This is a genomic window from Streptomyces sp. NPDC057010 (assembly GCF_042673805.1).
In the GTDB taxonomy this organism is placed as follows: Bacteria; Actinomycetota; Actinomycetes; order Streptomycetales; family Streptomycetaceae; genus Streptomyces.
Map to the genome: position 1 here is coordinate 1 of NZ_JBHUSC010000043.1, position 57,671 is coordinate 57,671.

36 protein-coding genes (1 of these 36 running past the window's edge) are annotated in these 57,671 nt (G+C 74.3%); 10 read left to right on the forward strand and 26 right to left on the reverse strand.

What is annotated here, in order from left to right:
* From ACFTXQ_RS27860 to ACFTXQ_RS27870, 3 genes are all read right to left on the reverse strand, one after another.
* A partial coding sequence (locus tag ACFTXQ_RS27860; protein ID WP_382645501.1) for an amino acid adenylation domain-containing protein occupies positions 1–4,076 on the reverse strand: 4,076 nt, incomplete at its 3' end.
* 14 nt (positions 4,077–4,090) lie between these two features.
* On the reverse strand, positions 4,091–25,930 hold the full coding sequence (locus ACFTXQ_RS27865) for a non-ribosomal peptide synthase/polyketide synthase (protein WP_382645503.1): 21,840 nt from the start codon (positions 25,928–25,930) through the stop codon (positions 4,091–4,093).
* Positions 25,931–26,082: 152 nt separating this feature from the next.
* Entirely contained in the window at positions 26,083–26,778 is a 696-nt protein-coding gene (locus ACFTXQ_RS27870) for a DedA family protein (RefSeq protein ID WP_382645506.1), read from the reverse strand.
* 264 nt (positions 26,779–27,042) lie between these two features.
* On the opposite strand from ACFTXQ_RS27870, the gene ACFTXQ_RS27875 reads away from it, so the two are divergent.
* Genes ACFTXQ_RS27875 through purU form a run of 3 tightly spaced genes read left to right on the forward strand, consistent with a single transcriptional unit; the run spans position 27,043 to position 30,101 of the window.
* Complete coding sequence (locus tag ACFTXQ_RS27875; protein WP_382645509.1) at positions 27,043–28,620, forward strand: sensor histidine kinase; 1,578 nt, start codon at positions 27,043–27,045, stop codon at positions 28,618–28,620.
* A 40-nt stretch (positions 28,621–28,660) separates the two neighbouring features.
* Complete coding sequence (locus tag ACFTXQ_RS27880) at positions 28,661–29,176, forward strand: flavin reductase family protein (protein ID WP_382645511.1); 516 nt, start codon at positions 28,661–28,663, stop codon at positions 29,174–29,176.
* Between the two features lie 55 nt (positions 29,177–29,231).
* Positions 29,232–30,101, forward strand: a complete 870-nt coding sequence (gene purU, locus ACFTXQ_RS27885) for a formyltetrahydrofolate deformylase (protein WP_382645514.1) — start codon at positions 29,232–29,234, stop codon at positions 30,099–30,101.
* Between the two features lie 59 nt (positions 30,102–30,160).
* Here the strand turns inward: purU and ACFTXQ_RS27890 are convergent, their stop codons facing one another.
* From ACFTXQ_RS27890 to ACFTXQ_RS27990, 21 genes are all read right to left on the reverse strand, one after another.
* Entirely contained in the window at positions 30,161–30,424 is a 264-nt protein-coding gene (locus ACFTXQ_RS27890; protein WP_382645517.1) for an acyl carrier protein, read from the reverse strand.
* Positions 30,425–30,432: 8 nt separating this feature from the next.
* Positions 30,433–32,157 (reverse strand): acyl-CoA dehydrogenase family protein, encoded by a 1,725-nt coding sequence (locus ACFTXQ_RS27895; protein WP_382645520.1) that lies wholly within the window; start codon positions 32,155–32,157, stop codon positions 30,433–30,435.
* Complete coding sequence (locus tag ACFTXQ_RS27900; RefSeq protein ID WP_382645523.1) at positions 32,154–33,983, reverse strand: acyl-CoA dehydrogenase family protein; 1,830 nt, start codon at positions 33,981–33,983, stop codon at positions 32,154–32,156. Before ACFTXQ_RS27900 ends, ACFTXQ_RS27895 begins: the two co-directional genes overlap by 4 nt.
* Positions 33,980–36,112, reverse strand: coding sequence for an AMP-binding protein (locus ACFTXQ_RS27905; protein ID WP_382645526.1), 2,133 nt, complete (start codon positions 36,110–36,112; stop codon positions 33,980–33,982). The genes ACFTXQ_RS27900 and ACFTXQ_RS27905 overlap by 4 nt, the downstream gene beginning before the upstream one ends.
* A gap of 179 nt (positions 36,113–36,291) precedes the next feature.
* On the reverse strand, positions 36,292–37,023 hold the full coding sequence (locus ACFTXQ_RS27910; protein ID WP_382645528.1) for a 2-hydroxychromene-2-carboxylate isomerase: 732 nt from the start codon (positions 37,021–37,023) through the stop codon (positions 36,292–36,294).
* The gene (fabG, locus tag ACFTXQ_RS27915; RefSeq protein ID WP_382645531.1) at positions 37,020–37,778 is read right to left on the reverse strand and encodes a 3-oxoacyl-[acyl-carrier-protein] reductase; all 759 of its coding nucleotides are present in this window, start codon (positions 37,776–37,778) and stop codon (positions 37,020–37,022) included. The genes ACFTXQ_RS27910 and fabG overlap by 4 nt, the downstream gene beginning before the upstream one ends.
* On the reverse strand, positions 37,775–38,278 hold the full coding sequence (locus ACFTXQ_RS27920; protein ID WP_382645534.1) for a 3-hydroxyacyl-ACP dehydratase FabZ family protein: 504 nt from the start codon (positions 38,276–38,278) through the stop codon (positions 37,775–37,777). Before ACFTXQ_RS27920 ends, fabG begins: the two co-directional genes overlap by 4 nt.
* The gene (locus ACFTXQ_RS27925; RefSeq protein WP_382645537.1) at positions 38,275–38,676 is read right to left on the reverse strand and encodes a 3-hydroxyacyl-ACP dehydratase FabZ family protein; all 402 of its coding nucleotides are present in this window, start codon (positions 38,674–38,676) and stop codon (positions 38,275–38,277) included. The genes ACFTXQ_RS27920 and ACFTXQ_RS27925 overlap by 4 nt, the downstream gene beginning before the upstream one ends.
* Complete coding sequence (locus ACFTXQ_RS27930; protein WP_382645539.1) at positions 38,673–39,167, reverse strand: acyl carrier protein; 495 nt, start codon at positions 39,165–39,167, stop codon at positions 38,673–38,675. Before ACFTXQ_RS27930 ends, ACFTXQ_RS27925 begins: the two co-directional genes overlap by 4 nt.
* Positions 39,164–40,261, reverse strand: a complete 1,098-nt coding sequence (locus tag ACFTXQ_RS27935) for a beta-ketoacyl synthase N-terminal-like domain-containing protein (protein ID WP_382645541.1) — start codon at positions 40,259–40,261, stop codon at positions 39,164–39,166. The genes ACFTXQ_RS27930 and ACFTXQ_RS27935 overlap by 4 nt, the downstream gene beginning before the upstream one ends.
* A complete protein-coding gene (locus ACFTXQ_RS27940; protein ID WP_382645544.1) occupies positions 40,258–41,100 on the reverse strand; it encodes an SDR family oxidoreductase in 843 nt (280 codons plus the stop codon). Before ACFTXQ_RS27940 ends, ACFTXQ_RS27935 begins: the two co-directional genes overlap by 4 nt.
* Positions 41,100–42,113 (reverse strand): beta-ketoacyl synthase N-terminal-like domain-containing protein, encoded by a 1,014-nt coding sequence (locus tag ACFTXQ_RS27945; protein ID WP_382645547.1) that lies wholly within the window; start codon positions 42,111–42,113, stop codon positions 41,100–41,102. Before ACFTXQ_RS27945 ends, ACFTXQ_RS27940 begins: the two co-directional genes overlap by 1 nt.
* Positions 42,110–43,297 carry a beta-ketoacyl synthase N-terminal-like domain-containing protein gene (locus ACFTXQ_RS27950; protein WP_382645549.1) on the reverse strand — a complete coding sequence of 396 codons (1,188 nt, stop codon included), beginning with the start codon at positions 43,295–43,297 and terminating at the stop codon, positions 42,110–42,112. Before ACFTXQ_RS27950 ends, ACFTXQ_RS27945 begins: the two co-directional genes overlap by 4 nt.
* Complete coding sequence (locus ACFTXQ_RS27955; RefSeq protein ID WP_382645552.1) at positions 43,294–44,244, reverse strand: acyl-CoA thioesterase; 951 nt, start codon at positions 44,242–44,244, stop codon at positions 43,294–43,296. The genes ACFTXQ_RS27950 and ACFTXQ_RS27955 overlap by 4 nt, the downstream gene beginning before the upstream one ends.
* Position 44,245: 1 nt before the next feature.
* Positions 44,246–45,097, reverse strand: coding sequence for an alpha/beta fold hydrolase (locus tag ACFTXQ_RS27960; protein WP_382645555.1), 852 nt, complete (start codon positions 45,095–45,097; stop codon positions 44,246–44,248).
* Complete coding sequence (locus ACFTXQ_RS27965; protein ID WP_382645560.1) at positions 45,094–46,188, reverse strand: beta-ketoacyl synthase N-terminal-like domain-containing protein; 1,095 nt, start codon at positions 46,186–46,188, stop codon at positions 45,094–45,096. The genes ACFTXQ_RS27960 and ACFTXQ_RS27965 overlap by 4 nt, the downstream gene beginning before the upstream one ends.
* The gene (locus tag ACFTXQ_RS27970) at positions 46,185–47,351 is read right to left on the reverse strand and encodes a beta-ketoacyl synthase N-terminal-like domain-containing protein (RefSeq protein ID WP_382645562.1); all 1,167 of its coding nucleotides are present in this window, start codon (positions 47,349–47,351) and stop codon (positions 46,185–46,187) included. Before ACFTXQ_RS27970 ends, ACFTXQ_RS27965 begins: the two co-directional genes overlap by 4 nt.
* Positions 47,348–48,637, reverse strand: coding sequence for a beta-ketoacyl-[acyl-carrier-protein] synthase family protein (locus ACFTXQ_RS27975; protein ID WP_382645564.1), 1,290 nt, complete (start codon positions 48,635–48,637; stop codon positions 47,348–47,350). Before ACFTXQ_RS27975 ends, ACFTXQ_RS27970 begins: the two co-directional genes overlap by 4 nt.
* Positions 48,638–48,715: 78 nt before the next feature.
* On the reverse strand, positions 48,716–48,979 hold the full coding sequence (locus ACFTXQ_RS27980) for an acyl carrier protein (RefSeq protein WP_382645567.1): 264 nt from the start codon (positions 48,977–48,979) through the stop codon (positions 48,716–48,718).
* A gap of 90 nt (positions 48,980–49,069) precedes the next feature.
* Positions 49,070–50,113: a LuxR C-terminal-related transcriptional regulator gene (locus ACFTXQ_RS27985; protein WP_382645570.1), complete on the reverse strand. Its 1,044-nt coding sequence runs from the start codon at positions 50,111–50,113 to the stop codon at positions 49,070–49,072.
* A gap of 174 nt (positions 50,114–50,287) precedes the next feature.
* A complete protein-coding gene (locus tag ACFTXQ_RS27990) occupies positions 50,288–50,488 on the reverse strand; it encodes a hypothetical protein (protein WP_382645573.1) in 201 nt (66 codons plus the stop codon).
* A gap of 286 nt (positions 50,489–50,774) precedes the next feature.
* On the opposite strand from ACFTXQ_RS27990, the gene ACFTXQ_RS27995 reads away from it, so the two are divergent.
* The 4 genes from ACFTXQ_RS27995 to ACFTXQ_RS28010 all read left to right on the forward strand — a co-directional run bounded on the left by ACFTXQ_RS27995 (position 50,775) and on the right by ACFTXQ_RS28010 (position 53,766).
* Entirely contained in the window at positions 50,775–52,382 is a 1,608-nt protein-coding gene (locus ACFTXQ_RS27995; RefSeq protein WP_382645576.1) for an acyl-CoA carboxylase subunit beta, read from the forward strand.
* Between the two features lie 9 nt (positions 52,383–52,391).
* A complete protein-coding gene (locus ACFTXQ_RS28000) occupies positions 52,392–52,667 on the forward strand; it encodes an acyl-CoA carboxylase subunit epsilon (RefSeq protein WP_382645579.1) in 276 nt (91 codons plus the stop codon).
* Positions 52,668–52,778: 111 nt separating this feature from the next.
* Positions 52,779–53,255: a phospholipase gene (locus ACFTXQ_RS28005; RefSeq protein WP_382645582.1), complete on the forward strand. Its 477-nt coding sequence runs from the start codon at positions 52,779–52,781 to the stop codon at positions 53,253–53,255.
* Between the two features lie 127 nt (positions 53,256–53,382).
* Entirely contained in the window at positions 53,383–53,766 is a 384-nt protein-coding gene (locus ACFTXQ_RS28010) for a hypothetical protein (RefSeq protein WP_382645585.1), read from the forward strand.
* A gap of 17 nt (positions 53,767–53,783) precedes the next feature.
* Here ACFTXQ_RS28010 and ACFTXQ_RS28015 read toward each other — a convergent pair whose 3' ends face one another.
* Complete coding sequence (locus ACFTXQ_RS28015; protein ID WP_382645588.1) at positions 53,784–54,611, reverse strand: alpha/beta fold hydrolase; 828 nt, start codon at positions 54,609–54,611, stop codon at positions 53,784–53,786.
* A gap of 177 nt (positions 54,612–54,788) precedes the next feature.
* Here ACFTXQ_RS28015 and ACFTXQ_RS28020 point away from each other — a divergent pair, with 177 nt between their 5' ends.
* A complete protein-coding gene (locus ACFTXQ_RS28020) occupies positions 54,789–55,202 on the forward strand; it encodes a MarR family transcriptional regulator (protein ID WP_382645610.1) in 414 nt (137 codons plus the stop codon).
* Positions 55,203–55,220: 18 nt separating this feature from the next.
* On the opposite strand, the gene ACFTXQ_RS28025 is transcribed toward ACFTXQ_RS28020, so the two are convergent.
* A complete protein-coding gene (locus ACFTXQ_RS28025; protein ID WP_382645590.1) occupies positions 55,221–55,976 on the reverse strand; it encodes a helix-turn-helix domain-containing protein in 756 nt (251 codons plus the stop codon).
* A 235-nt stretch (positions 55,977–56,211) separates the two neighbouring features.
* On the opposite strand from ACFTXQ_RS28025, the gene ACFTXQ_RS28030 reads away from it, so the two are divergent.
* Both ACFTXQ_RS28030 and ACFTXQ_RS28035 read left to right on the forward strand, forming a co-directional pair.
* The gene (locus ACFTXQ_RS28030) at positions 56,212–56,880 is read left to right on the forward strand and encodes a DUF4097 family beta strand repeat-containing protein (protein ID WP_382645593.1); all 669 of its coding nucleotides are present in this window, start codon (positions 56,212–56,214) and stop codon (positions 56,878–56,880) included.
* A gap of 35 nt (positions 56,881–56,915) precedes the next feature.
* On the forward strand, positions 56,916–57,671 hold the 5' portion of the coding sequence (locus tag ACFTXQ_RS28035; RefSeq protein ID WP_382645595.1) for an ATP-binding cassette domain-containing protein. The gene runs 219 nt beyond the window's last position; the window shows 756 of its 975 coding nt (coding positions 1–756); the start codon lies at positions 56,916–56,918; its stop codon lies beyond the right edge, outside the window.

Sequence of the window (57,671 nt, forward strand, 5' to 3'; positions counted from 1 at the left end):
GGCACGTCCTGGTGGGCGTACGCCGCCAGGTCCGTCTCGCGGACCCGGGCGACGAGCTCGGCGAAGGTCGGGTCGCCGGAGACGTCGGTGCGCAGGACGAGGGTGTTGACGAAGAAGCCGACCAGGTCCTCGACGGCGTCGTCGGTGCGGCCCGCGATGGGCGTGCCGATGGGGATGTCGTCCCCGGCGCCGAGGCGCCGCAGCAGCAGTGCGAGGGCGGCCTGGACGACCATGAAGACGCTGGCCTGCTGCTCGCGGGCGAACGCGGCGAGGGCCGCGTGGAGGCGGGCCGGGACATGGACGGGGACCTGTGCGCCCCGGTAGGTGGCGGTCGCCGGGCGGGGCCGGTCGACGGGCAGGGCCAGCTCTTCGGGGAGGCCCGCGAGGGTTTCGGTCCAGTGGGCGAGCTGGGTCGCGGCGAGGCTGTCGGGGTCGTCCTCGGAGCCGAGGAGCCCGGCCTGCCACAGGGTGTAGTCGGCGTACTGGACGGGCAGCGGGCTCCAGGCCGGGGTCTCGCCGGCGGTGCGGGCGGCGTAGGCGACGGTGAGGTCGCGGGCGAGGAGCGGGGTGGACCAGCCGTCGCCCGCGATGTGGTGCAGCAGGATCAGCAGGGCGTGGTCCTGCTCGCCGGTCTTGAACAGCCACAGCCTGAGCGGGACTTCGCGCCGCAGGTCGAAGCCGTGGCGGGCGGCCTCGGCGAGCCGGCCGGGGAGCTCCGCCTCGGTGGTGGCGGCGACGACGAGCTCGGGGCGGGCGGCCTCCGGGTCGAGGACCACCTGGTGGGCGCCGACCGCGTCCTCGGCGAAGACGGTGCGCAGGGCCTCGTGGCGGGCGACAACGTCGTGCAGGGCGGCGCGCAGCGCCTCGGGGTCGACGGGGCCGGTCAGGCGCAGGGCGGCGGCCAGGTTGTAGGTGGCGCTGGGGCCCTCCAGCTGGTGCAGGAACCACAGGCGCCGCTGGGCGAAGGACAGCGGGATCCGCTCGGGGCGGTCGGCGGCGGCGACGGGCAGTACGGGGGCGCGGGTGACGCCGCGGGAGCCGAGGGCGCGGGCGAGGGCCGAGACGGTGGGCGACTCGAACAGGGTCCGGATGGGGAGTTCCAGGCCGAGGGAGGAGCGGACCCGGCTGACCAGGCGGATGGCGAGCAGGGAGTGGCCGCCGAGTTCGAAGAAGCTGTCGTCGATGGAGACGGACGGCACGCGCAGGATCTCGGCGAACAGGTCGCAGAGGATCTCCTCGCGCGGGTCGCGGGGGCCGCGCCGGGTGCGGGCGAGGGTTCCGGGGGCGGCGGCGGGGGCGGGCAGGGCCTTGCGGTCCAGCTTGCCGTTGGGGGTCAGGGGCAGGGCGTCGAGGACGACGACGGCCGAGGGGACCATGTACTCGGGGAGCCGGCCGGCGGCCTCCTCCAGGAGCGTCTTCGGGTCGAGGGCCGGGGCGCCGGCGCGCTGGACGGCGTACGCGACGAGCCTCTGGTCGCCGGGCTCGTCCTCGCGGACGATCACGGCGGACTGGCCGACGGAGGCGGAGGCGGCGATCACGGACTGGATCTCGCCGAGCTCGATGCGGAAGCCGCGCAATTTGACCTGGTCGTCGGCGCGGCCGACGAACTCGATGAGGCCGTCCTCGGTCCAGCGGACCACGTCGCCGGTGCGGTACATGCGGGAGCCGGCCGGGCCGTACGGGTCGGCGAGGAACCGTTCGGCGGTCAGGCCGGGGCGGCGCAGGTAGCCGCGGGCGAGGACCACGCCGGCGATGTACAGCTCGCCGGCGACGCCGGGGGCGACGGGGCGCAGGGCGGCGTCGAGGACGAGGGCCCGGGTGTTCCAGAAGGGCCGGCCGACGGGGACGGGGCCGGCGGGGACGGGCGTGCCGGGGGCGATGACGTGGTCGAGGCAGTTGACGGTGGCCTCGGTGGGGCCGTACGCGTTGATGACGGTGGCCCCGGGGTGGGCGGCGCGCCAGCCGCGCAGGGTTTCGCCGAGGAGGGCCTCGCCGCCCAGGATGAGGGTGCCGGAGGGGGAGACCTCATCGGGGAGGTTCTCCAGCAGGGCGAGGTGGCTGGGGGTGCCCTTGAGGAAGGTGGGGCGGGGGCCGCTGCCGGCGGCCTGCTCGTCGAGGTCGGCGAGGCGGACGCAGCCGCCGACGGTGAGCGGGGTGTAGAGGGCGGTGACGGTGAGGTCGAAGGCGACGGAGGAGTGCACGAGGGACACTCCGGAGGCGTCCGGGTAGACCTCGCCCGCGCGCACCAGGTAGGCGCCGACGGAGCCGTGCTCGACGACGACGCCCTTGGGGCGGCCGGTGGAGCCGGAGGTGTAGATGACGTACGCGCTCTGGTGCGGGTGGAGTGCCAGGTCCAGCGGCTCCGCCGAGTGGGCGGTGAGGTCGGGCAGGGCTTCGAGGACGACGGCGGGGGCGGCGTCCTCCAGCATGTAGGCGATGCGGTCGGCCGGGTACTCCGGGTCGACGGGCACGTAGGCGGCGCCGGACTTCAGGGTGCCGAGGAGGGCGACGGCGAGGTCGGCGGAGCGCTCCATGCGGATGGCGACGAGCGCGTCGGGGCCGGCCCCGTGCTCGCGCAGGTACCGGGCGAGCCGGTTGGCGCGGGCGTCGAGTTCGCCGTAGGTGAGGCGGTCGGCGCCCGCGATCAGGGCGGGTGCGTCGGGGGTGCGGGCGGCCTGGGCGGCGAACAGCTCGGGCAGGCTGCGGTACGGGACCTCGCGGGCGGTGTCGTTCCAGGCGTGCAGCACCTGGTGGCGTTCGGCCGGGGCGAGCAGGTCGATGCGGCCGAGCGGGAGTTCGGGGTGGTCGGCGACGGCCTCCAGGACGCGCAGGAACAGGCCGGTGATGGCCTCGACGGCGGGGCCGTCGAAGAGGTCGGGCTGGTGGAACAGCTTGAAGTGCAGGGCGTCCTGCGGCATGCCGACGAGGCTGAGCGCGAAGTGGTTCGCGGAGTGGCTCTGGGCGCCGACGATCCGCAGTTCGTCCGCGTCGCCGCCGGCGGTGGGCTCGGGGGCCGCCTCGAAGGGGAAGTTCTCGAAGACGACGGAGGTGTCGAAGAGTTCGCCGAGGCCGGCGATCTGCTGCACCTCGGCGAGGCCCAGGTACTGGTGGGGCAGGAGCGCGGACTGCTGCTCCTGGATGCGGGTGACGAGCGCCCCGAGGGACTCCTCGGGGCGCAGCCGGGCGCGCAGCGGGAGGGTGTTGATGAAGAGGCCGACCATCTGCTCGACGCCGGGGAGTTCGGCGGGCCGGCCGTTGACGGTGACGCCGAAGACGACGTCGTCGCGTCCGGTGACGCGGCCGAGCACGACGGCCCAGGCGGCCTGGACGAGGGTGTTGAGGGTGACGCCGTGGGCGCGGGCCTGCGCGGTCAGGGCCGCGGTCCGCTCCTCGCTGATCGCGAACTCGTGCCGGCCCGGTTCGACGGGGACCCGGCCGGTGCCGGCGGGCGGGGCGAGACGGGTGGCCTCCTCCAGGCCGGCGAGGGAGTCGGCCCAGGCGGCGCGCGCGGCGTCGCGGTCCTGGGTGCCGAGCCAGGTGAGGTAGTCGCGGTAGGGGCGGACGGGCGGCAGGGCGCGGGCGTCGCCGCCCAGGGCGTAGAGGGCCTGGAACTCCTTGAGGAGCATGGGCAGCGACCAGCCGTCGAGCAGGGTGTGGTGGATGGTCATCACCAGGCGGTGGCGGTGGTCGGCCAGGCGTATGAGGGTGAAGCGGATCAGCGGCGGCTTGGCGGTGTCGAAGCGGCGGGCGCGGTCGTCGGCGACGATCCGCGCGGCGGCGCCGTCGCGCTCGTCCTCGGGGAGGGTGCGCAGGTCCTCGTCGTGCCAGGGGAGGGGGACCTCCTTGAGGACGAGCTGGGCCCAGTCGCCGCTCTTGCGCTGGCGGAAGGCGACCCGCAGGTTGGGGTGGCGGCGGAGCAGGGCCCCCGCGGCGGCGCGGGCCGCCGCGTGGTCCAGGTTCCCGTCCAGGTGGAAGACCAGCTGGACGGTGTAGATGTCGGGTGCCGACTGGTCGTACACGCTGTGGAAGAGGAGCCCCTCCTGCAGCGGCGACAACGGCAGAATGTCCTCGATCACGCGCGACGGTCGGCTCACAACGTCTCCCACTCGAATTCCATGGCGTCCTCGAACTCTTCGATCTCGCTCTGGGTGATCTCGGCCAGCGCCACGTCGGAGGGGGTGAGCCCGCCGGCGTCGGGTCGTTCGGCGTGGGCGGCGAGGGCACGCAGCGCACTGAAGAAGGCTTCGGCAAGCTCCTCTACGACTTCTACGTCGAGCAGTTCGCCGGCCCAGGTCCAGACGGCCGTGAGCCGGGGGCCGTCGCCGTTCCCGGCGTCCGCGGTGAACGAGTTGAGTTCGAGGGTGTGGGCGAGGGGGGTGTGCTCGGACTCGCCCGCGGGGGCGCGCAGCACGGGGTGGACGGTCCAGGCGTCGGGGCTGTCGGGGGCGGCTTCCTCGACGAACCTGCCGAGGTAGTTGAAGCCGATCTGGGGGCGGGAGAGGGAGTCGAAGGCGCGGGCGGTCTCCGGGTTGAGGTGGCGCAGCAGGCCGTGTCCGAGGCCGTGGTCGGGGATCTCCCGCAGCTGTTCCTTGACGCGCTTGAGGACGGTTCCGGCGGCGGCTCCGCCGCGCCGGGCGTCGGCGCGGTCGAACCGGCCGGGGTCGAGGCGGACGGGGTACATGCTGGTGAACCAGCCGACGGTGCGGGTGAGGTCGGTGCCGGGGACGGCGGCCTCCTCGCGGCCGTGGCTCTCCAGGTCGACGAGGGTGGCGGTGTCCGCGCCGGGCCGCCATTCGGCGAGCGCCCAGGCGAACGCGGTGAGCAGGACGTCCTCGACGCCGGCGTGGAAGGCGGCGGGGGCGGTGGTGAGCAGGGTTTCGGTGGTGTCGGCGGGGAGGGTGACCTCCAGGCGTCCGGCGGTGGCGTGGGTGTCGCGGACCGGGTCGAGGGGGGCGCTGCCGATGAGGGCTTCGGAGGGCTGGAGCATGCCGGTCCACAGGGCGGTCTCGGCGACCCGTTCGGGGGTGGCGGCCTGGGCCTGGAGGCGCTGGGCCCAGCGGCGCAGGGAGGTGCCGACGGGCGCCGGGTCGGGGGCCTGGCCGGCGGCGGCGGCCTGCCAGGCCTCGTGGAGGTCGGGCAGCAGGATCCGCCAGGAGACCCCGTCGACGACGAGGTGGTTGACGGTGAGCAGCAGTACGCCGTCGGTGTCGGGGCCTCGGTCGAGCCACAGGGCCTGGAGCATGCGGGCGTCGGCGGGTGCGAGGCGGCCCACGGTCTCGTCGGCAAGGGCGGTGTAGGCGGCTTCCAGGGCGGTGTCGTCGAGGCCGGCGGCGTCCACGCGGCGGACGCAGTCGGCGGCGTCGACGGCGCCGGGTTCCAGGATCTCGCAGGCCCATTCGGTGGCGCCGGCCCCGGAGCGGGTGACCTTCATGCGCAGGGCGTCGTGCCGGTCGAGGACGGCCTGGACGGCGGTGCGCAGGGCGTCCTCGCCGAGCCGGCCGGGGACGCGCAGCACGGTGGACTGGCTGAACCGGTCGGTGTCGCCGCCGCGTTCGGCGAGCCAGTGGGTGATGGGCAGGGCGGGCAGCGGGCCCGTGCCCTGGTCGTCGGCGGCCCCGTCCTCGGCGGCGGGGTCTTCGCCGACGGCGGCGGCGAGTTCGGCGACGGTGCGGTGGACGAAGACGTCCCGGGCGGTGAGGACCAGGCCGGCCTTGCGGGCGCGGCTGACGAGCTGGATGGACATGATGCTGTCGCCGCCGAGGTCGAAGAACCCGTCGTCGATGCCGACCTGTTCGAGGCCGAGGATCTGGGTGAACAGGCCGCAGAGGATCTCCTCGCGGCGGTTGCGGGGGGCGCGGCCGGTGCCGGCGCCCTGGCCGTAGTCGGGGACGGGCAGGGCCCTGCGGTCGAGTTTTCCGACGCTGGTCAGGGGCAGTTCGGGGAGCTCGACGACGGCCGCGGGCACCATGTAGTCGGGCAGGGCGGTCGCGAGGTGCGCGGCGAGGTCCTGGGCGTCGTAGGGGGCGGGGGCGCCGTCGGTGACGATGTAGGCGACGAGCTTCTTGTCGCCGGGGCGGTCCTGGCGGACGACGACGGCGGCCCGGCGGACGGCGGGGTGGGCGGTGAGCGCGGCCTCGATCTCGCCGAGCTCGATGCGGAAGCCGCGGACCTTGACCTGGTCGTCGGCGCGGCCGACGAACTCGACGAGGCCGTCCTCGGTCCAGCGGACGACGTCGCCGGTGCGGTAGAGCCGGCTGCCGGCGGGGCCGTACGGGTCGGCGACGAACCGTTCGGCGGTGAGGTCGGCGCGCCCCCAGTAGCCGCGGGCCACGCCGGTGCCGCCGATGTACAGCTCGCCGGGGACGCCGGGCGGGGCGGGGCGCAGGGCGCCGTCGAGGACGTAGTGGCGCATGTTGTCGAGGGGGCGGCCGATGGGGACGGTGGTGGGGCTGCCGTCGAGGGATGCGGCGGGGACGGGGTGGCAGGTGGAGAAGACGGTGGTCTCGGTGGGTCCGTAGACGTGCACGACCCGGGTGTCGGGGCAGTGTTCGGTGACCCGGCGCATGGCGGCCGGTGAGGCCATGTCGCCGCCGGTCCACACCTGGCGGACGGTGGTGAACGCCTCGGGGTGTTCCTGGGCCATGACGCCGAACAGGCCGGTGGTCATGAACAGGGAGGTGATCCCGTTGGCGGTGATCAGGGTGCGCAGGGACTCGATGTCGAGTTCGCCGGGGGGTGCGACGACGACGCGGCCGCCGTGCAGCAGGGGCGCCCACAGTTCGAAGGTGGAGCCGTCCCAGGCGTGCGGGGAGTGCAGCGGCACCCGGTCGACGGTGCCGCCGGACCAGCGGTGGTCGCGGGCGAGCGCGGCGACGTCCCGGTGGGTGACGGCGACGCCCTTGGGGGTGCCGGTGGAGCCGGAGGTGAACATGACGTAGGCGAGGCGCTGCGGGCCGCCGGCGGCCGGGGCCGGGTCGGTGCCGGGGTGTGCGGCGGTCTCGGGGCTGTCGTCGACGAGGAGGATCCGGCCGCCCTGGCCGAGGGCGGCGGAGCGGGGGGCCTGGGCCCGGTCGGTGAGCAGGATGTCGGCGCCGGTGCCGGTGAGGATCCAGCGCATCCGGTCGTCGGGGTAGGAGGCGCTGAGCGGTACGTAGGTGCCGCCCGCCTTGACGACGGCCAGGAGGGCGACGACGAGGTCGGCGGAGCGGTCCATGAGGACGCCGACGCGGGATTCGGGCAGGGTGCCCAGGGCGCGCAGGTGGTGGGCGAGCCGGTTGGCGCGGGTGTTGAGTTCGGCGTACGACAGTTCCGTGTCGCCGAAGACGACGGCGGTGGCGCCGGGGGTGCGGGCGGCCTGCTCCTCGAAGAGCGCGGCGAGGGTGTCGTCGGTGAGGGGGCGGGCGGTGTCGTTCCAGTCGTGGAGCATCGTGGTGCGCAGGTCGTCGCCGAGCAGGTCGGCCTCGCCGACGGGCGCGTCGGGCGCTTCGACGACGGCTTCCAGCATCCGTACGAGCCGCTCGGCGAGGCGTTCGGCGGTGGCCGCGTCGAACAGGTCGGCGCTGTACTCGATGGTGCCGTCGAGGCCGGGGACGGGGGTGCCGTCGGGGGCGTAGCGGTCGGCGAAGGTGAAGGACAGGTCGAACTTGGCGATGGCCAGGTCGGGGACCTCGGGGGTGACGGTGAGGCCGGGCAGGGCGCGGGCGGCCTCGAAGGATCCGGTCTGGTCGGTGTCGAAGCCGAGGGCGACCTGGAAGAGCGGGTGGCGGGCGGCCGAGCGGGCCGGGTTGAGGAGCTCGACGAGGCGTTCGAAGGGGACGTCCTGGTGGGCGTAGGCGGCGAGGTCGGTCTCCCGGACGCGGGCGAGGAGTTCGCCGAAGGACGGGTCGCCGGAGAGGTCGGTGCGCAGGACGAGGGTGTTGACGAAGAAGCCGATGATCTCCCCGACGGCGTCGTCGGTGCGGCCCGCGATGGGCGTGCCGATGGGGATGTCGGTGCCGGCGCCGAGCCGGTGCAGGAGGGCCGCGAGGGCCGCGTGCACGACCATGAAGGGGCTGGCCTGCCGCTCCCGCGCCAGCGTGGTGATCTTCTGGTGGAGTTCGGCGGGTACGGGGAATCCGATGCGGCCGCCGGCGTGTCCGGTGGTGGCGGGGCGGGGCCGGTCGGTGGGCAGCTCCAGCTGCTCGGGCAGGCCCTGGAGGGTCTCCTTCCAGTAGGCCTGCTGGCGGGCGAGGGGGCTGTCCGCGTCGTCCTCGGCGCCGAGCTGTTCGTGCTGCCACAGCGCGTAGTCGGCGTACTGGACGGGCAGCGGGGCCCAGTCGGGGGCGCCCCCGTTTTCGGTGCGGGCGGCGTACGCGGTGGTCAGGTCGCGGGCGAGCAGCGGCAGGGACCAGCCGTCGCCGGCGATGTGGTGGATGAGCAGCAGGGCCACGTGCTCCTCGGGCGCCGTACGGAACAGCCAGGCGCGCAGCGGGAGTTCGGCGGTGAGGTCGAAGGCGTGCCGGGCGGCCGCGGCGAGGGCGGCGGGCAGCGCCTCCTCGGTGGTGTCCTCGAGGGTGAGGGCCGGGTGGGCGGTGGCGGGGTCCTGGATGAGCTGGCGGCCGCCGTCGGCGTCCGCCGCGTAGAGGGTGCGCAGGGATTCGTGGCGGGCGGTGACGTCGCGCAGCGCGGAGGCGAAGGCGTCCCGGTCGAGGTCGCCGGTCAGGCGCAGCCCCACAGGCATGTTGTAGGTGGCGCTGGGGCCCTGCATCTCGTGCATGAGCCACAGGCGCCGCTGGGCGGCGGAGAGCGGGATCCGGTCGGGCCGGCCGGCGGGGTCGGCGGTGAGGGCGGGCCGGGTGACGGCGGCGGTGAGGGTGCCGGCGAGGCCGGCGACGGTCGGGGCCTCGAAGAGCTGCCGGATGGTGAGTTCGGCGCCGAGGGCGGAGCGGATCCGCCCGGCGAGCTTGGTGGCGAGGATGGAGTGGCCGCCGAGCTCGAAGAAGCTGTCGTCGATGGAGACGGACGGCACGGCGAGGACCTCGGCGAAGATCCGGCAGAGGATCTGTTCCTGCGGGGAGCGCGGGGCCCGGCCGGCCGCGGTGGTGCTGCGCTGCGGCGCGGGCAGGGCCCGGCGGTCCAGTTTGCCGTTGCCGGTCAGCGGCAGCGCGTCGAGGGTGACGAACGCGGCGGGCAGCATGTAGTCGGGCAGGCTGGCGGCGAGGTGCTTGCGCAGGGCGGTCGCCTCGGGCTGGTCGGCGCCGCGTGCGGGGACGACGTAGCCGACGAGCTGCTTGTCGCCGGGCCGGTCCTCGCGGACGACGACGGCGGCCTGGGCGATGCCCGGGTGTTCGGCGAGGGCGGTCTGGATCTCGCCGAGTTCGATGCGGAAGCCGCGGATCTTGACCTGGTCGTCGGCGCGGCCGAGGTACTCCAGTTCACCGGTGCGGTCCCAGCGGGCGAGGTCGCCGGTGCGGTACATGCGGGTTCCGGCGGGGCCGAAGGGGTCGGCGACGAACCGTCCGGCGGACAGGCCGGGGCGGCCGAGGTAGCCGCGGGCGAGGCCCGCGCCGGCGACGTACATCTCGCCGGTGACGCCGGGTGCGACGGGGCGCAGCCGCCGGTCGAGGACGTAGATGCGCAGGTCGGGGATGCCGGTGCCGATGAGGCTGCGGTGGGCGCCGGCGGCGGTGGCGGCGTCCAGGGCCCGGTGGGTGACGTGCACGGTCGTCTCGGTGATGCCGTACATGTTGACGAGGACGGGGGCGTCGTCGGCGTGCCGGGCGTACCAGTCCTCGAGGCGGGCGGGTTCGAGGGCCTCGCCGCCGAAGACGACGTGGCGCAGGGCGAGCCGGCGGCCGGTGTCGGGGTCCTCGGCGTCGGCCTGCATCAGCTGGTAGAAGGCGGACGGGGTCTGGTTGAGGACGGTGACCCGCTCGTCGGCGAGCAGTTTCAGGAAGCCGGCCGGGGTGCGGCTGGTCTCGTGCGGGACGACGACGAGGGTGCCGCCGTGCAGCAGCGGGCCCCACAGTTCCCAGACGGAGAAGTCGAAGGCGTAGGAGTGGAAGAGGGTCCACACCTGGTCGGGGCCGAAGCCGAACCAGGGGTCGGTGGCGGTGAACAGCCGGGTGACGTTGCGGTGGGTGACGACGACGCCCTTGGGGGTGCCGGTGGAGCCGGAGGTGTAGATGACGTAGGCGGGGTGGAGGGGGGCGAGGGGGGCGCGCCGGTCGGTGTCGGCGAGGTCGGTGTCCGGGCGGGCGGCCAGGTCGGCGGCGGTGTCCGGGTCGTCGAGGTGGAGCCAGCGCAGGTCGGCGCTGCCGCCGGCGGCGAGGCGGCCGGCGGTCTCGGTGGTGGAGACGACGAGGGCCGGGGCCGAGTCGGTCAGCAGGAAGGCGATCCGGTCGGCGGGGTAGGCGGGGTCGACGGGGACGTAGGCGGCGCCGGTCTTGAGGACGGCGAGGACGGCGACGACGAGGTCGGTGGAGCGGGGCAGGGCGAGGGCGACGAACTGCTCGGGTCCGGCGCCGCGGGCGGCGAGCAGCCGGGCCAGCCGGTTGGCGCGGGCGTTGAGTTCGCCGTAGGTGAGGCGGTCGTCCTGGTGGACGAGGGCGGTCGCGTCGGGGGTGGCGGCGGCGCGGGCCTCGAAGAGGGAGGGCAGGGTGGTGTCGTCGCCCGTTTCGGCGAGGGTGCCGTTCCAGGCGGTGAGGATGGTGGTGCGTTCGGCGTCGCCGAGGACCTCGGCGGCGGCGACGGGCAGGTCGGGTCGGGCGAGCAGGGCGTCGAGGACGCGGACGAAGCGTTCGGTGAGGGTGGCGGCGCTCTCGGGGTCGAACAGGTCGGCGGCGTATTCGAGGGTGCCGTCGACTCCGGCGGGGGCGCCGTCGGCGGCGGGCCGGGCGGTGAGGTGCAGCACGAGGTCGAACTTGGCGACGCCGGTGGCGGCGGGCTCGGGGGCGGCGCTGAGGCCGGGCAGTGCGTCGAGGGCGGTCAGGGCGGCGCGCTGGTCGTCGCCGCCGTTCCAGGTGAGCACGGTCTGGAAGAGGGGGTGGCGGGCCATGGACCGGGCCGGGTTGAGGACCTCCACGAGCCGTTCGAAGGGCACGTCCTGGTTCCCGTACGCCGCCAGGTCCGCCTCCCGTACGCGGGCCAGCAGCTCGGCGAAGGACGGATCCCCGGACAGATCGGTCCGCAGGACCAGGGTGTTCACGAAGAACCCGACCAGGTCCTCCAGCGCGTCGTCCGTACGACCCGCGACGGGCGTCCCGATCGCGATGTCCTCACCCGCACCCAACTGGTGCAGCAGCGTCGCGAGGGCAGCCTGGGCGACCATGAAGGGGCTCGCGCCATGCGCACGGGCCACCTCCTCCAGCCGGGCGTGCACCGCGGCCGGCACCTCGAAGGACACCGAACCACCCCGGTACGAGGCCACCGCCGGACGCGGCCGGTCCACCGGCAGCACCAACTCCTCCGGAAGCCCGGAAAGCCGCTCCTTCCAGAACGCCAGCTGCGCCGCGACCACGCTCCCCTCGTCGTCCTCCGAACCCAGCAGCTCCCGCTGCCACAGCGTGTAGTCCGCGTACTGCACCGGCAGCGGAGCCCAACCGGGCTCGCCACCGGACACCCGGGCCGCGTAGGCGGTGGCCAGGTCGCGGGCGAGGGGGCCCATCGAGCCGCCGTCGCCGGCGATGTGGTGCAGCAGGAGCAGCAGGACGTGCTCGCGTACGCCGTCCCGCTCGCCCAGGTCGAACAGAGTGACGGCCAGGGGCGGTTCGGCGGAGAGGTCGAAGCCGTGCATGGCCGCGGCCGCGAGGGCCTCGGGCAGGCCGGCCTCGGTGGTGGTGACGATCCGCGGCACGACGGCCGCGGCCGCCGGGTCGAGGACGACCTGGTGGGCGCCGTCGGCGTCCTCGGCGAAGACGGTGCGCAGGGACTCGTGGCGGGTGACGAGGTCGGCCAGGGCGGCGGCGAGGGCCGCCCGGTCGACGGTGCCGGTCAGGCGGAGCGCGGCCGGCACGTTGTAGGTGGGGCTGGGGCCCTCGAACTGGTTGAGGAACCACAGCCGCTGTTGCGCGAAGGACAGCGGGATCCGCTCGGGCCGCACCGCGGGTGCGAGGGCCGCCCGGGCGGCGCCGCCGGGCACGGCGTACGGGGCGAGGGAGGCCACGGTGGGCGTCTCGAACAGCTGGCGCACGGCGAGTTCGGCGCCGAAGACGGACCGGATCCGGTTGACCAGGCGGGTGGCGAGCAGGGAGTGCCCGCCCAGGTCGAAGAAGCCGTCGTCGACGGAGACGCTGTCGAGGCCGAGGACCTCGGCGAACAGGTCGGCGAGGATCGCCTCCTGCGGGGAACGCGGGGCCCGGCCGGCGCCCGCGCCGCCGAAGTCGGGGGCGGGCAGCGCCTTGCGGTCCAGCTTGCCGTTGGGGGTCAGCGGCAGCTCGTCGAGGAGGACGACGGCCGCGGGCACCATGTGCTCCGGCAGGCGCGCGCCGACGTGGGCGCGCAACGCGGCCGGGGCGGGGGCGCCGGCCCCGGCCAGCGGGACGGCGTACCCGACGAGCCTCTTGTCGCCGGGCCGGTCCTCGCGGACGATCACGGCGGCGCGGGCGACGGCGGGATGGGCGGCGAGGACGGCCTCGATCTCGCCGGGCTCCACGCGGAAGCCGCGCACCTTGACCTGGGTGTCGCTGCGGCCGGTGAACTCCAGCTCGCCGTCCTCGGTCCAGCGGCCGACGTCGCCGGTGCGGTACATGCGGGAGCCGGCGGGGCCGTACGGGTCGGCGACGAACCGGTCGGCGGACAGGCCGGGCCGGTTCAGGTAGCCGCGGGCCAGGCCCGCGCCGGCGATGTACAGGTCGCCGGTGACCCCGGCGGGGGCCGGGCGCAGCGCCGGGTCCAGGACGTACATGCGGGTGTTGGCGATGGGCCGGCCGATCGGCGGGACGACCGCGCCGGACAGCGGATCGCTCATGGTGGCGCAGACGGTGGACTCGGTCGGACCGTACGCGTTGATCATGCGGCGGCCGGTGGACCAGCGGCCGACCTGGTCGGGGGCGCACAGCTCGCCCGCGACGACGAGGCTGCGTACGCCGTCGAGGTCGCCGTCGGCGAGGACGGGCAGCGCGGAGGGCGGCAGCGTGACGTGGGTGATGTGCTGTTCGGCGACGAGCGCGGCCAGCGCGGGGCCGGGCAGCAGCCGCTCCTGCGGGGCCAGCACCAGGCAGGATCCGGAGAGCAGGGTCATGCACAGTTCGGAGAAGGCCGCGTCGAAGCTGGGCGAGGCGAACTGGAGGACCCGGCTGCCCGGGGTGACGTCGAAGACGTCGATCTGGCCGTGGGCGAGGCTGGGGATGCCGGCGTGGGTGACGACGACGCCCTTGGGGCGGCCCGTCGAGCCCGACGTGTAGATGACGTACGCGGGGTGTCCGGCGCAGATCGCCGCGCCGAGGTCGGCGCCGGACAGGCCGGCGGCCTCGGCTTCGAAGGCGGGCAGGGTGGCGGTGTCGAGGGTGAGGACGGGCCGGGCGTCGTGGAGCATGTAGGCGATGCGGTCGGCCGGGTAGGCGGGGTCGACGGGCAGGTAGGCGCCGCCCGCCTTGAGGACGGCGGTGATCGCGACGACGAGGCCGGCGGAGCGGGGCAGGGAGACGGCGACGAAGCTCTCGGCGCCGACCCCCCGGTCCACGAGGAGCCGGGCGAGCCGGTTGGCGCGGGCGTTCAGCTCGGCGTACGTGAGCACCTCGCCCTCGGAGGCGACGGCCTCGGCGTGCGGCGTACGGGCCACCTGGGCCTCGAACAGCTCGGGCCAGGTGCCGGCGGGCAGTTCGCGCGCCGAGTCGTTCCACTCGGTGAGGATGCGGTGGCGCTCGGGCGCGGCCAGCAGGTCGAGGCGGGCCAGCGGCAGCGACGGGTCGGTGGCGAAGGCCTCCAGGGCGCGCACGAGCCGGTCGCCGATCCGGCCGGCGGCGGCCGCGTCGAGCAGGTCGGGGCGGTGGCCGATGCGCAGGGCCAGGGCTCCGCCGGGCTCGGGCACCGCCATCAGGGACAGCGCGAAGTGCGTCGCGTCCCAGCTGCTCGCACCGGTGACGGGCAGCCCGGAGCGGTCGGCGAGGGTGCGCAGCGCCTCGGGGTCCAGCGGGTAGTTCTCGAACACCATGGAGGTGTCGAAGAGTTCCCCGACACCGACGAGGGACTGGATCTCGGCGAGGCCGAGGTGCTGGTGGTCCAGGAGGGCGACCTGCCCGTCCTGGATACGGCGGGCGAGGTCGCCGAGGGACGCGGCGGCGTCGAGGCGGGCGCGCAGCGGCAGGGTGTTGATGAACAGGCCCACCATCTCGTCGGCGCCGGGCAGGTCGGCGGGGCGGCCGGAGACGGTGATGCCGAAGGCGACGTCGTCGCGACCGGTGGCCTGGCCGAGGACGACGGCCCAGGCGGCCTGGACGAGGGTGTTGAGGGTGACGCCGAGGGTGCGGGCCGCCGCGGCCAGGGCGGTGCCGGCGGCCTCGGGCAGGGTCAGGTCGATGAGTTCGGGCAGGGCGGCGGGGCCGTCGGCGGCTTCCGCGGAGGCGGTGGCCGCGCGGGTGGGCTCCTCGAAGCCGGCGAGGGCCTCCCGCCAGGCGGCGCGGGCCGCGTCCCGGTCGCGGGCGGCCACCAGGCGCAGGTGGTCGCGGTAGGGGCGGGCGGCGGGCAGGGCCGGCCGGCCGCCGTACAGCTCCAGCAGTTCGCGCACCAGCAGGGACACCGACCAGCCGTCGGTGACCAGGTGGTGGGCGGTCTGCACGAGCCGGCGGCGGCCGTCGCCGAGGTCGGCGAGGAGGTAGCGCAGCAGCGGGGGGCGGGCCGGGTCGAAGCGCTCGCCGCGCTCCTCCCGGGCCGCCCTGTCGGCGGCCGCGTCCCGGTCGGCGGCGGGCAGGCCGGTGAGGTCCAGCTCGCGCCACGGCAGTTCGACCCGGTCGGCGACGACCTGGAGGGGCTGTCCGGAGGCGCCGCGGACGAAGGCGGCGCGCAGCGCGGTGTGCCGTTCGGTGAGGAGGCCCGCGGCGGCGCGCAGCCGGGCGGTGTCGAGGTCCCCGTCGAGGTCGAGGACGAGCTGGGTGACGTACGGGTCGGCGCCCGTGGTGTCGTACAGGCTGTGGAAGAACAGCCCGTCCTGGAGGGGCGTCAGCGGCAGTACGTCGGCCAGGTCCCCGGCGGCTTCGAGGGTGTCGACGTCGGCCTGGGAGAGGTCGGGGACCAGCGGGAAGTCGGACGGGGTGTGGCCGCCCGCGGCGGGGCCCCGGGCGTGCTCGGCCAGCGCCCGCAGGGCGGCGAACCAGGCCTCGGCGAGGGCGCGGACCCGGTCGGCGCCGAGCAGTCCGTCCGCCCAGGTCCAGTGGGCGACGAGCCGGGGGCCGGCGTCGGTGTCGTGGGTGACGGCGTTGACCTCGACGGCGTGCGCGAGCGGCAGCCGCGGGTCCTGGCCGGCGCCGGGGTGCGGCAGCAGGGACCAGTCGCCGGTGGCGCCGACGGCCATCCGGCCCAGGTAGTTGAAGCCGATCTGCGGGGTGGCGAGGCCGGTGAAGGCTCCGGCGCCGTCCGGGTCGAGGTGGCGGAGCAGGCCGTAGCCGAGGCCGCTGCCGGGGACGGCGCGCAGCTGCTCCTTGACCTGCTTGAGGACGGCCCCGGCGGCGGGGCCGGCGGACAGGATCTCCGCCCACGTGTACGGGCCGGGGTCGAGGCGGACCGGGTGGATCTCGGTGAACCAGCCGACGGTGCGGGACAGGTCGGCGCCGGGGACGAGTTCCTCCCGGCGGCCGTGGCCCTCGACGTGCAGCAGCGGGGCCGTGGCGGCGCCGGCCGCGGGGTCGCCGCCGAGCCAGTGGCGGGCGGCCGGCGCGAAGGCGGCCAGCAGGACGTCCTCGACGCCGGCGTGGAAGGCCGCCGGGGCGGTGGTGAGCAGCGCCTCGGTGAGGTCGGCGGGGAGGGTCAGCTCCAGGTGCCCGGCGGTGGCGTGGGTGTCACGGGCCGGGTCGAGCGGCCGGCCGCCGAGCGGGGCCTCGGGGGCCCCCAGGGTGCCGGTCCAGTACGGCAGTTCGGCGCGGACGGCGGGCGTGCGGGCGGCTTCGGCCAGCCCGGCCGCCCAGCGGCGCGGGGAGGTGGTGACGGGTACGGCGGGCTGCCGGCCGGTGCGGACGGCTTCGGCGAGGTCCTCACCGAGGATGCGCCAGGACACCCCGTCGACGGACAGGTGGTGGACGACCAGGAGCAGCCGGCCGGGGGCGCCCTCGCCCCGGTCGAACCAGACGGCCTGGAGCATGCGCCCCTCGGCGGGGGCGAGCCGGTCGCGGGCCGCGTCTCCCTCGGCGGTGGTGCGGGCGTCGAGGTCGGCGTCGGACAGGGCGGCGGCGTCGACGCGGCGCAGCACGGAGGCGGCGTCGGCGCCGCCGGGCGCGGGGACGGTGAGCCGCGGGCCGGCGGACAGGGTGAGGCGCAGGGCGTCGTGCCGGTCGAGGACGGTCCGCAGCGCGCCGGTGAGGGCCTGCGCGGTGAGTCCGGCGGGGGTGCGCAGCACGGCGGACTGGTTGAACCCCTCGTAGGAGCCGCCGCGTTCGGCGAGCCAGTGCACGATCGGCGTGGCGGTGACCTCGCCGATCCCGGCTCCCGGCGCTTCGGCGGCCGGGCCCGTGGGGGCGGCGGCCGGTTCGAGGGCCAGGGCGGCGGCGAGGGCCGCCACCGTACGGTGCTCGAAGACCTGGCGGGGGGTCAGCGCGAGGCCCGCGCGGCGGGCGCGGCCGACGAGCTGGATGGAGACGATGCTGTCGCCGCCCCGGTCGAAGAAGTCGTCGTCGACGCCGACGGCGGCCGTGCCGAGCGCCTGCGCGAACAGGGCGCACAGCTGCTCTTCGAGCGCGGTGGCCGGGGCCCGGCCGGCGGCGGAGCGGGAGCCGCCGGTCCAGTCGGGGGCGGGCAGGGCCCTGCGGTCCAGTTTGCCGTTGGGGGTGACGGGCAGCGCGTCGAGGGCGATGAAGGCGGCGGGGACCATGAACTCGGGCAGGGCGGCGCGCAGGTGCTCGCGCAGCGCCTCGGGGCTGACGGCGGCCGGGTCGGCGCCGGGGGCGGGCACGGTGTAGGCGACCAGGCGCTTGTCGCCGGGCCGGTCCTCGCGGACGACGACGGTGTTCCAGGCGAGCCCCGGGTGCTCGGCGAGCGCGGCCTGGATCTCGCCGAGCTCGATGCGCAGGCCGTTGAGCTTGACCTGGTCGTCGGCGCGGCCGAGGTAGTCGACGGCCCCGTCGGCGCGGCGGCGGGCGAGGTCGCCGGTGCGGTACATGCGGGAGCCGGCCGGGCCGTACGGGTTGGCGACGAACCGTTCGGCGGACAGGCCGGGCCGCTCCAGGTAGCCGCGGGCGAGGCCGGTGCCGGCGAGGTAGAGCTCGCCCTCCACGCCGGAGGGGACGGGGCGCAGGGCCGCGTCCAGGACGTAGACGTCGATGTTCCAGATGGGGCGGCCGATGGGGACGGCGCCCCGGCCGTCGTCGGCGGTGCACTCCCAGGAGGTGACGTCGACGGCGGCCTCGGTGGGGCCGTACAGGTTGTGCAGGCCCGTGCCCGGCAGCAGCTGACGGAACCGGTCGGTCAGTTCGCGGGAGAGGGCCTCGCCGCTGCAGATGACCCGGCGCAGCCCGGTGCACCGGGCGGCCGTCTCCTCCTGGAGGAAGACCTGGAGCATCGAGGGTACGAAGTGGACCGTCGTGATGTCCTCGGTGCGGATCAGCCCGGCGAGGTAGGCGGGGTCCTTGTGGCCCTCGGGTGCGGCCACGACGAGCGTGGCGCCCTCGATGAGCGGCCAGAAGAACTCCCAGACGGAGACGTCGAAGCCGGACGGGGTCTTCTGCAGGACCCGCTCGCCGGGCTGGAGCCCGTACTCGGCCTGCATCCACGCCAGCCGGTTCACGATCGCCTCATGCGGGACGACGACGCCCTTGGGGCGGCCCGTCGAACCCGAGGTGTAGATGACGTACGCCGGGTGCGAGCCGGAGAGCGGCACGCCCGGGTCGGTGTCCGGCAGGCCGGACAGGTCGGACGCGTCGGGGAGTTCGGTCAGGACCACGGCGGCGCCGGAGTCCTCCAGCAGGTAGGCGATGCGCTCGGCCGGATATCCCGGGTCGACGGGCACGTACGCCCCGCCGGCCTTGTGCACCGCGTAGAGGGCGGTCACCAGGTCCAGGGACCTCGGCAGGGCCACGGCGACCCGCTGCTCCGGGCCGACACCGCGGCCGATCAGCCAGTGGGCGAGCCGGTTGGCCCGCGCGTCGAGCTCCGCGTACGAGAGGGTCTCGCCCTCGAACACCACGGCGGGGGCCTGCGGTGTACGGGCCGCCTGGGCGCGGAACAGCTCGGGCAGGGTGGCCGCCGGGAAGGCGTGTTCGGTGCCCTGGCCGTGGACGACGGCCTCGGCGTACTCGGTGGGCGAGACGGTGCCGCGCCGTCCGGTCGGCAGCTCCGGCCGGGTGACCAGGGCCGCGAGGGCGTGCCGGAACGCCTCCAGCACCCCGGCGGCCCGTTCGGCGTCGACCAGGTCGGGCCGGTGGTCGAGCCGGAAGGCGAGGCCGCCCTCGGCGGGGAAGGCGGTCAGGCTCAGCGCGAAGTGCGTGGCGTCGCGCACGTCGGCGCCGACGACCCGCAGTCCCCCCTGCGCGGCGGCGCCGTCGACGGCGGCCGCGTCGAGCGGGAAGTTCTCGAAGACGACCGAGGTGTCGAAGAGTTCGCCCCGGCCGGCTCGCCGCTGGATCTCGGCGAGCCCGAGGTGCTGGTGCTCCAGCAGCCGGGACTGCTCGTCCTGGACGCGCCGGGCGAGGTCGCCGAGGGTCTCGGCGGAGTCCAGCCGGGCGCGCAGCGGCAGCGTGTTGATGAACAGGCCCACCATGTCGCCGGAGCCGGGCAGCTCTGCCGGGCGCGCGGAGACCGTCGCGCCGAAGACCACGTCCTCGCGTCCGGTACGGCCGCCCAGGGTCAGCGCCCAGGCGGTCTGGACGAGGGTGCTGGGGGTGACGCCGAGCGCGCGGGCGGTGTGGTGGAGCCGGGCGGTGTCCTCGGCGGTGAGCGCGAAGGGGGTGCGCACCGGGGTGGCGGGACGGCCGGTGGCGCCGGCGGTGTCCGCGCCCATGCGGGTGGGCCCGGAGAGGGAGTCGAGCGCGGCATCCCAGGCGGCGCGGGCCGGCTCCGGGTCCTGGGCGGCGAGGTGGCCCAGGTAGTCGCGGTACGGGCGTACGTCGCCGAGCGCGGCGGCCGGGTCCGCGTACAGCGCGAGCAGCTCACGGACGAGCACGGGCACCGACCAGCCGTCCAGCACCAGGTGGTGCACGGTCATGACGAGCTGCCAGGTGTCCTCGCGCAGCCGCAGCAGGGTGAAGCGGGCGAGCGGCGGGCGGGCGGGGTCGAAGCGCTCGGCGCGGTCGGCGGCGAGGAGCAGGTCGAGGGCTCCGGAGGTGACGGCGGTCGGCCCGCCGGTGGCGGAGAGCGTGAGGTCGTGCTCGCGCCAGGGCAGTTCGACGGCGCCGGCGACGACCTGGACGGGGCGGCTGAGGCCCTCGTGCCGGAAGCCGGTGCGCAGGGCGGGGTGGCGGTCGAGGAGGGCCTGGGCGGCGGACCGCATCCGCGGGAGGTCGAGGTCGCCGGACAGGGTCAGGGAGACCTGGATGGTGTAGACGTCGTCGCCCTCGCCGGCCGCGCCGCCGTCGTCGTAGAGCGCGTGGAAGAGCAGCCCTTCGGCGGTGGGTGACAGGGGGAGGACGTCGGTGAGGTCGGGCTCGGCGACCGCGAGGGCCTTCAGTTCGGCCTCGGGGAGCGGGGCGGGGATGTCGTACTCGGCCGGCTCGACGACGTTCTCGGCGACGGCTGCGAGGGCGGCGGGCGTCCGGTGGGTGAGGACGTCGCGGGCGGTGAGGCCGAGTCCGGCGGCGCGGGCCCCGCTGAGGAGGCGGAAGGACAGCACGCTGTCGCCGCCGAGGTCGAAGAAGTCGTCGTCGGCGCAGACCCCGTCGACCCGCAGGACCTCGGCGAACAGGTCGCAGAGCAGCCGCTCACGGTCGGTGCGGGGAGCCCGGCCCGCGGTCGGGCGCTGCTGCTCGGGGGCGGGCAGGGCGCGGCGGTCGAGCTTGCCGTTGGGGGTGAGCGGGAGCACGTCGAGGGTGACGAACGCCGACGGGAGCATGTAGTCGGGGAGTTCGGCGGCCGCGTGCGCCCGGACGGCCGCGGTGTCGACCGGGGACGCGTCGGCGGGCACGAGGTAGGCGACGAGGCGCTTGTCGCCGGGGGTGTCCTCGCGGACGAGCGCGGCGGCACGGGCGACCGAAGGGTGCGAGGCCAGCACGGACTCGATCTCGCCGAGCTCTATGCGGTGACCGCGCAGCTTCACCTGCTGGTCAACGCGGGAGAGGTAGTCGAGGCGGCCGTCGGCCGTCCAGCGCACGAGGTCGCCGGTGCGGTACATCCGGGAACCGGACGGGCCGTACGGGTTCGCCACGAACCGCTCCGCGGACAGACCGGGCCGGTTGAGGTAGCCGCGGGCCAGGCCATGGCCGGCGATGTACAGCTCGCCCGCGACCCCGGACGGGACCGGCCGGAGGGCCGCGTCGAGCACGTATGCCTGGGTGTTGGCGATCGGACCGCCGATGGTGACCTCGGCAGAGGTCACCTCGTAGGCCGTGGACCAGATGGTCGTCTCGGTCGGCCCGTAGAGGTTCACTACGGAGGCCGCACGGTCGGCCAGCTGCCCCGCCAGGTCGGAGGGCAACGCCTCGCCACCCGCCAGGACGCGGACCTCGCCCAGCACGGAGGTGTCCACGTAGCGCCACAGGCTCGGCGTGGCCTGCATGACCGTGATCCCGCGGCTCTCGATGAGGGCGCGCAGGGCCTCCGGCTCGCGGACCTCGTCGCGGTCGGCGAGGACGACGGAGGCGCCGTTCAGCAGCGGGAGGTAGATCTCCAGACCTGCGATGTCGAAGGCCACCGTGGTCACGGCGAGCAGGCGGTCCTCGGCGCCGAGCTCGAAGCGGTCCTGCATGCCGGTGAGGAAGTTCAGGAGCGCACCGCGCGGCACCACGACGCCCTTCGGGCGGCCCGTGGAGCCCGAGGTGTAGATGACGTAGGCCGGAGCGTCCGCGGAAACGACCAGGTCCAGCCGCTCAGCCGAGTGGCCGGAGACGTCCGGCAGTTCGTCGAGGACGACCGTCGGTGCCGCGTCCTCCAGCATGTACGCGATACGGTCCGCCGGGTACTCCGGGTCGATCGGCACATAGGCCGCACCCGACTTCAGTACGGCCAGCAACGCGACCACCAGGTCGGCCGAACGCGGCAGCTTCACCGCGACCAGGCCCTCCGGCCCCGCACCCTGCTCACGCAACCACCGCGCGAGCCGGTTCGACGCCGCGTCGAGCTCCGCGTACGAGTACGAGACCTCGCCCGACACCACGGCAGCGGCCTCCGGCGCACCGGCCGCCCGCGCCTCGAACAGCGAGACCACATCGGCAGCCGACGGCAGGGCGCGCGCGGTCGCGTTCCAGCCGTGCAGCACCCGCTCCCGCTCCCCCGCCCCCAGAAGGTCCACGCGGCTCACCGGCTGCGCGGGGTCGGCCGTCAGGGCGCGGGTGAAGCGGGACGCGATGTGCTCGGCGTCCTCGGCCGTGAACTGGCCGGGGTGGTAGTCGAGCCGGCAGTCCAGCCGTTCGCCCGGGGTCACCACCAGGGTCACCGGGTAGTGGGTGGCGTCCCGGACCTCGGCGCCCGTCACGTGCAGCCCGCCCGCGCCGGCGGCCGCGTCGATGGCCGCCGCGTCCAGGGGATAGCTCTCGAAGAGGATCAGCGTGTCGAAGAGCTCACCGACGCCGGCGGTCCGCTGGATGTCCGCGAGGGCGATGTGCTGGTGCCCGAGGGTCGCGGTCTGCTCGCGCTGGATCCGTACGCCCAGCTCGCCGACGGTCTCCGCGGCCCGCAGCCGCACGCGCTGCGGCACGGTGTTGATGAACAGGCCGACCGACTGCTCCACGCCGTCCAGGTCGGCCGGGCGCCCGGCGACGGTGGTGCCGAAGACGATGTCGTCGCGCCCGGTCCACTGGGACAGGACCAGCGACCAGGCCCCCTGTACGAGGGAGTTGACCGTGACGCCGAGCGTGCGGGCACGGTCGGCGAGGGCGGCGGTCTCCTGCGCGGACAGGGTGAAGGGGAGTCGTCCCGGGGCTCGGGGCGCGAGTCCGGCGCCGACGCGGGTCGGCTCGTCCAGTCCGGACAGGGCCTGGCGCCAGGCGTCGAGGGCGGCCTCGTGGTCCTGGGCGGCGAGCCACCCGAGGTGGTCGCGGTACGGGCGGACGGCCGGGAGGTCCGCGGCGGCGGTCCCGCCGTACAGCTCCAGCAGTTCGCGGACCAGCACGGGCAGGGACCAGCCGTCGAGCAGGAGGTGGTGGTGGGTGATGACCAGCCGGAAGCGCTCGGACGCCGTCCCGCTGAGCAGGGTGAAGCGGATCAGCGGGGGCCGGGTCAGGTCGAACGGCCGGGCGCGGTCGGCGCGCAGCGCGTCCTCGAAGGCACTCCCGTCGGCGGCGTGCAGCTCGCGCCAGGGCAGCTCGACGGTGTCGGCGACGACCTGGACGGGGCTGCTGAGGCCCTCGTGCCGGAAGCCGGTGCGCAGGGGGGCGTGGCGGGCGATCAGCTGCCCGGCGGCCGCCCGGAGGGCGTCGGCGTCGACGCTCCCGACCAGGTCGAGGACGACCTGCACGGTGTACACGTCGTGCGCCTCGGTCGCGGCGTGGGCCAGCAGGCCCTCCTGGAGCGGGGTGACCGGCAGGACGTCCGCGATGCCGGGGTCGGCGGCGTGCAGGCGGGCCAGCTCGTGCTTCGGGAGCGGGGCGGGGACGGGGTACGCGCGGTCGCCGGCGTCGGTGTCGGTGTGCGAGCCGAGGGCCGGGGCCAGGGCGGCGACGGTCCGCAGGTCGAAGACGTCGCGTGCGGTGGCGGCGATGCCGTGCCGGCGGAGCCGGCTGATCAGGCGGGTGACGAGGAGCGAGTGGCCGCCGCGCGTGAAGAAGTCGTCGTCGATGGAGACGGACGCGGCCTCCAGCCCGAGGACCTCGGCGAACAGGCCGCAGAGGAGCACCTCGCGCGCGGTACGGGGGATGCGGCCCTGGACGCCGGTCTCGTAGGCGGGTATGGGCAGGGCGCGGCGGTCGAGCTTGCCGTTGGGGGTGAGCGGGAACGCGTCGAGGGTGACGAACGCCGACGGGACCATGTAGTCGGGGAGTTCGGCGGCCGCGTGCGCACGGACGGCAGCGATGTCGACCGCGGCCCCCTCCGCGGGCACGAGGTAGGCGACGAGGCGCTTGTCGCCGGGGGTGTCCTCGCGGACGAGCGCGGCGGCACGGGCGACCGAGGGGTGCGCGCCGAGCACGGACTCGATCTCGCCGAGCTCGATGCGGTGACCGCGCAGCTTCACCTGCTGGTCGACTCGGGACAGGTAGTCGAGGCGGCCGTCGGCCGTCCAGCGCACGAGGTCGCCGGTGCGGTACATCCGGGAGCCAGCGCCGCCGTACGGGTTCGCGACGAACCGCTCCGCGGACAGACCGGGCCGGTTGAGGTAGCCGCGGGCCAGGCCATGGCCCGCGATGTACAGCTCGCCCACCGAACCCGCGGGGACGGGCTGCAGACCCGAGTCCAGGACGTAGACCTGGGTGTTGGCGATGGGCCGGCCGATGGTGACGTCGGCAGAGGTCACCTCGGTGGCCGTGGACCAGATGGTGGTCTCCGTCGGCCCGTACAGGTTCGTGACGGAGGCCGCGTGGACGGCCAACTGCGCCGCCAGGTCGGAGGGCAACGCCTCGCCACCCGCCAGGACGCGGACCTCGCCCAGCACGGACGGCTCGACGTAGCGCCACAGGCTGGGGGTCGCCTGCATGACCGTGACCGCACGGCTCTCGATGAGGGCGCGCAGGGCCTCGGGGTCACGGACCTCCTCCCGGTCGGCCAGGACGACGGAGGCGCCGTTGAGGAGCGGCAGGTAGATCTCCAGGCCCGCGATGTCGAAGGCCACCGTGGTCACCGCCAGCAGGCAGTCCTCGGACGACAAGGCGAAACGGTCCTGCATCGAGGTGAGGAAGTTCAGCAGCGCCCCGCGCGGCACCACGACGCCCTTCGGGCGGCCCGTGGAGCCCGAGGTGTAGATGACGTACGCCGGAGCGTCCGCGGAAACGACCAGGTCCAGGGCCTCGTCCGAGTAGCCGGAGACGTCCGGCAGCGACTCCAGGACCACCGCCGGGGCCGCGTCCTCCAACATGTACGCGATCCGGTCCGCCGGATACTCCGGGTCGATCGGCACATAGGCCGCACCCGACTTCAGTACGGCCAGCAACGCGACGACCAAGTCTGCCGAACGCGGCAGCGTCACCGCCACCAGCTGCTCCGGACCCGCACCCTGCTCGCGCAACCACCGCGCGAGCCGGTTCGACGCCGCGTCGAGCTCCCCGTACGAGTACGAGACCCCGCCCGACACCACGGCCACCGCACCCGGCCCACCGGCCGCCCGCGCCTCGAACAGGGACACCACATCGGCAGGCGACGGCAGCTCACGGGCGGTCTCGTTCCAGGTGCCGAGCACCCGCTCCCGCTCCCCCGCCCCCAGCACGTCCACCCGCCCGACCGGCAGGTCCGGGTCGGCGGCGAGGGCGCCCAGGAAGGCGAGGAACCGCTCCTGGTGGCGGGCGAGTTCGGTGGCGTCGTACAGCTCCGGGTTGGCGCTGAACTCGAACGAGACGCCGCCCTGCCCCGTCGGTTCTCCGTGGGCGAGCACCGACAGGTCGTGGACCGGGCCGGTCCACAGCGGCCGGCCGGTGGTCTCCAGGTCGCCGAAGTGCACGTCCTGGCCGAAGGACATGATGTTGACGAGGACCGAGCCGATCCGGCGGCCGGATCCCGCGAAGGCGGTGTCGTCCTCGCCGGCGCGGTAGCGCTGGGCCTTCATCAGCTCGCCGACCTGCCGGGTGACCTGGCCGATGAGGTCGGCGTACGTGCTCTCCGGGCGGACCTCGACGCGCAGCGGCAGTTCGCCCGCGAGCATGGCCGGGGTGGAGAGCGCGGCCGGGGTGGCGCGCCCCGTGACGGGCAGGCCGATGACGACGTCGGCCGCCGAGGTGAGGCGGTGCAGGTAGGCGGCGACGGCCGCGATGACCGCGGTGGACCAGCGTCCGGCGGCGGTCACCGGCGCGACGCGTTCGGCGGGGAGCTCCTCGGTGCGGCGCAGGGCCCGGTCGGCGGGGGCGGCGGAGCGGCCCGTGAGGAGGGCGGGCTCGGGGGCGTCGCGGAAGGTGTCGAGCCAGTGGGCGCGGTCGCGGGCGTGGCGGGGGCTCTCGCGGTAGGCGCGTTCCTCTTCCAGCAGGTCGGCGAGCGGCCGGAACCGGCCGGGCTCGGGCTCGCGGCCGGCGGCGTGGGCGGTGTAGAGGTCGGCGATCCGCTTGCAGTGCAGGTACTGGCCGTAGCCGTCCATGACGGCGTGGTGGTAGCGGAAGTAGAAGAGGGAGCGGTCCTCGGCCACCGTGTGGAGGGCGTGCTCGAAGAGGGCGTCCCCGCCGGGGCCGAGGTCCACGGGGGTGGCGAGGTTCTCGTCCATCAGGGCGCGGGCGGCGGCGTCGGGGTCGCTCTCGCCCCTGAGGTCGGTCAGGTGCAGGGGGGCCTGGGTGGCCGGGTCGAGGTACTGGACGACGCGGTCGCCGTCCTCGGCGAAACGGGCGTGCAGGGCCTGCGTCTCGGCCACGGCCTGCCGTACGGCGCGCGCGAGGAGCCCGGTGTCGAGCGGGCCGCGGATCTCGAAGACGGCGCCGCAGTTGTACTGCGGGCTGTCGGGATCGAGCTGCTGTGCCACCCAGACACCCAGTTGAGCAGCGGTAACCGACTCGCGAGCAATCCGGTGTTCAGACACAGTCAACCCACCCATACATTCGAGGCATTGGCGTGTCCGAGAATGCGCGGGCGGGCTGTGCCGACCTCTACGTGCGGCCTATACGGGGGACGCGGCTCCCGTGGACGCACCGCGGCCCGCCGCCGGCAGGGCCGGGCGGCGGGCCGCGGAAGGCGGAGCCGTGGTGATCAGGGGCGGGGGAACGACCCGGTTGCCAGCGACTCCGGTTCTCGGGCCGCCGGGTCGGGAATGGACCCGGCGACGGTCAGGGACTGCTGGTTGCGGGCGGCGCGGCGGTGGCGCAGCCAGCGGACGACCTCCACGGTGACGGTGATGGTGAAGGCCAGGCCGAGGCCGGTCATCAGGCCCTTCAGCGGGTCGTGCTCGAAGGCGGCGCCGCCGAGGTAGCCGATGCAGGCCGAGTAGATCGCCCAGCTGCCGGCGGCGAGGGCGTCGAAGCGGGTGAAGGAGCGTCGGGGGAAGCCGGTGGCGCCGGTGGTGACGGTGGCGGCGGTCCGGCCGCCGGGGATGTAGCGGGCGACGACCAGGACGAGGCCGCCGCGCTCGGCGAGGGCCTGCCCGACCCAGTCGTAGGCCTTGCGGGTGCGGCTGCCGGGCTTCATCCGCGCGATGATGCGGTGCCCGGATTTCCGGCCGATGAAGTAGGAGATGTGGTCGCCGACGAACGCGCCGGCGGCGGCGACGGCGATGACGAGGAGCAGGTTGGGGTCGCCGTTCGCGGCGAACACGCCCAGGGTGATCACGAGGGTCTCGCTCGGTACCACGGGGAAGAAGCCGTCGAGGGCCGCGATGGCGAAGAGCAGCACGTAGACCCACGGGCTGGAGACTGCTCCTTCCACGGCTTGCAGAAGTGCGTCGGTCATCGCTCACTCCGATGGTCGTCCGGGTTCCGTGCCGCACCGCGGGGGCGGTGCTGTCGTGCTGTCCGGTACGACGTTAGGAGCGGGATCTATACGGATGCCTTACCCGATGGTCGTCACTTGCACCTGACTTTCGTAAGGGTCGGCTCCCGGCCCCGTATAGGACGGACGTAGGGGGGACCGGGACGGTCGGGGAGCATGGACACCCTCCTCAGGACACCGATCCGACACCGACACGACGCCGACGCCCGTCAGTAGGGTGACCCGATGACAGGCATGGACGTTTCGGGCAGGCGGCTTGCCGCGGATGTGGTGCTGTGGGCGCTGGTCGCGTCCATGGTGGCCCTGGAGGTGTTCCGGCCGAACGGGCCGGACGGATGGACGCGTTGGGTGCTGGTGGCGGGGCTGCCGCTGCTGGCGGTCGCGGTACGGCTGGGGCGCAGTGCGCCGTTGGCCGCGCTCGCGGTGCCGGTGGCGCTGAGCCTGGTGCTGTCGGCGGAGCTGTTCACGACCGCGTTCTCGCTGGCGATGCTGGTGATGGCGTATCTGGTGGGGGTGCGCGCGGAGGGCACCCGGCCGGCGCTCGCGCTGTTCGGTGCGGTGTGCGCGGTCGGCCTGCTGCCGGTGCTGGCGACCTCCGCGGACCTGTGGACGTGGTTCACGCTGGTCCTGACCGTGGTGCTGAACCTGGTCTTCCCCTGGATGGTGGGCCGTTACCGCCGGCACTACGCGGGGCTCGTACGGGCCGGCTGGGAGCTGGCCGAGCGGCTGGAGCGTGAGCAGCACCTGGTGAGCGAGCAGACGCGGCTGCGCGAGCGGTCGCGGATCGCCGGGGACATGCACGATTCGCTGGGGCACGAGCTGAGCCTGATCGCGCTGCGCGCGGGGGCGTTGGAGGTGGCGCCCGAGCTGTCGGAGAAGCGGCGCAGGGCGGCCGGTGAGCTGCGGGCGGCGGCCGGGGCGGCGACGGAGCGGCTGCACGAGATCATCCACGTGCTGCGCGAGGACGGGGAGCAGGCGCCGACCGTCCCGGCGCAGGACACGGTCGAGGACCTGGTGGAGCGGGCGGCGGCGTCGGGCATGGCGGTGCGGCTGGAACCGGTGTCGCCCGGCGCGGAGCCGGTGGGGGCGGAGCTCGCGCCGATGGCGCGGCGGGCGCTGTACCGGGTGGTGCAGGAGGCGCTGACCAACGCGTCGAAGCACGCCCCGGGCGCGGAGGTCGTCGTACGGCTGGTGCCGGGGCCGCAGTACCTCCTCGCGACGGTGGAGAACGCGGCGAGGCCCGCCGGGCCGCTGCCGGGCGCGGTCTCCAGCGGGACGGGGCTGGTCGGCCTCGACGAACGGGTGCGGCTGGCGGGCGGCACGCTGGACTCCGGGCCGCGCCCGGGCGGCGGGTTCGCGGTGTCGGCGCGGCTGCCGGTGGCGGGCGGGGCGGTGCTCCCGGCGGAGCGGGGCGGGCCGCCGCCGAGCACCTCGGCGCGCGAGCTGGCGGCGGCCCGCCGGCAGGTGCGGCGCCGGCTGTGGGAGGCGCTGGTGGTGCCGCTCGCGGTGTGCGCGGCCGTCGGCGTCCTGATGCTGGGCTTTCAGTTCTACGTGCAGCACTGCTCGGTGCTGGACCGGCAGGCCTTCGACGGGCTGCGGGTCGGCGACAGCCGCTCCGCGGTGCTGCCGAAGCTGCCGAAGTACGAGTTGGACGAGATCCCGCAGGGGGCGGCGGCCGGCGAACCGGCCGGCGCTTCCTGCAGGTACTACCGGATCACGGCGTACTCCGCCTCCCCCGCCTACCGGCTGTGCTTCGCCGAGGGGCGGCTGGTGGTCAAGGAGCGCGCCGGGTCCGGCCCCTGACCGTTCCCTTCCGCCTTCTCCTGTCATCCGAGGGGTCCCCATGGACACGAACGCTTCCACGCTCCGCTTCGACCAGCGGCAGTTCCGCGATGTGCTCGGGCACTTCTGCACCGGGCTGACCGTGATCGCCGCCACCGACGAGACGGGCCGGCCGGCCGGCTTCGCCTGCCAGTCCTTCGCCTCGCTCTCCCTCGATCCGCCGCTCGTCACCTTCTCGGTGGCCGCCACCTCCTCCAGCTGGCCGCGCATCGAGCGGTCCGGGGCGTTCTGCGCGACGGTGCTGAGCGCGGGCCAGGGCGCCCTGTGCCGGGGCTTCGGGACGAGCGGCGGCGACAAGTTCGCCGGGGTCGACTGGTCGCCGGCGCCGGCCACGGGCTCGCCGCGCATCGGCGGCGCGCTGGCCTGGGTGGACTGCGAGATCGAGTCGGTGCTGCCGGGCGGCGACCACCGGATCGTCATAGGCCGGGTGCTGGACCTGGACGTGAGCGGCGGGGCGCAGGACGCCGAGCCGCTGCTGTTCTACCGGGGCGCGTTCCTGCGCCCGGCCGCCGCCTGACCCGCACGCTCCCCTTACGGATCACGGATCACGGATTACGGAAGAGAGGCCTCTCATGCCCGTCGCACACCCGACCGAACCCGAGTACGTCCTGACCCTCTCCTGCGCCGACGACCAGGGCATCGTGCACGCGGTGTCCAGCTTCCTGTTCATGACGGGCGGCAGCATCATCGACAGCCAGCAGTTCGCCGACCGCTCCAACGGCCGGTTCTTCATGCGGGTGCACTTCACGGTGGACCCGCCCGTCCGCCTGGAGAACCTGCGGGCGAGCTTCGCGGCGGTGGGCGCCGCGCTGCGGATGGACTGGGAGATCCACGAGGCGGGCCGCCCGATGCGGGTGGTCATCATGGTGAGCCAGTTCGGGCACTGCCTGAACGACCTGCTGTTCCGCGCGTCCAGCGGGGCGCTGCCGGTGGAGGTGGCCGCGGTGGTCTCCAACCACCGGCAGTTCGAGGGGCTGACGGCTTCGCACGGGATCCCCTTCCACCACGTGCCGGTCACGAAGGAGACAAAGGAGCAGGCCGAGGCGGCGCTGCTGCGGGTGGTGGCCGACGAGGGGGCGGAGCTGGTGGTGCTGGCCCGCTACATGCAGATCCTCTCCGCCGACCTGTGCAAGGAGCTGGAGGGGCGGATCATCAACATCCACCACTCCTTCCTGCCGAGCTTCAAGGGCGCCAAGCCCTACCACCAGGCGCACGAGCGCGGGGTGAAGCTGATCGGCGCGAGCGCCCACTACGTCACGGCGGACCTGGACGAGGGCCCGATCATCGAGCAGGAGGTGGCCCGGGTCCGCCACGACATGACCCCGGACCAGCTGGTGGCGATCGGCCGCGACCTGGAGGGCCAGGCCCTGGCCCGCGCGGTGAAGTGGCACGCCGAGCACCGCGTCCTCCTGAACGGCCGCCGCACGGTGGTCTTCGGCTGACGACGACGCCGAGGGGCCCTTCCCGATCCCGGGAAGGGCCCCTCGGCGTCGGCCCGCGGTCAGCGGGCGGCGAGTTCCGCGGCGAGGTACGCCGTGATGGCGTCCACCGTGGGGTGGTCCCAGGCCATGGTGGGTTCGACCGCCAGGCCGAAGCGGTCCTCCACGTCGCCGCAGAGGGTGAAGGCGTAGACGGAGTCGAGGCCCATCTCGACCAGTTCGGCGCCCTCGTCGATCTCGGCGGCGGGGCGCTCCAGGTAGTAGGCCACCCGTTCGATCAGCCAGGCCCGGATCTCCTTGGTGGGCACCTCGGTGCTGTTCGCCATGACGTATCTCAACTCCCTTGGATGAGTGCGGTGTTCGGGGACAGGTCGAAGGCGGCGCCGGACTCGAAGCGGGCGGCGAGTTCCGTGTGCAGGCGGGCGGCCGTCCCGGCGGGCAGCGGGCCGGGGTTCAGGCCGAGGCGGTCGGCGAGGCGGTGCAGGGTGCCGATGGCCCAGGTGGGGTCGGGGCCCCGGTGGAGGCCCAGGCAGGCGGCGGCCGCGAGGAGGTGCGCGTAGCGGTCGGCGAGGACGAAGCCCTGGCGGCCGGCGAGGACCGTGCGGTCGCGCGGGGCGAGGGCCTGGACACGGGCGGCGAGGTCGGCGAGGGCGTCCGCGAGGAGCCCGGCGAGGCGGGCGAGTTCGGGCTGGTCGCCGGCGGCCGCCAGCTCGCGGGCCGCGGCGGGCAGCACGGCGGCCAGGGTGTCGCGGCCGCGGGAGTTCAGCTCCAGCCGGTCGAAGTCCAGCGCGGGCAGGTCGGCGGCGGGGTCGAAGAGGGCCACCGGGGGCAGCTCGCCGGCGTTCCAGGAGCGGGCGGCGAGGCGCGGCAGCTGGGGCAGGATCGTGGCCTGGCAGACGGCGCTGCCCGCGTGGGCGAGGGCGACGACCGGGAGGTCCCGGGCCATCTTCTGGAAGAGGGCGTACGGGCCTTCGCGGACGTAGCTGCGGGCGCCGAGCAGCACCGACAGGCGGTAGCTGGAGTCCTGGAGCAGGCGCGGTACGAGGTACTTCACGGCCGCCGAGTGGACGCTGGTCTGCTCCGGCATCAGGTGCAGGGAGCGGGCCACGGTGGTGGCGAGGGCGTCGCAGACCTGGAGGTCGAGGAAGGCGTCGGTGAGGGTGGCCCGGGCGTGCGGGAGTTCGGCGACGGGGCGCCCGTACAGGCGTCGCTCGCGGGCGAAGCCGAGGACGGTGCGCAGCTGGGTGTCGCCGACGCCGACGACCATCGACGGCAGGACGCTGCGGGTGACCTGGAAGGCGCGCAGGACGGTTTCCATCGCGGCGCCCTCCTCGCCGATCAGGGCGCCGGCCGGTACCGGGTGGTCGTCGAAGGAGATCCCGCCGAGGAGGCAGCCGCGGACGCCGGAGGTGGGGTAGCGGCCGGAGCGGTCGATGCGGGGGGTGTCGTCGAGGCCGACGAGGAGGTGGGAGTGGCTGCGGCTGCCGGGGCGGTCGGCGGTGCGGGCGAAGACGACGGCGGCCTCGGCGCGGGACACGTTGTTGACGAGCTGCTTGCCGCCGGTCAGTCGGTAGCCGCCGGGGGCGGCCGGGTCCGCAGTGGCGGTCAGCGCGATGCGGGAGAAGTCGCTGCCGTGGGCGAGTTCGGTGTAGGCGGCGACGATCCGGCCGCCGGAGAGCAGCAGGTCGGCGGCGCGGCGCTGCTGTTCGGGGCTGCCTGAGGCCCAGATGGGCAGGCCGGCGATGAAGCTGGTGACTCCGTAGCCGATGCCGAGGGCGCAGTCGCGGCGGAAGACGGTCCGCATGAGGCGGGCGAACTCGTCGGCGCGGGCGAAGCGGCCGCCGAGTGCCCGCGGCACGAACTCGGCGTTGAGGCCGAACGCGGCCAGGGCCTCCTCGCCCGCGGCGAGCAGTTCGCCGCGTTCGTCCGCGGCGAGGACGGCGGCGGCGCCGAGCGGGTTGGCGGGGTCGTCGGCGTCGCCGAGCAGGAGGTCGAGCTCCCGGATGCGGTCCGCGGCCGGGGCCGGGGGGCGGGGCGGGGCTTCGGCGTGGGCGGTCACGGGGTCTCCTCCGTCTCGGGCGCGGAGCCCTCGGCCAGGGGGCAGGGCAGCAGCGAGAAGAGCAGGTGCTCGGTGTGCTGGGCGTGCAGGGCGGGGAGCAGCCGGTCGAGGGCGGGGCCGTCGGCGTCGTCGAGGTCGGGGGCCGGGTCCAGCTTGCGCAGCAGGCGGGTGAGTACGGCCTCCAGCCAGGCGGCGTCCGTCCACAGCGGGCCGCTCGCGAACGGCAGGTCCCGGTTGCGCAGGTACAGGTGCAGGCTCGCGGCGGCCGCGTAGAGGACGGCGTAGCGGCCCGCGAGGTCGAAGGCGGTGACCGGGACGTCCCGGGCGGAGGGCCGCTGGGCGGCCATCTCCTCGTGGAGGGCGTCGGCGAGGGCGTGCAGGCGGGCGCCGAGCGCGCCGACGCCGGGCGGCAGGAGTCCGGCGTCGGCCAGGCCGGCCAGCTCGGCGGCGGCGGCCGGGAGGGCCTGGACGACGCTGGAGCCGGCGCGGGAGTAGAGCGCGAGGCGGGCGGGGTCCAGGGCGGGGACCGGGGCGTCGAGGCGGGCCGAGGCAGTGAGGCCCCCGGTGTCGGTGAGGCCCTTGCGGTAGGCGCGGGCCAGCACCGGGAACTGGTTGATCAGGGAGTTGAGGTTGACGACCGTACTGCCGTCGAAGATGCCGACGATGCGGTGGTCGCGCTCCAGTTTCTGGAAGGCGCCGTCCGCGTGCGCGTCGACGAGCATGGCGCGGGCGCCGAGAAGTCCGCGCAGGTCGCCGATGGTGCGGTCGGCGGAGGTCGGGACGAAGTACTTGACGGCGGCCGATACGACGCTCTGCTCGCCGGTCAGGGTGTGGATGCCGCGGGTGGCGACCAGGGCGGCCGCTTCGGCGGCGAGGAGGTCGGCGTAGGCCTCGGCGAGGGTGCGGGCGGCGTGCGGGACGCCGGCGAGGGGGCGGCCGTACAGCCGGTGGCCGGTGGCGAAGTCGAGGGCGAGGCGCAGGGCGTGGTCGGTCATTCCGAGGGACATGGCGGAGCACAGGGTGCGGGTGATCTGGAAGCCCTTGAGGACGACTTCGAGGCCCTCGCCCTCGGCGCCGACGCGGGCGCCGGCGGGGACGGTGGCGCCGCGGAAGGCGATGCCGCTGATGTCGGCGCCGCGTACGCCCTGGGTGGGGACGGGGGGCAGCGGGTGCCAGGTGCCGTCCGCCAGGGCCGCCTTGTCGACGAGGAGGGTGGTGAAGCCGCGGGAGCCGCCGGCTTCGGCGGTGCGGGCGAGGACGGTGAGGGCGTGGGCGCGGGTGGCGTTGTTGATGAGCCACTTCTCGCCGGTGAGGCGGTAGCCGCCGTCGGGCGTGGGTTCGGCGGTGAGTTCCCCGGCCAGCAGGTCGCTGCCGTGGGCCTGTTCGGTCACGGCGAGGGACACGACGTCGCCGGCGGCGACGCGGGCGCCGAGGGCCGCGGCCTGTTCGGGGGTGCCGGCGACCCAGACGGAGACGGCGCCGAGGTAGGTCTTGGTGTGGGCGAGGGCGACGGTGAAGTCGCGGCGGCCCAGGATCCGGATGATCTGGAGGAGTTCGTCGGCGGCGGTGAGGGCGCCGCCGTGCTCGGCGGGCACGAACCAGCGGGGCAGGCCGAGGGCGTCGAGGTGCCGGCAGGCGTCGGCGGGGAAGGCCTCGGCGCGGTCGAGCGCGGCGCCCCGGGCCGCGGAGAGCGGCCCGGCGGGGTCGCGGGGATCGCCGAGGGCGCGCTCCAGCCGGGCGCTGAGCCGGTACGGATCCCAGGGCCGGCCGGGGTCCGCGGCCGGCTCGGGGGTGAGGGCGGGCACCGCCGGGGTCGTCGCGGTCATCGGGCACCACCCGCCGCCGCGGGCGCGAACGGGGACGCAGACGCGGGGTCGGCCTCGGACGCAGTCCCGGGCGTGGGCGCGGACCCGGGCGCGGGCGTAGGCGGCGCCGCAAGCGCGGGCGCAGACCAGGGCGCAGACCCGGGCGCAGACGCGGACCCGGGCGTGGGCGCGGGCGCGGGGTCGGCCTCGGACGCAGTCCCGGGCGCGGACCCGGACCCGGGCGTGGGCGCGGGCGCGGGGTCGGCCTCGGACGCAGTCCCGGGCGCGGACCCGGACCCGGGCGTGAGCGTGAGCGCGGGCGCGGACGCGGGCGCAGACGCGGACCCGGGCGTGAGCGCGGGCGCGGACGCAGACGCGGACCCGGGCGTGAGCGTGGGCGCGGACGCGGACGCGGGCGCGGGCCCGGGCGCGGGCGCGGGCGGTTGTGGCGGCGGGAGCAGGGCCCCGAGTTCCGGGGCGAGGTCCGCGTGGGCCGGGTGGAGGGCGCCCCGGAGGAACAGGTCGCGCATGGCGGCGCGTTGGATCTTGCCGCTGGTGGTGCGGCGGATGCGGCTCACCTTGACCAGGGCGAAGCCGCCGACGCGCAGTCCCAGGCGGCGGCTGAGGGCGGTGCGGGCGCGCCGGGCGAGAGCGGCCAGGTCGTCCTCGGACAGGCCGCGGGTGCGGGTCTCCTGGATCACCACGATCTCCTCGTGGGCTCCCGCGCGGACGGAGAAGACCGCGCTGGGGAAGTCCTCGAACGCCGGGTCCAGCTCGCGGACCTCGCGTTCGATGTCGTGCGGGTACAGGTTCTTCCCGTGCACGATGATCATTTCCTTGATGCGGCCGGTGACGTACAGGTGGCCGTCGAGCAGCGCCCCCAGGTCCCCGGTCCGCAGGAACCCCGCCTCGCCCCCGGCCGTGGCCGCCCCGAAGGTGCGGGCGCTCTCCGCCGGGCGGTTCCAGTAGCCCGAGGCCACGCTCGCGCCCCGGATCCATATCTCGCCCACCTCGCCGGGGCCCCGTTCGCCGCCGGTGGCCGGGTCGACGACCCGGACGTCGAGGTCGCGTACGACACCGCTGCTCACCAGCGCCTGCCCGCCCCCTTCGACGAGGGTCCCGGACTCGGCGGAGGCGTGCAGCACGCGCGGCGCCTCGTCGGCCGGGGTGCCCGAGACGTACAGGGTGGATTCCGCGAGGCCGTAGCCGGGGAGCAGGGCCTCGCGGCGGAAGCCGTGCGGGGCGAAGCGCTCCGCGAAGAGGTCCAGGGTGGCGGCGTGGATCGGCTCGGCGCCGTTGCAGGCGTAGCGCCAGCGGGACAGGTCCAGGCCCTCGGTCTGCTCCGGTGTCAGGCGGCGCGCGCACAGGTCGTAGGCGAAGTTCGGCGCGCACGAGATCTCGGCGCGGTGCCGGTCGATGAGCCGGAGCCAGCTGACGGGGCGCTTGAGGAAGTCCGAGGCGGGCATCAGCACCGCCGTCCCGCCGAGGTACAGCGGGGTGAGCATCATCGCGATGAGGCCCATGTCGTGGTAGGCCGGGAGCCAGCTGCACCAGGTCATGTCCGCGGTCCAGCCGTGGCTGCGGCGCATGAGGCCGATGTTGTGCACCAGCGCCCCGTGCGGGACGGTGACGCCCTTCGGCTCGCTGGTGGAGCCGGAGGTGTACTGGAGGAACGCCGTGTCGCGCCCGGCGACCGGTACGGGGCGCCAGGCCTCCGGGTCACCGGCCCGCTCCGCCTCCTCCACGGACGCCGCGGTCAGCGGTTCGAGCGCGCCGTCGGCGAGCCAGTCCCGTACGGCGGGCAGGGTCTGCGCGTCGGTCAGGACGAGGACGGCCGCGCAGTCCCGGGCGATCCCGGTGGTGCGGGCGACCTGGTGGGCGTAGCCGCCGGGGGCGGGAACCGGGACGGGCACCAGGCCGGCGTACAGGCAGCCGAGGAAGCCGCGCAGGAAGCCGGTGCCGGGCTGGAAGGACAGCAGCACCCGCTCGCCGGGGGCGGCCCGGGCGGCCAGCCAGTCGGCGGTGGCGCGGGCGGCCCGGTCCAGGGCGGCGTAGTCGAGCTCCTCCTCCGTCGTACCGGCGCAGTAGCGGACGGCGCTCTTGGCGGGCGCGGCCGCGGCGTTCCCGCGCAGCTCTTGGACGAAACTCACGAAGCCCGACACTCCGAACTCCCCACTGGATACGGCTGGATGGGCACCACCCTGCGGAGGGCCGCTATGCCGCGCCTATACGTGCGGGGGCGGGTCCGGGCACGGCGAAGGGGCCGCCGCCGGCCAGGGGGACTGGGCGGGCGGCGGCCCCCGGGGTGGGCCGGGCGGACGTGTGCGCGTCAGCCGCAGCCTCCCGCATGGCCGTCGTCGACGGAGCGGCCGTGCGGGTGCCCCTGGTCCCGGGGAGGGGCCGGGGCGGTCTCCTGGGCGGGGGGCCGGGCCGGATCGTCGTGCGCCGCGAGGGCGGCGACGAAGGCCGGGAGCCGGTCCAGTCCCCAGTACTTGTCGTAGTGGTCGGTGAAGAAGGGCACTCCGAACACCCCGTCGCGGTGCACGTCCAGCAGGGCGCGCACGCCGGCCTCGCGCAGCTCCGGGTCGTCCGAGGCCCCGGCCAGCTCGTCGCGGTCGAGGCCGAGCCGGGCGGCGAAGGAGCCGATCACCTCGGGGTCGCAGATGTCCAGGCCGCCCTGCCAGCGGGCGCGGGCGGCGAGGGCGATGAACTCGGCTCCCTTGCCGTGCCGTTCGGCGGCGAGGTAGCCCAGGTGCGGCACCTCCCACACCGGGTCGCGGTCGACGGGCCAGCGGAAGACGAGGCCGCGTTCGTCGGCGAGGCGGCGCACGTCCTGCAGGATGTAGCGGTGCTTGGCTTTGGACATCGGGGTGTAGGGGAACTCCCCGCCCGCCGCGTGGAGCATCTTCAGGCTCAGCTCGTCGGGCTCGAAGAACGGCGCCCATTCGAGCCGGGCCGCGACCTCCGGGTGGCGGTCCAGGAGTTCCCGGTAGGCGAGCCACGAGTAGGGGCTGCGCAGCGAGAAGTAGAAGCGCGGCCGCCGGCGGGGTCGCCTGCTCACAGGGATATCCCGCCGTCCACCTGGAAGACCTGGCCGGTGACGTAGCCGGCCTGCTCGGAGACGAGGAAGGAGACGGTCGCGGCGACGTCCTCGGGGGAGCCGAAGCGGCCCAGCGCGATGCGCTTCTTCATCTCCTTGCCGGTCTTCTCCGGCAGGACGGAGGTCATGTCGGTGTCGATGAAGCCGGGGGCGACCGCGTTGGCGCGGATGCCGTAGCGGCCCGCCTCCTTGGCGAGGGAGCGGGTGAAGCCGATGATGCCGGCCTTGGACGCCGCGTAGTTGGTCTGCCCCGCGTTGCCGGCGACCCCGGCCACCGAGGAGAGGGTGACGACGGAGCCGCCGCCCCGCTTGATCATCGGGAAGACGACGGAGCGGGCCAGGTTGTAGGTGCCGTCGAGGTTGGTGCGGATGACCGCGTCCCACTCCTCGTCGGGCATCAGCACCAGGGGCTTGTCCCGGGTGATGCCGGCGGAGGTGACGGCGGCCCACACCGGTCCCAGCTCGTCCTCGGCGGCGTCGACGAACGCCTGGACCTGGCTGCGGTCGGCGACGTCCACGCGGCGCGACAGGACCCGGCGGCCCGACTCCCGTACGTCCTTCTCGGCCAGGGCGGCGGCCTCGTCGTCCGAGCGGTAGCAGAAGGCGACGTCGTAGCCGTCGCGGGCGAGGCGGGTGACGACGGCGCGGCCGATGCCGCGCGATCCGCCGGTGACCAGGGCGACCTTGCCCTCGTTCGGATTCGGGCTGTCGCTCATGCCGGGACCCCTTCGGGCTGCGGGCGCAGTTCGGTGACGTCGCGCAGGGCGACGACGAAGCTGGCGACGGACAGGATCTGCCGGCCGTCCACGAAGGACTCGCCTGCCAGGATCGCGGTGTCGCCGGCCTGTTTGACCAGGCGCACCTCGTGCTCGATGAGCTGGCCCGGGTAGGCGCGGCCGGAGAACTCGGCGCCGTTGATGGAGCCGGCCAGCTCCACCTTGCCCGCGAGCACGTCGGGGTTGGGGGCGTCCCAGACGGAGAGCAGGACCGCGGACTGCGCCCAGGACTCGACGACGAAGGCGGTCGGGTAGGCGTACTCCTCGGGCCGGGCGTCCTGGCCGAGGCGTCCGTAGCAGGGCTCGTTGGCGGAGACCGCCTTGTAGGTGGTGATGCGCTCGCCGGGGACGATCTCGGCGACGCGGTCGATCAGCAGGATCGGCGCGCGGTGCGGCATCGTGTTCTTGATCCGGTGGAGGCCGGGGTCGTGCGGGATCACTGCTGTCCCTCGCTTTCGGCGCGGCGATAGCGGAGCCGGAGGTCGGCGACGGGGCCGGTGCCGGAGACGGCCTTGGCCCGTACGTCGAGTTCCTCCGGGGAGGCGGCGCCCTTGACGGGGCCGACGGTGACGGTGGTGGTGACCCGGTCGCCGGGGAAGACCGGCCGGTGGAAGCGGCAGCGGTCCATGGCGACCAGGTCGAGCGGGGCGCCGTGGGCCCAGAGCCGGGCGGTGCGGTCGGCGGCCTCCAGCAGGTACACGCCGGGCTGCACGGGGAACCCCGGGTAGTGGCCTGCGAGTACGGGGTCGGCCGGGTCGGCGGTGAAGGCCGTCACGGCGCCGTTCTCGTCGGCGGAGACGAGTTCCAGGACGTCCCCGAGGGCCGTCGCCGGGCTCATGCGGCGGCCGCCTCGGTCAGCTTCGCGCTGAGCAGCTCGTAGGTGCCCTGGAGCGAGGTGATGCCGGTGATCTCGGCCTCGGACATCTTGACGCTGTACTCGCGCTCCAGGCTCACGGTGATCTCGAGCGCCATCAGGGAGTCGACCTCCAGGTCGTCGACGAAGTGCGCGTCGTCGGTGACCTCGGCCGCGTCCAGGTCGAGGACGTCGGCGACGAGCCGGCGCAGCTCCTCCTTGTCGAGGGCGGGGGCGGCGAGGGAACTGGTCTGGGACATGGCGGATATCCATTCGTGGTTGCGGTGGCCGTGGGCACGGGGCGCACTGTGCGGACCGTCCGCCGCGGCCGGGGTGTGGACACGATGGGGGGTGGCTGTGACGTGGAAGAGCAGCCGGCGCACCTGGTAGGAGCGCCGCCGCGCGGCCGTGAGGGCGGCCGCGGAGGTGACCCGGCCCGGCCGGGCGAGCCGGGTGGACGCCAGGGCCCAGGTCAACTGCGCTCCCCCGCCTGGAGGACGGTGGCTCCGGTCTGGCCGTCGGGGTCGACGGAGGTGACGAGGGCGAGCTCGCCCGGGCGGGCGGCGGAGACGGCGGCGGCCAGCTGGAAGGCGGCGGAGGCCGCGGAGGCGTCGCCGATGAGGCGGCGCAGGCGCACCGCGCGGGCGCCGGTGCGGTCGAAGACGTCGCCGAGGGCGGCCTCCTCGCGGCCGCCGAGGACGCCCCCGCAGTCGGAGGGCACGAGCACGCCGATGTCCTCGGGCCGTACGTCGGCCTCCTTGAGCGCCTCGGCGACGGCCCGGGTCAGGGCCTGGCCGACGCGGTCGGGCTCGCTGAAGGCGGTGAAGCGGGCGGAGCGCAGGGTGGCCAGGACCGGGCGGCCGTAGCGGCCGGCGCGGGCGAGGGACTCGACGAGGAAGAGGGCGCAGCCCTCGCCGAGCGGGCCGGCCGGGCGGTGCGGTTTGCGGCTGTGGTACTCCAGCCAGGCGCGTTCGGCGGAGAACTCCTCGACGGCTCCGGCCAGTACGGCCTCGCAGTGGCCCTGGCGCAGCAGCCGGGAGGCGTAGTTGAGGGCGAGGAGCCCGGTGAGCGCGCCGCCGGAGACGGTGGTGTTGGGGCCGCGCAGCTTGTGCCAGATGGCGCTCTGCCCGGCGGCGCGGTTCATCACCGTGTTGGGGAAGAGCGCGGGGTCCACGTGGAAGGGCTTCTCGGCGGTGAGCGAGGACCGCGTGAACTCCATGATCGACTGGATGCTGCCGTGGCCGGTGCCGAGCACCATGCCGATGTCGTCGGGGCGGTCCTGGGCCAGGCCCGCGCCCGCCGAGTCGAGCAGCATGCCGGCGGTGGTGACGGCCAGGGCGGTGGCGCGGTCCATGGAGCGGGTGCCCTTGCGGCCGAGGGCCTCGCGGATGTCGAAGCCGGGGACCGTGCCCGCGCGGTCGTAGGGGCCGGAGGCCGGGTCGTCGGCGGTCAGCTCGGTGGTGGCGGGCTCGGCGGCGGCCAGGCCCGCGGCGAACGGCTCGGCGCCCAGGCCGTAGGGGGACGCGGCCGACCAGCCCGAGATGACAAGGGTGGCGGTGGGGGAAGTCATGACTCGCTCCTCACGGGGGTGGCGGAGCCCCAGGCCCCGGCGGCGGCGTGGAGTTCGGCACCGTCCACGCCGATGGTGTTGCCGCTGATCCAGGAGGACTCGGTACGGGAGAGCAGCGCGACCGCGTCGGCCACGTCCTCGGGGCGGGTCAGCCGGCCGTGCGGGTTGTTCTGCGCCGCCCGGGCCACGTACACGGCGTGTTCGGGGATGCGCTCCAGGGCGGGGGTGACGGTGACCCCGGCCCGGATGGCGTTCACCGCGACGCCCCGGGGGGCGAGTTCGCAGGCGAGCTGGCGTACGTGGGCCTCCAGCGCGACCTTGGCGGCGGAGACCGCGCCGTAGCTGGGCAGGGCCTGCGAGGTGCCGGCGCTGGTCATCGCGTAGACCTTGGAGCCGGAGCGCAGCAGTCCGGCGGCGGCCAGGTCCTGGGTCCAGTAGACGAGGCTGTGCGCCATGACGTCGAGGGTCATCTCCAGCTGGCGGTGGCTGATCGGCTTGTCCCAGCCCTCGCGCGGCAGGAACGGCACCAGGGTGCCGAAGGCGAGGGAGTGGACGAGGATCCGCACGCCGCCGGTGTCGGCGGTCAGCTCCCTGACGGCGGCGACGAGTCCCGCGCGGGCGGTGCGGTTGGCGGCGTTGGCGTTGTGGAAGTGCACCTCGACGCCCTGCGCGGCGATGTCCTGGACCAGCCGGTCCACCTCGGCCTGGCGGGCGGCGGTGTCGAAGTGGACGCCGAAGACGTTGACGCCCTCGCTCGCGAGGCCCAGGGCGACGGCCCGGCCGATGCCGCTGGAGGCGCCGAGGACCACGCACCAGCTGCCTTCTAGTGACTTCAGCATCAGTTCTTCTCCCGTGGGTGGGGCGGGTTCGGGCGGGCGCGCAGCAGGGCGAGCGCCACGTGGCCGCGGGCGCCGGCGGTGACCAGGAGGCGGTCGCCGGGCGGTCCGGTCAGCAGGTGGGCGAGGCGGACGGCGGCGGTCAGGGCGCCCGCGCCGAGCGGTACGGCCCCGGCCGCCGGCCGGCGCATCGCGGCGTCGACGGCGGCCCGGACCTGGGCGGCGACCGCCGAGTCGTCGAGTACGTAGTGCACTTCGGGCGCCTCGGGGGCCCAGCCGTCGAGCAGCCGGTCCAGGGTGGAGCCGACGAGGGCGGTCAGCCGGGCCCGGCCGGCCTCCGTCTCCAGGGTGCGCGGCGGGACGAACAGCGAGCCGGCCCGGCAGGTGCCGAGCACCCGGGCCCCGCGCGCCTCGGCGGCGGCCCGCCGCTCCAGGACCAGGGCGACGGCGCCCTGCTCCCCGGGCTCGCCCGCGGCCTTGGGCAGGCGGTGCTCGGCCGCGCCGATGAACAGGGAGTCGCAGCGGCCCGCGTACAGCGCGCGGGCGCCCGCCTCGACGGCCTCCAGGGCGGCGGTGCCCGGGGAGGCCAGGGTCAGCGCGAAGCCCTTGAGGCCGTGCTCGGCGGCGAGGCGGGCACCGAGCACGCTCACCGCGAAGTAGGGGGCGGTGGCCGGGGAGAGGCCGGCCGCGCCGCCCTCCAGCGCCACCTGGCGGTCCATCCGGTCGAAGAGTCCGGCGAGCGCCCCGTTCAGGGCGAGTACGGAGCCCCGCCGGTCCTCGGCGACCGCGTCGAGGCCGCTGCCGCCGGCGGCCGCCTCGCGGGCCGCGGCCAGCAGGTACTGGGCGGCGGCGGGCAGGTACTTGTAGCCGCGCGGCCCGAGCCGGCTGCGGTAGTCGAACCAGTCGTCCGGCGGCCCGTCGCCGGCGCCCTCGGCGCCGGCGGGGGACGGCGGCAGGACCACCGAGGCGCCGGTGACGGCGAGGGCGGGTGTCGCGTCGGTGGTGTCGGACGTCATGCCGCCGCTCCTTCCTTGCGCGTCGCCCGCTCGAGGTCCTCGAGTACGAGCGAGGAGTTGCTGCCGCCGAACCCGTACGCGTTGACGAGCACCCGGCGGCGGTCCTCGGGCAGCCGCACCGGCTGGTCCTGCGGCAGCCACACCGCGCACTCCGGGTCCTGCCGCTCCAGGCGGATGTTGCGGGGGACCCGGCCGTGCCGGAGCACCAGGGCGGCGGCGACGGCGCCCAGGGCGGCGGAGGCCCCGCCGGTGTGGCCGAGGAGCGCCTTGAGGCTGTAGAGCGGCACCTCGCGGACGCGGCGGCCCAGCAGGTGGTGCAGGGCGCGGCTCTCCACCTCGTCGTTGAGGCGGGTGCCGGTGCCGTGCGGGATGACGCAGCCGATGCCGTGCGCGCCGGCCTCCCCGCCGACCGCCTCGCGCATCGCGCGGACGATCTGCTCCCCGTCGGCGTGCGGGGCGGTGGGGTGGCCCGCGTCGCAGCTCCAGCCGACGCCGGACAGCCGCAGCGGCCGGGGGCCCCCGCGGCCCGCGGCCCGCTTGCGGGCGTGGGAGAGGGACTCGACGACGAGCATCCCCGCGCCCTCGGCGAAGACGGTGCCCGCCCGCGCCTTCTCGAACGGGCGGCAGCGCACCGGGTCGACGGCGCCGAGCCGGTTGAAGCAGCCGAGCGCGACCCTGGAGTACGCGTCGGAGCCGCCGGCCAGCACGACGTCGGCCTCGCCGGAGCGGACCATGTCCACGGCCATGCCGAGCGCGTAGCCTCCGGCCGAGCAGGCGGTGGCCACGTCGTGCGCGGCGCCGATGACGCCCAGTTCCTCGGCGACGGCGGCGGCCAGCCGGAACGGCGGGGTCCAGCCGCCGTCGCCCCGGCCGCGCTCGTTCATGCCGGGCTCGCCCATGCAGCTGCCGACGACGACGGCGGTGCGGGTGTGGGGGGACACCGCGAGCCGTGCCTCGGCGAGCGCCTCACGGGCCGCCCTGACGGCGAACCGGGTGGCCCGGGCCGCCGTGAGGTCGGGGTCGGGGACCAGGTTCACCAGCGGCAGGTCCATCTCGGCGAGCGGGTCCGCCGGCCGGTCCGGCAGGCGGGTCCCGGCCGCCGTCATGGCCCGCCACAGGGCAGCCGTACCCCCGCCGTGGCAGGTGACGGCGCCGAGCCCGGTGACCACGACCTCCTCGGTCATGCCTGCTTGCCCTCCAGCGCCGCGTTCATGCGGTCGTCGAAGGGGACCAGGCTCCAGTCGGCGCGGTTCTCGATGACCGCGTAGCCGTGGGTGATCTGGCCGGTGGCCGTGTGCAGCAGCTCGCCGTCGCGGACCACGTAGGTGTCCATGCGGGAGTCGTACGTGAAGCCCTTGAAGACGTTCTCGACGGTGATGACGACGTACAGGTCCTCCTCCATCCGCGCCTCGTCGAGGACGGTGATCCGCGAGTGCGGGACGACGGGGATCCAGTTCTGCTCGTCCAGCAGGGTCTTGATGGAGACGCCGCGGGAGGCGACGAGCTGGTCCTTGGCCTCCTCCATCAGGCGCAGGTAGCCGGACATCTGGATGCGCTCGGTGAAGTGGCAGTACCAGTAGGGGATGCGGAACTTCCAGGCGAAGGCGTTGCGGCCGGCCGTGAGCTCCTTCGTGAGGTCGTCGGCGTCGAGGTTGACCTCGGGGACCTCGCTCTTCCAGGCCGGGGCGGCGTGCAGCTTCTCCACGGCGTACGGGGCGAGGGCCTCGGTGGCGGGCAGTTCGCCGCCGCCGCGCGGGTCGAAGCGCAGCTGGACGCGGACGGTGGAGGTGACGGCCTTGAGGAGGGTCTCGCGCTGCACGTGCAGGGTGACCGCGAGGAGGATCTCGCCGTCCTTGGCCTTGCGGTGCGGCTTGACCTCGGCGACGGCGACGTCGTCGATGTGGAAGGCGTGCAGGATGCGGGTGTCGATGTCGACGATGTCGGTGCACAGCCCGTAGGTCTCGTAGACGGTGCCGGGCAGCAGGCCGGACTGCCGCAGGTGGTTCAGTACGGCTTCCTCGACCAGGTAGTTGACGTGCTTGAAGCCGATCCAGGTGCAGATGTTGGAGCCCTCGTAGCGGGGGCGGATCTCCAGGGTGGACGGGGTCGACAGGGTCAGGGTCTCGGTCACGTCAGCTCCGGTGCGGGCGGAATGGGGTCTGGGCAAGGGCGAGGGCGGGGGCGGGGCGGCGTGCGGGGGCCGGCCCGCCGGTGATGAAGGCGTTGACGGCCTCGGCGAACAGCTCGGGCTGTTCGGCCATCGGGAAGTGGCCGCTGTCCCCGAAGACGTGGACGCCGGCGTCGGGCAGGGCCCCGGCGAGGCCGCGGGCGTCGCCGGGCGGCGCCGCGAAGTCGTGCTCCCCGGCGATGACGAGGACGGGCCGGGCGAGGGCGGAGGTGTCCACGAAGGGGCTGCGCAGGTAGGAGTCGAAGAAGCGCATCCAGCCGTACGGGCCGATGCGCTCGCGCATGCGCAGGGCCATCAGCTCGCGCAGGTCCTCGGGCAGCCGGCCGTCGGAGCTGATCCGCAGGCCTTCGTCGAGGATCCGGTGGAAGCCGTTGAGGTAGTACTGGGCCGTCTCGAAGTCGAAGTCGGCGGGGTCCCGGCGGTGGAAGGGCGCGACCAGGACGGCCTTGTCCGGGCCGGTGCCGGGCTCGGCGGCGGCCAGCAGTTCCAGCGTGGCGTTGGCCGCGAAGGAGTGGGCGATGACAACGTCGGGGCCGCCCGGCACCGCCGCGAGGGCCTCGCGGACCCAGGGCACGGGGTCGGGGTGGTGGCTCCAGCCGTGCGTGCCGACGGCGGAGGCCGCCCAGGGCAGTTCGGCCTCCCAGATCTCCAGGGAGGGGTGGGCGAGGGCGTTGAACCGGCGCCAGACCTCGGTGGTGCCGGCCAGGCCGTGCAGGGTCAGCACCCGCAGGGGGGCGCCGTCTGCGACGGGCCGGCCGGCGGCCCGGCGCAGCCGGACCCCGGGGGCTCCGGTCATCGCACGGTCCCGGCGGTCTCGCCGGCGCCGGCAGGCTCGGCAGGCTCGGCAGGCTCGGCAGGCCCGGCAGGAACGTTTCCTCGGTGCGTCGTCACGGGCGCGACCACCAGCGCGGCCGCCGCGTCGTCGCCGCCCGCGTCCCCGGTGCCGGCCGTGGCGAGCACGACGCGCGCTCCGGCGCCGGCGCCCGACAGCCACGCGGTCGCGGCCACCGCCTGGAGCACGCCCAGCGCCCCGGAGGACGGCCCGAGCAGGTCCGACAGGTCGTGCACGGGGGCTCCCCCGACGCCGTTGCCGAGCGCCGGCGCGGGTGCCTTGATGCCCTCGGGGTGCTGCGGTACGCACCACAGCCCGATCTCCCTCGGGTCCCGCTCCCGTACGCCGGCCACGGCCGCGGCGTGCGTGGCGCGCCGCGCGTACGGGCCGATCTCGGCGAGCGGGTGCACCCCGCGCGCCTCGGCGGACGCCGCGGACTCCAGGACCAGGGCGGCGGCCCCGTCGAAGAACACGCTCTGCTCGGGGAGCAGGTGGCGTACGGCGGGGTTGTCCGGCTCGACGCCCACGACCAGCGCCCGCTCCACCCGGCCGGCGGCGATGAGCAGCCGGGCCCAGTGGACGGCGTCCAGTCCGGAGGTCGATCCGTTGCACAGGGTCAGGTTGGCGCCGCGCAGCCCGTGGGTGATGGCGATCCAGGAGGCGACGACGTTGCTGGAGGTGGCGGGCAGCATCATCGGGCTGGTGGCGACGTAGGTGTCGCGCGCGATCGTGGCGACCGTCTCGCAGACCGTGTCCACGTTGCCGTAGTTGGTGCTGACCACGCAGCCGACGGAGGAGCCGGGCACCGTGGGGGAGCCGTCGGCGGCGATCAGCGCGGCCTCGGCGAGGGCCTCGCGGGCCGCCACCATGCCGAGCTTGGTCGCGCGGTCCTTGTAGCGCAGGCCGCGGCCCTTGAGCCGGGCGACGGGGTCGCCGCCCGCACCCGGTTCCCCGGCCGGGGGCCGCGCCGCGAGCAGGTCCGCGGGCGTGGCGGGGCCGTCCAGGGCGATGCCGAGCCCGGTGACGACCGTCCGTACGGTGGCGGTCCCGCTCACAGCAGACCTCCTTCGAGGCTCTCGACGACGGCGACGGCGTTCAGTCCGCCGAAGCCGAACGAGTTGATCTGGGCCAGCCGCATCGGCTCGTCCGGGCGCACGGCGGCGTTGCCGCGGACCATCCGGAAGTCGCCCACCGAGTCGACCGGGTCGTCGAGCCCGAGGATCGGCGGGACGCTGCCCCGGCGCATGACGTCGACGGCCGCGACCAGGCTGTGCAGCCCGGAGGCGCCGGCGGTGTGGCCCGTCATGCACTTGATGGCGGTCATGTACGGGGAGGGGCTGACGCCCGCGAACACCGAGCCCAGCGCGTCCAGTTCGGCCTCGTCGTTGAGCGGGGTGCCCGTGCCGTGCAGCATCAGCAGGTCGATGTCGGCGGGGGCGATCCCGGCCCGGCGGTGGGCGTCGCGGACGGCGGAGGCGATGTTCTTGGCCTCCGGCGCGGAGGGGTGGTGGGCGTCGCAGTTGACGGCGACGGAACGCACCCGGACGTGGGCGCGCCCGGCGGGCCCGGGCCCGTCCGCCTCGCGGCGCAGGACGACGGCCACCGCGCCCTCGCCCTGGAGCATGCCGCGCCGCTCCTTGTCGAAGGGGCGGACCCGGTCCGGCGCTTCGGGGTAGCAGCGGTCGAGCAGCCCGTAGGTGGACTCCGAGATGGTGTCGACCCCCGCCACCACCACGGTGTCGGCGGCGCCGAGGTCGAGCAGGTCGGCGCCCAGCCCGAGGGCGTACAGCGAGGCGGAGCAGGCGTTGGCGACGGTGTGCGTGTCGGCGGCGTTGAAGCGCTCCCGCAGCATCGTGCCGAAGTGCAGGTCGCGGGAGTCGAAGGGGGCCCCGTCGCGCCAGGACAGCTCGACCGAGCGCAGTTCGCGCAGGGTGGTGCCGATGAGGACGGGGATCCCCGAGAGGTCCTCGCCGAGGCCGGCGTCGGCGACGGCCGCGGCCACCGCCTGCTCCAGCCAGCGGGTGGCGCGCAGCGGCTCGTCCACGCCGGGGGCGGGCCGGTCGTCTATCTCGTAGGCGACCTGCGCGCGGAACCGGGTGGGGTCGTAGCCGCGCAGCGGGGCGAGGCCGCTGCGGCCGGCGACGAGCGAGTCGTAGATCTCCTCCACGGAGCCGCCGATGCTGGCGACGGCGCCCATTCCGGTGACGATCCAGCTCATACGGCGCTCAGCTCCCCGGTGCGGACGCCGCCGGTGCGGCGCTCGGGGCGGTACTTCGCGAGGATCACGACGGCGTTGTTGCCGCCGAAGGCGAGGGCGTTGTTCTGGACGATGTCCAGGTCGGCCTCGACCGCGTGGTTGGGCACGCAGTCCACACCGCACTCGGGGTCCGTCTCGACGTGGTTGATCGTCGGCGGGATGAAGCCCTCGGTGAGCGCGATCGAGCAGGCCGCGAGGGCGACGGCGCTCGCCGCGCCCATGCTGTGGCCGATCATCGACTTGATGGACACGGTGCGGGGCATCGCCTCGGCGCCGAAGACCTGCCGGATGGCGCCGGCCTCGGTGATGTCGTTGGCGTTGGTGCCGGTGCCGTGCGCGGAGACGAAGTCGATCTGGTCGGGGCTCACGCCCGCGTTGCGGTGGGCGATCGCGATGGTGCGGGCGATGCTGTCGCGGTCGGGGGCGACGGGGTGGAGCGCGTCGCACGCCAGGCCGTAGCCGAGGACCTCGGCGTAGATGCGGGCGCCGCGGGCGAGCGCCGACTCCAGGCTCTCCAGGACGAGGATGCCGGAGCCCTCGCCGGTCAGGATGCCCTTGCGGTCCTTGTCGAACGGCTGGCAGACCTCGGGGGCTATGGTGCCGAGCCGGTAGAAGCCGGTGAAGGTCTTGCGGCACAGCGCGTCGGCGCCGCCGACCAGGGCGATGTCCACGTCCCCGCTGCGCAGGGCGTCGTACCCGTAGCCGACCGCGTAGTTGCCGGCGGCGCAGGCGGTGGGGATGGAGACGGCCTCGACGTCCTCCAGTGCGAACTCGCGGACGATGCCGGAGGACAGCCGGCCCGCGGGGATGCGGGCGGCGACCACCGGGTCGTAGCCGTCGGGGCCGCTGCCGAGGCTGCCCTCGACGAGCTGGTCGAGGTCGCGGGACTCGCCGTCGGTGGTGCCGACGGAGACGAGGGACCGGCGGGCCCTGATGTCCTCGACGGTCAGGCCCGCGTCCGAGACGGCCATCCGCGCGGCGGCCACCGAGAACTGGCTGGCCCGGCCGAGGTCCTCGGGATCGACGCGGTGGATCCACTGCGCCGGATCGAAGTCGACGACCTCGCAGGCGTTCGCGTACGCGAATCCCTCGGTGTCGAAGGCGGTGATCGGCTTGACTCCGCCGCGCCCTTCCCGCAGGCCTTCGGCGAACGCCTCGATGCCGATGCCGATACTGGTCACCACGCCGAGCCCGGTGACGACCACCCGGCGCGGGGCGACGCCCGGACTTGGCTGAACTGTGCTCATGGCTCACCCTCTGGCTGTCTCGGGGCGGCGCCGGGGCCGGCACCGCCGTCCGCTGCACGCGGTGGTCGCGGTGCCGAATCAGGCGGCGAGGGCCTCGGAGACGACGGCGTAGACGCCGACGAGGTTGACCATGCGGGCCAGCTCGGCCTGGTCGATGGTGACGTGCTGGGTCCGCTCGAGGGCGGCGAGGATCTCGATCGCGCGGAGCGAGTCCGCGTCGTGGTCCTCCTTGAACAGGCTGACCTCGGTGACCTCGTCCTCGTCGATCTCGAGGATGTCGCAGACGATCTCCTTGATCTCCTGCTTGCGCTCGGCGGCCAGCTCGCTCACGACGTTGCTCATTCTCGGCTCCCTCGGAAGGTGTTCGGACGGAGCCGTTCGACTCCCGATCCGTTCGCTGGAGCGATCCTGAGCGTCGTTGCTATCGCGTCTCTATACGAGGATCTCCCGCAGGTCCCCGCCGTCGCCGTCGCCGTCGGAGGCGGGTCCCGGCTCGTCGAGCCAGCCGAGTTTGGCGGCGCTCATGCCCGCCTGAAAACGGCTCTTGGCGCCGAGGCGGCCCATCAGTTCGGCGGTGATCCGGCGGCCGGTGCGCACGGAGACCCCGAGCTTGCGGGCGACGACCTCGTCGGTGAGGCCCTCGCCGAGCAGCCGCAGGACGGCCCTCTCCTGGCTGCTGAGCTCCTCGGAGTCGGCGCTGCTGGCGCGCCGGCGCGGGCCCGTGCTGATGGGGACGGCCTTCTCCCACACGAGGTGGAAGAGCTCGCCGAGGCTGGAGAGGATGCCGGGGCCCCGGAAGAGGAGGGCGCCGGCCCCGGAATCCTCCGGGTCCAGGGGCAGGATGACCACCTCGCCGTCGAAGATGATCATCCGGGTGGGTAAGGAGGCGACCGTACGCACCTCGTTGCCCTGCTCGACGAGCCAGCGGGCGTGCTCCACCGACGGCGGGTCGTTGTAGATGCTGTCGAGGTAGACGGTGCGCATGGACACACCCCGCTCGATGAGGCTCGCGCCGAGCGGCCGGCTGGAGCGGCGGGCGGCCTGGGACTGGCCGCCGCCCGGGGCGAAGGTGAGCAGGCTCTTGCGGCAGGCCATCGATATTTCCTCGATGCGGTCGCGGATCCGGTCGATGCCCTCGATGCGTTCGACTTCGCTGTGCCGGCGCTGCTGCCGGGAGACGGCGAATTCCTCTATGAGGCGGGCGACTTCCACCCGGGTTTCGGCCATTTGCCGCTGCCGCGACAGCAGATCGGCCTCGTGCTGGGCGAGCAGGGCCTGCAGCCCGAGGTCGGGACTGATGGCGCGCAGCCGGCCGGGGGTCTCCCAGGAGGGTCTGATGAGGCTGAGCCGCACGCATTCGTCCAGGGCGGCGCGCACCTTGGCGATCGGCCAGTGTAAGTGGTCCACCAGATCCTCGACGGTGCCACAGGAGTTCAGCAGCAACGTACGGTACAACTCGGTGGCCTCAGCACTCATTCCGATCGGTTCAAGCACACGTCCCCCCGGCCCGCCGATTAACCATGCCTGATCATCGAAGCCCAACAGCGCGGCGAGCGTAACATGAACCGGCCGGTAATAACGGAACGCCCTTCATCCGAGCGCACACTCGGCAAAGGGCGTTCCGTTATTACCGGCTGTAACCGCAATTCGTCAGGCCTGAAGCGGCCGCGGCGGCAGGTCCCAGGTGGGGTCCGTCGGCGGTGCGGCGACCACGGAGTCCCACGTCGGGTCCGGGGGCGTACCCACGCCGCCGGCCTGCCCCGCCAGGACCGTGCCGAGCACCGGTGAAGTACCGAGCGCGAGCACCGCGGCAACCGCTACAAACGCCGTCTTGAACAAATTGGCTGTCATTTCCTGCTCCCCCACAACTGCCATTCGACTTCGATATCCGCATTAATCAGCGAGCCGAGTCCGGAGGCTGTTTCCGCCTTCCGTTCCGCTGACAGGATTCTTGCCGTGCGGGTCAGGCGCTCACCAGGGGAATGGATTGTCAGGCTCTTGCCCTGGCAGAAGACTGTCAGCGGTGGAATTCGTTCCGCTTGGTCCGGCGGAGGCCCCGCGCGTAGAAGAAGTAGAGGTCGCGGGCCTATTACTGGCCGATGACGTGCATCCCCCTCCGGACATCGGGAGCAGCCGCATGACCGTCATCGACGCCTCGACCGCCGCTCCACCGGTCCTCGAGCCGCCCCCGAGGCCGGACCTTGCCACGCGGACCGCCGAACTGCACGACCGGCACCGGCGGGCGGCGGACGGCACGGACCCGGCGGCGACCGAGCGGCAACATGCCCGCGGCAAACTCACCGCGCGCGAGCGGCTGGACCTGCTCTTCGACAAGGACTCGTTCTGCGAGGTGGAGCCCCTGCGGGTGCACCGGGCGACGGGTTTCGGCCTGGAGCACAAACGCCCCTACACCGACGGGGTGGTGACCGGCTGGGGCACCGTGGAGGGGCGGACGGTCTTCGCCTACGCCCACGACTTCCGGATCTTCGGCGGGGCGCTCGGGGAGGCCCACGCCGAGAAGATCCACAAGGTGATGGACCTGGCCGAGGCGGCCGGCGCCCCGCTGGTGGCCCTGTGCGACGGGGCGGGTGCACGCATCCAGGAGGGGGTCACCGCGCTGGCCGGATACGGCGGCATCTTCCGCCGCAACGTCCGCATGTCGGGGGTGGTTCCGCAGATCAGCGTGATGCTCGGCCCGTGCGCGGGCGGGGCGGCGTACTCCCCGGCGCTCACCGACTTCGTCTTCATGGTGCGCGGGATCTCCCAGATGTTCATCACCGGACCGGACGTGGTGCGGGCGGTGACGGGCGAGGAGATCAGCCAGGACGGGCTGGGCGGGGCGGACGTGCACGGAGGCACGACGGGCGTGGCAGCTTTCGTCCACGACGACGAGGAGTCCTGCCTCCTGGAGGTACGGCATCTGCTGTCGCTGCTTCCGGCCAACAACCGGGAGCTGGCGCCCCGCGAGTGGACGAACGACCCCGCGAACCGGCGTACGGAGGCCCTCGCCGGCCTCGTACCCGCCGACCCGGCCCGGTCGTACGACATCCGCGACGTCATCGCGGAGATCGTGGACGACGGGGACTGGACGGAGATACACGCCCAGTGGGCGCAGAACGTGGTGTGCGCGCTGGCCAGGCTCGACGGGCACACGGTCGGGATCGTCGCCAACCAGCCCGCGCACCTCGCGGGCGTGCTCGACATCAACGCGTCGGAGAAGGCGGCCCGGTTCGTACGGACCTGCGACGCGTTCAGCATTCCGCTGGTGACGCTGCTGGACGTGCCCGGCTTCCTGCCGGGGGCGGACCAGGAGCACGGCGGGATCATCCGGCACGGCGCGAAGCTGCTGTACGCGTACTGCGACGCGACCGTTCCGCGCGTCCAGCTGATCCTGCGCAAGGCGTACGGCGGCGCGTACATCGTCATGGACTCCCGTTCCATCGGCGCCGACCTGTCGTTCGCGTGGCCGACGAACGAGATCGCGGTGATGGGCGCGGAGGGTGCGGCCAACGTGGTGTTCCGCCGGGAGATCGCGGCGGCGCAGGACCCGGAGGCGGCCCGGCTGCGGCTGATCGAGGAGTACCGCGAGCAGCTGATGCATCCGTACTACGCCGCCGAGCGCGGCCTGGTCGACGACGTGATCGACCCGGCCGAGACCCGGGCGGTGCTGATCCGGTCCCTGGCGATGCTGCGGACCAAGCAGACCTCGCTGCCGTCCCGCAAGCACGGCAACTCCCCCACCTAGGAGGCTCCCTTGAACACACTGACGTCCCCGCCCCCGGCCGGTACGGCGGCGCCCGATGCCGCGGCCGGCCCTGCGGTCAACTCGACCGAGCCGCTGATCTCCGTCCTGCGGGGCACCCCGGACCCGGCGGAGCTCGCGGCGCTGACCGCCGTGCTGCTGTCCCGGCTGCGCGAGTCCGGGGCCGCGCCCGCGGAGCCGGCCCCGGCTCCGGCGCGGGCCCCCTGGAGCCGGCCGGCCTTCCACTCGGCCGCCTCCTGGCACGCACCGGACGGCCTCGGGCGCTGACCGCGAGAGGTCCCGTATAGGTGCGGCGGAGATCCGCGATATCCGCCCCTCCCACTCTGAGGCACGTCGGCGCCGGGAAGATCCCGGCGCCCCTCTCGTTGGAGGACTCTGATGCGCCGTCGTCTCGCCACCGTCATCGCCGCTTCCGCCGCCGCGATCGTCGCCATAGCCACCCCGGCCTCGGCCGCCCCGGCCGACAAGCCGCAGGTGCTGAGCAGTTGGACGCAGACGAGCGCGGCCAGCTACAACGCCTGGCTGTCGGCGCGCGGCAACCAGGGCAACTGGTCGGCGTACGGCTTCGACTGGTCGACCGACTACTGCACGACCTCTCCGGACAACCCGTTCGGCTTCCCGTTCCAGACGGCCTGTGCCCGGCACGACTTCGGCTACCGCAACTACAAGGCGGCCGGCACGTTCAGCGCGAACAAGCCGCGGCTCGACGACGCCTTCTACTCCGACCTCAAGCGCGTCTGCTCCGCCTACTCGGGTGTGAAGAAGACCTCGTGCGACTCGACCGCCTGGACCTACTACCAGGCCGTGAAGGTCTTCGGGAACACCGCCGCCGTGGACAGCGGCGCCTCCGCCTGACCCGCCGGCGGGGGGCACAGGGGTGAAGACGTATCCATCATGACAGGTCAGAGGGTGTTTTCGTAGGACGAACGGCACAGGCGAATGCCCTTGTTTGGGTACCTGTGCGGCTTTCAGAATCACCGTCATGAATCACACGGCGCAGATCAACCACGACGCGGTACTCCGAGCCCGAGTGGCCCTCCTCGGATCGGGGACACTGCCGGCCCGGCAGCGGGTCGCCGCCCACCGCGTCCTCGTCCAGGTGAGCCCGCTCGCGCACCTGCCCCTGCTGACGAAGGCGCTGTACGACTACAGCAAGGAGTTCGCCCACCGGCCCGCGATAGCCCTGGCCCTGCGGGCCGAGTCCGTCGCGGCCGCGCGCCGCATGTACGCGGTGGAGCCCGAGCGGGCCCCACTGCTCGCCGCCGCACTGAACGGCTACCGCGAGCAGCTCCTCGTCATGGACCGCGGGGGAGAACTGGCCGCGGTGCAGGAGGAGATCTCGCTCCTCGGCGGCACTGGCCGCTGAGGCGCCGCCCAGGAGGGTCAGCCCGCGACCTCGGCCGCCAGCACCGCGCGCAGGGTGGCCGCGTAGGCCGCGGGGTGGGTGGTGTTGCCGTTGTGCCCGCCCGGGAACGTGCGTATTCGGGTGTCCAGCAGGTCCGCCAGGGCGACGGCGCACTGGTGGTCGAAGACGGTCGTCGGGGTGGCCGCGCCCAGGGCCGGGAGGATCCGGGTCGTGGTGCGGGTGAGCTCGGCCGGGTCGAGGGTGTCCTGGATGACCGCGGAGAAGTCGTGCGTGATGAAGTAGTCGAAGTTGGCCCGCCGCCGCTCGTCCAGCGGCTGGGGGGTCAGTCCCGGCTCGACGTCCCTCCGGGAGAGGTCGATGCCCAGCACCCGGGCCATCTCCGGGAAGGCGGCGTCGAGTCCGCCCGTGCGGTAGGTGTCCTGGAGCCCGGCGAGCTCCGCCTCGTGGTGGGCGCGGTCGGCCGCGGGCAGCAGCCTCGGGGCGACGGGCTCGTGGGCGACCAGCGTGGCGACCTGCTGCGGGTGCCGGGCGGCCAGGTGGAGTCCTATGACCGCGCCCAGGCTGCAGCCGAGCATCAGGACCGGCTCGTCGGTGACGGCGGCCAGCAGGTGGTGGACGTCCTCGGCGTGCTCGGCGAGCGTCGCGGTCCGTCCGGGCTCGGCCGCCCGGCTGCGCGAGAGGCCGCGCCGGTCGTAGGTGAGGACGGTGTAGTCGCCGGTGAGGTGCGGGACCAGGTCCACGCTGCGGTCCGCGTCGCCCTCGCCGCTCTGCGCGATCAGCAACAGCGGGCCGGTGCCCTGGAGTTCGTAGTGCAGCGTGGCGCCGGGGACGGTGAGACGGGACATGGCGACTCCTTCGTGCGGCTTCGTACGACTGCGCGGACCCTTCGTCCGCTGCTCTGCGATCAGCCTAACCCATCGAAACGGATACATCAAGAAAGATATATCTCCAGAGATGCATCGGCGCTGATGTACCGTGGCCGGGTGGATGGCATCGAACTGTTCCTGCTGGGCCGGGCCCTGATGAAGCTCGGCGAAGAGGCCCTGCCCGAACCCCCGGGCGGCTCCGGCCAGTACGCCGGCAGCACCCGCTCCGTGGTCATCGTGGCGGGGGACATCGCCGCGCACCCGGACACCACCGTGGGCGAGACCGCCCAGCGCACGGGCCTGCCGCAGAGTCAGGTCTCGGGCGCCGTCGCCCGTCTGAAGGAGGCCGGCTCGGTGGAGACGGCACCCGACCCCGCCGACCGCCGCCGCACACTGGTCCGCCAGGCCCCCGCGGCCTCCGCGCGCGTGGCCGCCGTACGGGCCGCCGGCTCCTCCAAGGTCGAGGCGGCCCTCGCCCGAGCCCTGGGCGAATCGGAGGCCCAACACCTCCCCGAGGTGGCCGAAGCCCTGGAACTCCTGTCCCACCACCTGATCCGCCCCACCCGCTGACGGCCCCGCCCCCCTCCGCTATCCGCGACCCGAAGGCGGCTCGGTGGGGCCCGGCGGCGGCGTGGCGGGTTTCGAGTGGAGGAGTTCGCGGGCCTGTTCCGCGGCGCGGGTGATGCTCTCGCTGACGAAGTCGACGAAGCGGGCGATGTTCTCCAGGCGCGTGGCGGCCGGGGTGCCGGGGCCGAGGATGGTGACGCCCTGCCGTGCGGCCTCGCCGAGGTGGGCGGTGCCGCGGGCGCTGGCGATCATGGACTGGTACCAGACGTCGTCGTCGACGATGTAGCGCTCGCGGCGGCGTTCGTCGCGTTCGCGGCGGACGAGGCCCTGGCCCTCCAGGAACGTGACGGCCTTGGAGATGGACGCCGGGCTGACATGGAGGCGCTGGACGAGTTCGGCCGCGCTGAGGCTGCCCTCGTCGGTGGTGTAGAGGCAGGTCAGCACCCGGGCCATCATCTTCGGCGTGCCCGCCTGTATGAGGACGGTGGTGAACATCTCCTCGTACTCGCGCACGATCTCGGGGTCGCGCCCATGCGGCTGCGCGGGTGCCTGTGCCCCCTGGGGAGCGGCCGGCTTGCGCCGGTGCGCGCGGTGTTCGGTGGCCCGGTGGGCCAGCTCGGCGCGGTAGGCGGTCGGGCCGCCGTTGCGCATCACCTCACGCGTGATCGTCGAGGTCGGGCGGTCGAGACGCCTGGCGATCTCCGCATAGGCGAGGCCGTCGGCCAGCCCCAGTGCGATCTGCTGGCGTTCCTGCTGGGTGAGCCTGCCTCCCGGCATTGCGGTCTCCTTCGCTCTGCTTGATGCCTCCAGCATAGCGTTCACTTCCAATTCATTGCAACGCGAAGAAGGCTCTCGTTGCGTTAACCGTGACGACCATTGCAATGATTTCATGGCTTTGACCTGCATAAATACCAGTCACATGCAACGAAGTCGTTGATGGATCCTTGAAGGCAACGTAGCGTTTCTCTCGTCGGAAACACCCCGGCAGCAAGCCGAATCAAGGAGAGCCGTCATGCAGAAGTTCGAGACCCCCGCCCCGATCGCCGCCGTCCTCGACATCCCGGCCGGCCGTATCCGCTTCATCGCCGCCGACCGCGCCGACACCACCGTCGAGGTCCTGCCCGCGGACCCCTCCAAGAGCCGCGACGTCAAGGCCGCCGAGCACATCCAGATCGCCTACACCGACGGGCTCCTGCGGATCGAGGCCGCCCCCGCGAAGAACCGGATCCTGGGCAACTCCGGTGCCGTCGAGGTCACCGTCCAGCTGCCGGCCGGCTCCCGCGTCCAGGCCAAGGCCGCCAGCAGCGAGTTCCGCGGCGTGGGCCGACTCGGCGACGTCACCTTCGAAGGCGCACACGGCACCGTCAAGCTCGACGAGACCGCCGCCGCCACCCTCACCCTCCAGGCCGGTGACATCACCCTCGGCCGCCTCGGCGGACCCGCCCGGATCACCACCCAGAAGGGCGATCTCCACATCACCGAAGCCACGGCCGGGACCGTCGAACTGCGTACCGAACACGGTGAGATCACCATCGGCGCCGCCCGCGGCGTCTCCGCCTCCCTCGACGCCGGCACCGGATACGGCCGCATCCACAACGCACTCCAGAACACCAACGGCACCCCCGACCTCGCCATCCAGGCCACCACCGCCTACGGCAACATCACCGCCCGCACCCTCTGACCCCCAACCCCCAACTCCCCTAAGGAACACCCACCATGACCAACCCGGCCATCGCGGCGAACGGGCTGCGCAAGTCCTACGGCGACAAGGTCGTGCTCGATGGCATCGACCTGGTCGTCCCGGAAGGAACGATCTTCTCCCTCCTCGGCCCGAACGGCGCCGGCAAGACCACCGCCGTCAAGATCCTCTCCACCCTCATCTCCCCCGACCCCGCCTCCGGCGGGATCCGGGTCGGCGGCCACGACCTCGTCGCCGACCCGCAGGCGGTCCGCGCCGCGATCGGCGTCACCGGGCAGTTCTCCGCGGTCGACGGCCTGATCACCGGCGAGGAGAACATGCTCCTCATGGCGGACCTGCACCACCTGTCCAAGCGCGAGGGCCGGCGGGTCACCGCCGAGCTGCTGGAGCGCTTCGACCTCACCGAAGCCGCGAAGAAGCCCGCCTCCACCTACTCCGGCGGCATGAAGCGCCGCCTCGACATCGCCATGACCCTGATCGGCGACCCGCGGATCATCTTCCTCGACGAACCGACCACCGGCCTCGACCCCCGCTCCCGCCACAACATGTGGCAGATCATCCGCGAGCTCGTCTCCGACGGCGTCACCGTCTTCCTCACCACCCAGTACCTGGAAGAGGCCGACCAGCTCGCCGACCGCATCGCCGTGCTCAACGACGGCAGGATCGCCGCCGAGGGCACCGCCGAGGAGCTCAAGCGGCTCATCCCCGGCGGCCACGTCCGGCTCCGCTTCTCCGACCCGTCCGCCTACCGGGCCGCCGCGGCCGCACTCGGC

Excerpts from the sequence above, each read along its gene's own strand:
- ACFTXQ_RS27985 (WP_382645570.1), bottom strand. The coding sequence starts at position 50,113 with ATGAGTGCTGAGGCCACCGAGTTGTACCGTACGTTGCTGCTGAACTCC.
- ACFTXQ_RS27900 (WP_382645523.1), bottom strand. The coding sequence starts at position 33,983 with ATGACCGCGACGACCCCGGCGGTGCCCGCCCTCACCCCCGAGCCGGCC.
- ACFTXQ_RS28020 (WP_382645610.1), top strand. The coding sequence starts at position 54,789 with ATGAAGCTCGGCGAAGAGGCCCTGCCCGAACCCCCGGGCGGCTCCGGC.
- ACFTXQ_RS27925 (WP_382645537.1), bottom strand. The coding sequence starts at position 38,676 with ATGAGCCCGGCGACGGCCCTCGGGGACGTCCTGGAACTCGTCTCCGCC.
- ACFTXQ_RS27890 (WP_382645517.1), bottom strand. The coding sequence starts at position 30,424 with ATGGCGAACAGCACCGAGGTGCCCACCAAGGAGATCCGGGCCTGGCTG.
- ACFTXQ_RS27940 (WP_382645544.1), bottom strand. The coding sequence starts at position 41,100 with ATGCTGAAGTCACTAGAAGGCAGCTGGTGCGTGGTCCTCGGCGCCTCC.
- ACFTXQ_RS28030 (WP_382645593.1), top strand. The coding sequence starts at position 56,212 with ATGCAGAAGTTCGAGACCCCCGCCCCGATCGCCGCCGTCCTCGACATC.
- ACFTXQ_RS27980 (WP_382645567.1), bottom strand. The coding sequence starts at position 48,979 with ATGAGCAACGTCGTGAGCGAGCTGGCCGCCGAGCGCAAGCAGGAGATC.
- ACFTXQ_RS28025 (WP_382645590.1), bottom strand. The coding sequence starts at position 55,976 with ATGCCGGGAGGCAGGCTCACCCAGCAGGAACGCCAGCAGATCGCACTG.
- purU (WP_382645514.1), top strand. The coding sequence starts at position 29,232 with ATGCCCGTCGCACACCCGACCGAACCCGAGTACGTCCTGACCCTCTCC.
- ACFTXQ_RS27865 (WP_382645503.1), bottom strand. The coding sequence starts at position 25,930 with ATGGGTGGGTTGACTGTGTCTGAACACCGGATTGCTCGCGAGTCGGTT.
- ACFTXQ_RS27950 (WP_382645549.1), bottom strand. The coding sequence starts at position 43,297 with ATGACCGAGGAGGTCGTGGTCACCGGGCTCGGCGCCGTCACCTGCCAC.
- ACFTXQ_RS27875 (WP_382645509.1), top strand. The coding sequence starts at position 27,043 with ATGACAGGCATGGACGTTTCGGGCAGGCGGCTTGCCGCGGATGTGGTG.
- ACFTXQ_RS27945 (WP_382645547.1), bottom strand. The coding sequence starts at position 42,113 with ATGACGTCCGACACCACCGACGCGACACCCGCCCTCGCCGTCACCGGC.
- ACFTXQ_RS27995 (WP_382645576.1), top strand. The coding sequence starts at position 50,775 with ATGACCGTCATCGACGCCTCGACCGCCGCTCCACCGGTCCTCGAGCCG.
- ACFTXQ_RS28010 (WP_382645585.1), top strand. The coding sequence starts at position 53,383 with ATGAATCACACGGCGCAGATCAACCACGACGCGGTACTCCGAGCCCGA.
- ACFTXQ_RS27970 (WP_382645562.1), bottom strand. The coding sequence starts at position 47,351 with ATGAGCTGGATCGTCACCGGAATGGGCGCCGTCGCCAGCATCGGCGGC.
- ACFTXQ_RS27870 (WP_382645506.1), bottom strand. The coding sequence starts at position 26,778 with ATGACCGACGCACTTCTGCAAGCCGTGGAAGGAGCAGTCTCCAGCCCG.
- ACFTXQ_RS27975 (WP_382645564.1), bottom strand. The coding sequence starts at position 48,637 with ATGAGCACAGTTCAGCCAAGTCCGGGCGTCGCCCCGCGCCGGGTGGTC.
- ACFTXQ_RS27880 (WP_382645511.1), top strand. The coding sequence starts at position 28,661 with ATGGACACGAACGCTTCCACGCTCCGCTTCGACCAGCGGCAGTTCCGC.
- ACFTXQ_RS27935 (WP_382645541.1), bottom strand. The coding sequence starts at position 40,261 with ATGACTTCCCCCACCGCCACCCTTGTCATCTCGGGCTGGTCGGCCGCG.
- ACFTXQ_RS27990 (WP_382645573.1), bottom strand. The coding sequence starts at position 50,488 with ATGACAGCCAATTTGTTCAAGACGGCGTTTGTAGCGGTTGCCGCGGTG.
- fabG (WP_382645531.1), bottom strand. The coding sequence starts at position 37,778 with ATGAGCGACAGCCCGAATCCGAACGAGGGCAAGGTCGCCCTGGTCACC.
- ACFTXQ_RS28005 (WP_382645582.1), top strand. The coding sequence starts at position 52,779 with ATGCGCCGTCGTCTCGCCACCGTCATCGCCGCTTCCGCCGCCGCGATC.
- ACFTXQ_RS28015 (WP_382645588.1), bottom strand. The coding sequence starts at position 54,611 with ATGTCCCGTCTCACCGTCCCCGGCGCCACGCTGCACTACGAACTCCAG.
- ACFTXQ_RS27960 (WP_382645555.1), bottom strand. The coding sequence starts at position 45,097 with ATGACCGGAGCCCCCGGGGTCCGGCTGCGCCGGGCCGCCGGCCGGCCC.